At 68.0% G+C, this 55,932-nt stretch carries 51 protein-coding genes, 3 tRNA genes and 1 pseudogene (1 of these 55 running past the window's edge); 25 read left to right on the forward strand and 30 right to left on the reverse strand.

Translation table 11 applies throughout. The features are described 5' to 3' along the window. From G554_RS0112775 to G554_RS0112790, 4 genes are all read right to left on the reverse strand, one after another. On the reverse strand, nt 1-317 hold the 5' end (the start) of the coding sequence (locus G554_RS0112775; RefSeq protein ID WP_027588207.1) for a glutamine amidotransferase. The gene continues 421 nt to the left of window position 1, outside the view; only the first 317 of its 738 coding nucleotides appear in the window; it begins with the start codon at nt 315-317; the stop codon falls past the left edge of the window. Between the two features lie 90 nt (nt 318-407). Continuing rightward, nucleotides 408-480, reverse strand: a tRNA-Lys gene (locus tag G554_RS0112780). Between the two features lie 49 nt (nt 481-529). Further along, nucleotides 530-1,258 (reverse strand): type 1 glutamine amidotransferase, encoded by a 729-nt coding sequence (locus G554_RS0112785; RefSeq protein WP_027588208.1) that lies wholly within the window; start codon nt 1,256-1,258, stop codon nt 530-532. Next, nucleotides 1,255-2,556: a Mur ligase family protein gene (locus G554_RS0112790; RefSeq protein ID WP_084648537.1), complete on the reverse strand. Its 1,302-nt coding sequence runs from the start codon at nt 2,554-2,556 to the stop codon at nt 1,255-1,257. The genes G554_RS0112785 and G554_RS0112790 overlap by 4 nt, the downstream gene beginning before the upstream one ends. 185 nt (nt 2,557-2,741) lie before the next feature. Here G554_RS0112790 and G554_RS16315 point away from each other — a divergent pair, with 185 nt between their 5' ends. The 3 genes from G554_RS16315 to G554_RS0112805 all read left to right on the forward strand — a co-directional run bounded on the left by G554_RS16315 (nt 2,742) and on the right by G554_RS0112805 (nt 8,487). Then, complete coding sequence (locus G554_RS16315; RefSeq protein WP_051233169.1) at nt 2,742-3,353, forward strand: hypothetical protein; 612 nt, start codon at nt 2,742-2,744, stop codon at nt 3,351-3,353. 41 nt (nt 3,354-3,394) lie between these two features. After that, entirely contained in the window at nt 3,395-5,044 is a 1,650-nt protein-coding gene (locus G554_RS0112800) for a DNA polymerase Y family protein (RefSeq protein WP_027588210.1), read from the forward strand. 86 nt (nt 5,045-5,130) lie between these two features. Further along, nucleotides 5,131-8,487: an error-prone DNA polymerase gene (locus G554_RS0112805; protein ID WP_425393361.1), complete on the forward strand. Its 3,357-nt coding sequence runs from the start codon at nt 5,131-5,133 to the stop codon at nt 8,485-8,487. Between the two features lie 106 nt (nt 8,488-8,593). Here the strand turns inward: G554_RS0112805 and G554_RS0112810 are convergent, their stop codons facing one another. The 3 genes from G554_RS0112810 to G554_RS0112820 all read right to left on the reverse strand — a co-directional run bounded on the left by G554_RS0112810 (nt 8,594) and on the right by G554_RS0112820 (nt 13,487). Further along, the gene (locus tag G554_RS0112810) at nt 8,594-9,031 is read right to left on the reverse strand and encodes a VOC family protein (RefSeq protein WP_027588212.1); all 438 of its coding nucleotides are present in this window, start codon (nt 9,029-9,031) and stop codon (nt 8,594-8,596) included. A gap of 72 nt (nt 9,032-9,103) precedes the next feature. Next, entirely contained in the window at nt 9,104-11,050 is a 1,947-nt protein-coding gene (locus G554_RS0112815; protein ID WP_027588213.1) for an APC family permease, read from the reverse strand. A 130-nt stretch (nt 11,051-11,180) separates the two neighbouring features. After that, on the reverse strand, nt 11,181-13,487 hold the full coding sequence (locus G554_RS0112820) for an ATP-binding cassette domain-containing protein (RefSeq protein WP_425393360.1): 2,307 nt from the start codon (nt 13,485-13,487) through the stop codon (nt 11,181-11,183). On the opposite strand from G554_RS0112820, the gene G554_RS17960 reads away from it, so the two are divergent. The 6 genes and pseudogenes from G554_RS17960 (at nt 13,465) to G554_RS16330 (ending at nt 16,780) form a co-directional block, all read left to right on the forward strand. Next, nucleotides 13,465-13,773, forward strand: a complete 309-nt coding sequence (locus G554_RS17960) for a helix-turn-helix domain-containing protein (protein WP_169337796.1) — start codon at nt 13,465-13,467, stop codon at nt 13,771-13,773. The genes G554_RS0112820 and G554_RS17960 overlap by 23 nt on opposite strands. Before the next feature lie 122 nt (nt 13,774-13,895). Further along, nucleotides 13,896-13,982, forward strand: a pseudogene (locus G554_RS18550) (ATP-binding cassette domain-containing protein); the annotation flags it as partial. Between the two features lie 91 nt (nt 13,983-14,073). Beyond that, nucleotides 14,074-14,613, forward strand: a complete 540-nt coding sequence (locus G554_RS16325; protein ID WP_281167975.1) for an ATP-binding cassette domain-containing protein — start codon at nt 14,074-14,076, stop codon at nt 14,611-14,613. After that, nucleotides 14,573-15,388 carry an ABC transporter permease gene (locus G554_RS0112835; RefSeq protein WP_027588215.1) on the forward strand — a complete coding sequence of 272 codons (816 nt, stop codon included), beginning with the start codon at nt 14,573-14,575 and terminating at the stop codon, nt 15,386-15,388. Before G554_RS16325 ends, G554_RS0112835 begins: the two co-directional genes overlap by 41 nt. Before the next feature lie 56 nt (nt 15,389-15,444). After that, nucleotides 15,445-15,957 (forward strand): nitroreductase family protein, encoded by a 513-nt coding sequence (locus tag G554_RS0112840; protein ID WP_027588216.1) that lies wholly within the window; start codon nt 15,445-15,447, stop codon nt 15,955-15,957. 61 nt (nt 15,958-16,018) lie between these two features. Next, nucleotides 16,019-16,780: a metal-dependent transcriptional regulator gene (locus tag G554_RS16330; protein WP_084648539.1), complete on the forward strand. Its 762-nt coding sequence runs from the start codon at nt 16,019-16,021 to the stop codon at nt 16,778-16,780. A 42-nt stretch (nt 16,781-16,822) separates the two neighbouring features. On the opposite strand, the gene G554_RS0112850 is transcribed toward G554_RS16330, so the two are convergent. Then, nucleotides 16,823-18,211 (reverse strand): Nramp family divalent metal transporter, encoded by a 1,389-nt coding sequence (locus tag G554_RS0112850; protein ID WP_084648540.1) that lies wholly within the window; start codon nt 18,209-18,211, stop codon nt 16,823-16,825. Between the two features lie 84 nt (nt 18,212-18,295). Between G554_RS0112850 and G554_RS0112855 the strand changes: the two genes are divergently transcribed. Next, nucleotides 18,296-18,943 carry a hypothetical protein gene (locus tag G554_RS0112855; protein ID WP_154654284.1) on the forward strand — a complete coding sequence of 216 codons (648 nt, stop codon included), beginning with the start codon at nt 18,296-18,298 and terminating at the stop codon, nt 18,941-18,943. Nucleotides 18,944-19,156: 213 nt separating this feature from the next. Here G554_RS0112855 and G554_RS0112860 read toward each other — a convergent pair whose 3' ends face one another. The 7 genes from G554_RS0112860 to pnuC all read right to left on the reverse strand — a co-directional run bounded on the left by G554_RS0112860 (nt 19,157) and on the right by pnuC (nt 26,593). Next, nucleotides 19,157-19,531 (reverse strand): YciI family protein, encoded by a 375-nt coding sequence (locus tag G554_RS0112860; RefSeq protein WP_027588219.1) that lies wholly within the window; start codon nt 19,529-19,531, stop codon nt 19,157-19,159. A gap of 176 nt (nt 19,532-19,707) precedes the next feature. Further along, nucleotides 19,708-22,920 (reverse strand): S8 family serine peptidase, encoded by a 3,213-nt coding sequence (locus G554_RS16335; protein ID WP_051233103.1) that lies wholly within the window; start codon nt 22,918-22,920, stop codon nt 19,708-19,710. A 255-nt stretch (nt 22,921-23,175) separates the two neighbouring features. Next, on the reverse strand, nt 23,176-23,613 hold the full coding sequence (locus G554_RS0112870) for a hypothetical protein (RefSeq protein WP_027588220.1): 438 nt from the start codon (nt 23,611-23,613) through the stop codon (nt 23,176-23,178). A gap of 128 nt (nt 23,614-23,741) precedes the next feature. Further along, nucleotides 23,742-24,083, reverse strand: coding sequence for a YciI family protein (locus G554_RS0112875; RefSeq protein ID WP_027588221.1), 342 nt, complete (start codon nt 24,081-24,083; stop codon nt 23,742-23,744). 42 nt (nt 24,084-24,125) lie between these two features. Continuing rightward, nucleotides 24,126-24,929 (reverse strand): transglutaminase-like domain-containing protein, encoded by an 804-nt coding sequence (locus G554_RS0112880; RefSeq protein ID WP_027588222.1) that lies wholly within the window; start codon nt 24,927-24,929, stop codon nt 24,126-24,128. A 21-nt stretch (nt 24,930-24,950) separates the two neighbouring features. Next, a complete protein-coding gene (locus G554_RS0112885) occupies nt 24,951-25,997 on the reverse strand; it encodes an AAA family ATPase (RefSeq protein WP_027588223.1) in 1,047 nt (348 codons plus the stop codon). Next, nucleotides 25,994-26,593 (reverse strand): nicotinamide riboside transporter PnuC, encoded by a 600-nt coding sequence (gene pnuC, locus G554_RS0112890; protein WP_027588224.1) that lies wholly within the window; start codon nt 26,591-26,593, stop codon nt 25,994-25,996. Before pnuC ends, G554_RS0112885 begins: the two co-directional genes overlap by 4 nt. Before the next feature lie 92 nt (nt 26,594-26,685). Here pnuC and G554_RS0112895 point away from each other — a divergent pair, with 92 nt between their 5' ends. After that, the gene (locus tag G554_RS0112895; RefSeq protein ID WP_027588225.1) at nt 26,686-27,360 is read left to right on the forward strand and encodes an NrtR DNA-binding winged helix domain-containing protein; all 675 of its coding nucleotides are present in this window, start codon (nt 26,686-26,688) and stop codon (nt 27,358-27,360) included. Nucleotides 27,361-27,392: 32 nt separating this feature from the next. Here the strand turns inward: G554_RS0112895 and G554_RS16340 are convergent, their stop codons facing one another. Then, the gene (locus G554_RS16340) at nt 27,393-28,475 is read right to left on the reverse strand and encodes a helix-turn-helix transcriptional regulator (RefSeq protein WP_154654285.1); all 1,083 of its coding nucleotides are present in this window, start codon (nt 28,473-28,475) and stop codon (nt 27,393-27,395) included. A gap of 191 nt (nt 28,476-28,666) precedes the next feature. Between G554_RS16340 and G554_RS0112905 the strand changes: the two genes are divergently transcribed. Continuing rightward, on the forward strand, nt 28,667-30,088 hold the full coding sequence (locus G554_RS0112905) for an FAD-binding oxidoreductase (protein ID WP_027588226.1): 1,422 nt from the start codon (nt 28,667-28,669) through the stop codon (nt 30,086-30,088). A gap of 66 nt (nt 30,089-30,154) precedes the next feature. Here the strand turns inward: G554_RS0112905 and G554_RS16345 are convergent, their stop codons facing one another. Next, entirely contained in the window at nt 30,155-30,484 is a 330-nt protein-coding gene (locus G554_RS16345) for a YbhB/YbcL family Raf kinase inhibitor-like protein (protein WP_051233107.1), read from the reverse strand. Between the two features lie 406 nt (nt 30,485-30,890). Here G554_RS16345 and G554_RS0112915 point away from each other — a divergent pair, with 406 nt between their 5' ends. Beyond that, nucleotides 30,891-31,985: a VIT1/CCC1 transporter family protein gene (locus tag G554_RS0112915; protein WP_084648542.1), complete on the forward strand. Its 1,095-nt coding sequence runs from the start codon at nt 30,891-30,893 to the stop codon at nt 31,983-31,985. A 35-nt stretch (nt 31,986-32,020) separates the two neighbouring features. Here G554_RS0112915 and G554_RS0112920 read toward each other — a convergent pair whose 3' ends face one another. Then, nucleotides 32,021-32,380: a DUF2200 domain-containing protein gene (locus G554_RS0112920; protein ID WP_084648543.1), complete on the reverse strand. Its 360-nt coding sequence runs from the start codon at nt 32,378-32,380 to the stop codon at nt 32,021-32,023. 131 nt (nt 32,381-32,511) lie between these two features. Further along, on the reverse strand, nt 32,512-33,078 hold the full coding sequence (locus G554_RS16350; RefSeq protein WP_036925766.1) for a CGNR zinc finger domain-containing protein: 567 nt from the start codon (nt 33,076-33,078) through the stop codon (nt 32,512-32,514). Between the two features lie 129 nt (nt 33,079-33,207). Between G554_RS16350 and G554_RS0112930 the strand changes: the two genes are divergently transcribed. After that, entirely contained in the window at nt 33,208-34,146 is a 939-nt protein-coding gene (locus G554_RS0112930; protein ID WP_027588229.1) for a DMT family transporter, read from the forward strand. Between the two features lie 84 nt (nt 34,147-34,230). Here the strand turns inward: G554_RS0112930 and G554_RS0112935 are convergent, their stop codons facing one another. Continuing rightward, on the reverse strand, nt 34,231-34,875 hold the full coding sequence (locus tag G554_RS0112935; protein ID WP_027588230.1) for a vWA domain-containing protein: 645 nt from the start codon (nt 34,873-34,875) through the stop codon (nt 34,231-34,233). Further along, on the reverse strand, nt 34,872-35,261 hold the full coding sequence (locus tag G554_RS0112940; protein ID WP_027588231.1) for a hypothetical protein: 390 nt from the start codon (nt 35,259-35,261) through the stop codon (nt 34,872-34,874). Before G554_RS0112940 ends, G554_RS0112935 begins: the two co-directional genes overlap by 4 nt. A gap of 143 nt (nt 35,262-35,404) precedes the next feature. On the opposite strand from G554_RS0112940, the gene G554_RS0112945 reads away from it, so the two are divergent. Next, nucleotides 35,405-35,932, forward strand: a complete 528-nt coding sequence (locus tag G554_RS0112945) for a dihydrofolate reductase family protein (protein ID WP_027588232.1) — start codon at nt 35,405-35,407, stop codon at nt 35,930-35,932. 151 nt (nt 35,933-36,083) lie between these two features. On the opposite strand, the gene G554_RS16355 is transcribed toward G554_RS0112945, so the two are convergent. Then, nucleotides 36,084-36,614 (reverse strand): hypothetical protein, encoded by a 531-nt coding sequence (locus G554_RS16355; protein ID WP_051233109.1) that lies wholly within the window; start codon nt 36,612-36,614, stop codon nt 36,084-36,086. A 91-nt stretch (nt 36,615-36,705) separates the two neighbouring features. Further along, nucleotides 36,706-37,362 carry a TetR/AcrR family transcriptional regulator gene (locus tag G554_RS16360; protein ID WP_154654286.1) on the reverse strand — a complete coding sequence of 219 codons (657 nt, stop codon included), beginning with the start codon at nt 37,360-37,362 and terminating at the stop codon, nt 36,706-36,708. A 56-nt stretch (nt 37,363-37,418) separates the two neighbouring features. Between G554_RS16360 and G554_RS0112965 the strand changes: the two genes are divergently transcribed. Both G554_RS0112965 and G554_RS0112970 read left to right on the forward strand, forming a co-directional pair. Continuing rightward, nucleotides 37,419-38,243: an SDR family NAD(P)-dependent oxidoreductase gene (locus G554_RS0112965; protein ID WP_027588233.1), complete on the forward strand. Its 825-nt coding sequence runs from the start codon at nt 37,419-37,421 to the stop codon at nt 38,241-38,243. 14 nt (nt 38,244-38,257) lie between these two features. After that, a complete protein-coding gene (locus tag G554_RS0112970) occupies nt 38,258-38,731 on the forward strand; it encodes a DUF1772 domain-containing protein (protein ID WP_027588234.1) in 474 nt (157 codons plus the stop codon). Between the two features lie 37 nt (nt 38,732-38,768). Here the strand turns inward: G554_RS0112970 and G554_RS16365 are convergent, their stop codons facing one another. Beyond that, nucleotides 38,769-40,217 (reverse strand): MDR family MFS transporter, encoded by a 1,449-nt coding sequence (locus G554_RS16365; protein WP_051233113.1) that lies wholly within the window; start codon nt 40,215-40,217, stop codon nt 38,769-38,771. 97 nt (nt 40,218-40,314) lie between these two features. On the opposite strand from G554_RS16365, the gene G554_RS16370 reads away from it, so the two are divergent. Beyond that, nucleotides 40,315-40,989 (forward strand): TetR/AcrR family transcriptional regulator, encoded by a 675-nt coding sequence (locus tag G554_RS16370; protein ID WP_211220481.1) that lies wholly within the window; start codon nt 40,315-40,317, stop codon nt 40,987-40,989. Between the two features lie 191 nt (nt 40,990-41,180). On the opposite strand, the gene G554_RS0112990 is transcribed toward G554_RS16370, so the two are convergent. Together G554_RS0112990 and G554_RS0112995 are read right to left on the reverse strand one after the other, a co-directional pair. Further along, nucleotides 41,181-41,564: a nuclear transport factor 2 family protein gene (locus G554_RS0112990; protein WP_027588235.1), complete on the reverse strand. Its 384-nt coding sequence runs from the start codon at nt 41,562-41,564 to the stop codon at nt 41,181-41,183. 28 nt (nt 41,565-41,592) lie between these two features. After that, nucleotides 41,593-42,075 carry a carboxymuconolactone decarboxylase family protein gene (locus G554_RS0112995; protein WP_027588236.1) on the reverse strand — a complete coding sequence of 161 codons (483 nt, stop codon included), beginning with the start codon at nt 42,073-42,075 and terminating at the stop codon, nt 41,593-41,595. Nucleotides 42,076-42,170: 95 nt separating this feature from the next. Between G554_RS0112995 and G554_RS0113000 the strand changes: the two genes are divergently transcribed. Further along, nucleotides 42,171-43,058 (forward strand): LysR family transcriptional regulator, encoded by an 888-nt coding sequence (locus G554_RS0113000; protein ID WP_027588237.1) that lies wholly within the window; start codon nt 42,171-42,173, stop codon nt 43,056-43,058. An 88-nt stretch (nt 43,059-43,146) separates the two neighbouring features. Here the strand turns inward: G554_RS0113000 and G554_RS0113005 are convergent, their stop codons facing one another. From G554_RS0113005 to orn, 3 genes are all read right to left on the reverse strand, one after another. Next, nucleotides 43,147-44,379: an MFS transporter gene (locus G554_RS0113005; RefSeq protein ID WP_027588238.1), complete on the reverse strand. Its 1,233-nt coding sequence runs from the start codon at nt 44,377-44,379 to the stop codon at nt 43,147-43,149. Nucleotides 44,380-44,500: 121 nt separating this feature from the next. After that, a tRNA-His gene (locus G554_RS0113010) sits at nt 44,501-44,576 on the reverse strand. 78 nt (nt 44,577-44,654) lie between these two features. Further along, nucleotides 44,655-45,269, reverse strand: coding sequence for an oligoribonuclease (orn, locus tag G554_RS0113015; protein ID WP_027588239.1), 615 nt, complete (start codon nt 45,267-45,269; stop codon nt 44,655-44,657). A 74-nt stretch (nt 45,270-45,343) separates the two neighbouring features. On the opposite strand from orn, the gene G554_RS0113020 reads away from it, so the two are divergent. The 6 genes from G554_RS0113020 to G554_RS16880 all read left to right on the forward strand — a co-directional run bounded on the left by G554_RS0113020 (nt 45,344) and on the right by G554_RS16880 (nt 52,367). Next, nucleotides 45,344-45,419, forward strand: a tRNA-Arg gene (locus tag G554_RS0113020). Nucleotides 45,420-45,443: 24 nt separating this feature from the next. Then, a complete protein-coding gene (locus G554_RS16375; protein WP_051233115.1) occupies nt 45,444-46,778 on the forward strand; it encodes a PrsW family intramembrane metalloprotease in 1,335 nt (444 codons plus the stop codon). 139 nt (nt 46,779-46,917) lie between these two features. Then, nucleotides 46,918-47,499 (forward strand): single-stranded DNA-binding protein, encoded by a 582-nt coding sequence (locus G554_RS16380; protein ID WP_084648547.1) that lies wholly within the window; start codon nt 46,918-46,920, stop codon nt 47,497-47,499. A 219-nt stretch (nt 47,500-47,718) separates the two neighbouring features. Continuing rightward, nucleotides 47,719-49,407: an energy-dependent translational throttle protein EttA gene (gene ettA / locus G554_RS0113035; protein ID WP_027588240.1), complete on the forward strand. Its 1,689-nt coding sequence runs from the start codon at nt 47,719-47,721 to the stop codon at nt 49,405-49,407. A 281-nt stretch (nt 49,408-49,688) separates the two neighbouring features. Further along, nucleotides 49,689-49,955: a hypothetical protein gene (locus tag G554_RS17765; protein WP_154654287.1), complete on the forward strand. Its 267-nt coding sequence runs from the start codon at nt 49,689-49,691 to the stop codon at nt 49,953-49,955. A gap of 615 nt (nt 49,956-50,570) precedes the next feature. Continuing rightward, nucleotides 50,571-52,367, forward strand: coding sequence for an HNH endonuclease signature motif containing protein (locus tag G554_RS16880; protein ID WP_051233118.1), 1,797 nt, complete (start codon nt 50,571-50,573; stop codon nt 52,365-52,367). Nucleotides 52,368-52,774: 407 nt separating this feature from the next. Here G554_RS16880 and G554_RS0113050 read toward each other — a convergent pair whose 3' ends face one another. Next, the gene (locus G554_RS0113050; RefSeq protein WP_245570061.1) at nt 52,775-55,783 is read right to left on the reverse strand and encodes an FAD-binding and (Fe-S)-binding domain-containing protein; all 3,009 of its coding nucleotides are present in this window, start codon (nt 55,781-55,783) and stop codon (nt 52,775-52,777) included. Between the last annotated feature and the right edge of the window lie 149 nt (nt 55,784-55,932).

Here is a 55,932-nt window from a genome sequence, read left to right on the forward strand (position 1 = left end):
AGGGTGCCCACCCCGTAGCAGGCGCCGAAGAAGGGGAAGTCGGCGTCGACCACCCGGTCCAGCAGCCCGGACAGGTCGGCCTCGGCGCGCACCTGGTCGGGTGACTTCTTCCAGTCGGGATCGGAGGTGCTGTAGGGGCTGCCGCCCACGATGACCCCCGACAGGTCGGCCAGCTCGATCTGCGGTAGCGAGCTGCGGTCCAACTGGACATAGACGACGTCGTCAGGTCCCAGTTCGCAGTAGCGCAGCATGGCCTTGTACTCGGCACGGGCGGCGTCGTCCTCGGGACGGGTGGCGATCAGCAGGAACGGTTTCACGGTGATCCTTCTGGACCAGCGGCGGCCCTGAGATGGGGGTGTTCGAGGTGGAGAAAAGGCCTCTCCACTGGGGAGAGGCCTTCTGCTCGGTGCGCCGCGAGGGACTCGAACCCTCAACCCGCTGATTAAGAGTCAGCTGCTCTGCCAATTGAGCTAGCAGCGCCGGCGAGAGAAAACAGTACCGCAGAGCGGCCGTCTTCCCAAATCGGCTGTCAGGACCGGTCAGCTCTGACGGCGTCGATCCGACGGGATCGGAGGGCCTCGACATCGGGCAGTTCGATGGATTCCAGGTGCTGCCCCAGGGCCACCGACAGCAGGTGGTCGGCCAGGTCGGGATTGCGCGCCAGGATCGGTCCGTGCGGGTAGATGCCGATCACCCGGCCCTGCACGGCGCCGTCGGTCTGGCCATCCCCGTTGCCCCAGCCGATCTCCATCGAGGCGAGCGGGGTGGCGTCGGTGCCCAGTTCGCTCCAGCCGCTGTGATTCTCGAATCCGGTCACCAGGGAGACCGACCCGTCGGGCATCCTCCAGTGCGACAGGGACTCCCCGACGGCTCGCTCCGGCCCCCTGCGGGTCGTGATGTCGAGCAGTCCCAGACCATCGACGCCCCTGTCGTGGGTGCCGTTGGTGAAGCTCCTTCCGCAGATCTGGTAGCCGGCGCATACCGCGAAGAGCACTGCACCATTGTCCAGGGCGGTGAACAATCCGCCATCGGCCTTGAGCTCGTGGACAGCGGTCGTCTGGGCGGCGTCCTCCCCGCCTCCCAACAGGTAGACCGACCCGTCGGTGGGCACCGGATCACCGGGGGCGATCCGGACCAGTTCGGCCTCGATCCCGCGTAGCTGAAGGCGTCTGGTCAGGACGAGGGCGTTGCCCTGATCACCGTGGGCGCCGAGCAACGACGGGTAGAGCAGGACGATCCTCACTGCTGCGGCGCTCATGCCAGTCCTCCAAGTTGACGCAGCTGCTGGAACGGGGTGGAGCTGGACAGCACGTCGATCGGGTGGTCGGCGTCCCAGTGACCGTCCAGCAGCGGTGAGTCGAGGGCCTCCGCCAGGTCCTCGATGACGACATGGTCGATGCCGGAGTAGTCCAGTCGCACCGCCAGGTCCAGTGCCCGGGGACCCGAACAGATCACCGTCCGTCCGGTCAGCTCTCCGAAGTCGACGTCCCACAACCAGGAGAGGTCCCTGCCGTCTCCGGCGGCGGCGTCGATGGCCAGAACCAGCGGGTCCGAGACGGCGAGCGGAAGGCACTCTGTCCAGCTGGCCGGGTTGTTCGCCAGCAGCAGCTGTACCGTTGTCCCCGACACGGTGGCGGTGGCATAGCGCCCGGCCGGGGAGATGACGGTGCGCATCCCGGCCAGCGCGGCATCGGGGGAGATGCCGATCTCGACGGCGGCGGCCAGTGCGCAGGTGGCATTGGTGAGGTTGAAGTGGCCGGGCAGCTGGAGGCCGAGGCGGTGCCGGTCCCCCTTGCGGGAGACCGCCTCATCGCCGTCCACCCACCAGTCGGCCTCGGGCTGACTGAGCGGACAGTCCGGACAGTGCCATCTGGCGGTCTCCCGGATGAGTACCCCGCCGCAATTGGGACACAGTGTGGAATCGGCGGTCCAGCGGGGGTTGGTGTCCACCCAGACCACCGCTCGGGCGCGCTGGCAGACCCACACGATGAGAGGATCTGCGGAGCTCGCGATGACCATCGGGCCGTCGGGACCGGCAGCGGCCAGAGCGGCCCGCCAATCGCGTCCCAGGAAGGCCATCTCGTGGTTGTGGTCTGACTGTTCACGGCTGAAGTTGAGCAGCACCAGGATCTCAGGATGACCCAGCCGCACGGTGTCGGCGACCACCCGCTCGTCGGTCTCCAGAATCGCGACCGGAGCGTGCAGCGACCTCCCGAGGGTCGAGACGATGCCGTGGTGGAGGTTCGCACCGTCGGCATTGGTGATCACCTGGGAGCCGTCGTCGCCCAGTCCGTTGCGGATGGCGGCGGTCAGCAGATGGGTTGTGGTGGTCTTGCCGTTCGTGCCGGTGACGGCGGCGATCCGGCGGGAGGCGATGAGTTCGGCGAAGGCCTTGGGATCCAGTGTGGTGGTGACCCGGCCCCCGATGGAGGCTCCCGATCCCCGGCCGGTCAGCCGTGAGGCCAGAGCTGCGGTTCGCCCTGCCAGCAGTGCCGTCCCCAGCCGGAAGGAGGAACGCTGGCGGGAATGCCGGAGGAATCGGGACTCACTGCTCATGGCCCCATCATGGCAGTCTGGCGAAACCCGGATCTCAGCGGTCGGGGTTGTCTGCTGCGCTCAAAAAACTGTCAGTCCCGGCTGGCATCGTGGATGGCATGAACAACGCGAACCGTGCGGAACCGGGTGAGGCGATGGCCGCCGCCCTGGCGCGCCTGCCGGTGAGTCGTGGTTTCGGGCCGGGGATGGGCTTCGGGGACGGCGTGAGCGGTGAGGATCTGTCCCCGCGTCCTGGCCGGGCGGTCCATCCGGGGTTGGAGGTGTTGTTCCCCAGCGGTCTGAGGCCGGAGGTCTACTGCCTCAACGGGTCGGCCCAGGTGGGTCTGGGACTGCTGCTGGACGGCTGGTGCGCGGTGGTGGGGCTTCCCGAGCTGGGGGTCGAGGCGGCTCGCGAGTGGGGGGTCGAACTGTCTCGGATGGTGCTCATCCCCGATCCGGGGTCGTGGCTGGAGACAGTCGCCACACTTATCGAGGGGTTGGATGTCGTGCTCGCCGTCGCCCCGCCGTCCATCGCCCCGGCGGCCGCCCAGCGGCTGGTCGCTCGACTGCGTTCCAGGGGGTCCAGCCTGGTGGTGCTGGGGGACTGGCCCCATGCCCATGCCCGGATCGATGTGCGGACGCTGGGCTGGCAGGGGTTGGGTCGCGGTTACGGGGCGTTGGAGTCCCAGCGTCTGGAGGTCGCCGTGACCCGCCACCACAGCCGCCGGACCGTCACCCTGGTGCGGGGCGCCGAGGGCATCACGGTGGCAGACGATCAGGATCGGGGCAGCGGGGGAGTGGGGAGATCCCCGGCATGAGTAACCCCGGGGTGGGTGGCGCGGGGCCCTCTCCACGACAGATGCGTCCCCCGAGAGTGATGCTGGTCCGGGTGCCGGACTGGCGGATCCGGGCTGTTCAGATGACCACCGATCACACCGATCCACTGATCGTCGCCGAGAAGGGCAGAGTGCTCAGCTGCTGCGATCAGGCCGCCGCCGAGGGGGTGCTGCCGGGCCTGCGGGTGCGCGCTGCCCAGCTGCGCTGCCCGCAGGCCCAGGTGGTGAGCTATGACCCGCGAGTGGAGGAGGAGTGCTTCGCCCCGGTCGTCGCCAGGATCGAGGAACGGGTCGCACCGAGGGTCCACGTGCTGAGGCCCGGCACGGCAGTGGTGGCGGTGGGCGGCCCGGCCCGGTTCTATGGCGGGGAGCTGGCTGCGGCGCAGCGGCTGAGGCAGGTGCTGGACGCCGAGGGCTGGTCGGATGCCACCGTGGGGGTGGCCGATGGGATGTTCGCCGCAGAGCAGGCGGCTCTGCGGGCCGGCCCGATCCGCATCGTCGGCGCCGGGGGGAGCCGGAGGTTCCTGGCTGATCTGGAGATCGGTGCCCTGATCGGCTCGATGGCAGGGATCGGCTCGCCCGGGGGGCCCGACTCAACCGGAGGTTCCGGTCAGGGTGACGGCACAGAGCTGGTTGTCGCGCTGCGCACCCTGGGGCTGCGCACCCTGGGTCTGCTCGCCGGTCTCACCCGTGAGCAGGCCGCCAGCCGGTTCGGACAGGCCGGCCGGCTTGCCCATCAGTACGCCCTCGGACTGGATCCGCGGCCGTTGGTCCCGCACCGCGCCGATCATGACGACTCTGTCGAGATCACTTTCGAGGAGCCGGTGGCCTCCGCCGAACAGTTGGAGACGCTGGTGCGCCCGGCGCTGGTGGAACTGATCGCTGAGATCGGCAACCGCGGGCTGATCTGCGACACGGTGCGCATCCGGATCCGCTCGACCGCCGGACTGTCGGAACACACCTGGCGTCACCCCTGGCAGTTCGACTCCGAGGACCTGGTGTCCCGGGTCGCCTGGCAGGTGGAGGAGCTGCCCCACCCGCGCATGGACACCGCCGAGGAGGTCGTCTGCGAGTACTCCACCGGCGTCCAGGCGGTCCAGCTGATCCCTGCCTGTCGCCCGCTGGCCGATCATGCCGAGGGACTGTTCGGCGCCCGGCCGGCCGAGCATCTGGTGCAGATCCTCACTCGGCTGCAGAGCCGACTCGGGCCCTCGGCAGTGCTCACTCCCAGCGTCACCGGGGGCCGGCTGCTCACTGAGAGACGCCGTCTGACCCCCTTCGGTTCGCTGCCCGATGACGGTTCGCGGCCCCGCGGGGAACAGCCCTGGCCGGGACGGCTGACCGGTCCGGCTCCCGGCGTCATCTATTCCCAACCGGTCCCGGCGCGGATCGAGACCCTCGACGGGCAGCCGGTGCATCCGGTGGACGCGGCCGAGGGCCCGACGGGTGTCGATGGGCCGGGTGGGCTGGATGCCGAGCCTGGCTGGCTGGTCATCGAGGGCAGCGGCCGTGCCAGGGTGATCTCCTGGGCCGGCCCCTGGCCGGTCCGCCAGCACTGGTGGACCGATCGGGGCGTCGACCTGAACCGCTACCAGATCGTCACCGCCGACCAGCAGGCCTGGGTGCTGGTGGCGGCGTCCTCCTCGTGGTGGGCGGAGGCCCGCTATGACTGAGATCGCCGGCACTGGGTTCTCAGCAGCGGGGGTGTGCCATGACCTATGACAACCCGCCGATCTCCTGGTCGGAGCTGGAACGCCGGATGGAGGGGAAGTCTCCCGATGAGGAGGATGCCCCCAGCCACCGCCGCCGTGAGCACTTCGCGGCTCATCCGGAGCGGCCGCAGGGGCCGGTGGTGCCCTATGCCGAACTGCACTGCCACTCCTACTACAGCTTCCTGGACGGTGCATCCAGCCCCGAGGATCTGGTCTGTCGGGCCGTCGAGCTCGGCCTGTCCGGACTGTCGCTGACCGACCACGACGGGCTGTACGGGGTGGTGCGGATGGCCGAGGCCGCCGAGGCCTGCGGGCTGCCCACCTCGATCGGATCTGAGCTGTCGATCGGCCTACCGGCCCCCCAGAACGGGGTGGCCGACCCGGTGGGCAGTCATCTGCTGGTGCTGGCCCGCGGAGCAGAGGGCTACCGCAGGCTGGCCGGCGCGATGACCGAGGCCTATCTCACCGAGGAGGCCGAGAAGGGCCGGCCGGTCTACGACCTGAACAGCCTCGCCGGTCAGGCCGACGGGCACTGGATCGTCCTCACCGGATGCCGCAAGGGAGCGGTCCGCCAAGGTCTGGTCCGTGGCGGGGCCGAGCTGGCCGGGCGGGAGCTGGACCGGCTGGTCCAGTTGTTCGGGCACGGCAATGTCGTCGTGGAACTCACCGACCACCGGCGTCCCTCCGACTCGCACGACAATGACCTGCTGGCTGGGTTGGCGGCAGATCGTGAGCTGGCAGTGGTGGCGACCAACGATGTCCACTACGCCGGTGCCGAGCAGTTCGAGATCTCCTGCGCGCTGGCGGCGGTGCGGGCCCGTCGCACCCTCGACGAGATGGACGGCTGGCTGCCGGCCGGGCCGGTCGCCCGGATGCGCAGCGGCTCCGAGATGGCCCGACTGTTCGCCCGCTACCCGGGTGCGGTGGAGCGCAGCGTGGAGATCGCCGAACAGACCCAGTTCTCGCTGCGGGCCAGCCGTCCCCAGATGCCCGAGCAGAAGGTGCCCGCCGGTCACACCCCGATGAGCTGGCTACGCCATCTGGTCGACATCGGCTGCGCACGGTTCTACCGGGACGATCCGGTGGCCAGACGGCGTCTGGACGAGGAGTTGGAGGTCATCGAGTCGAAGGACTTCGCCGGATACTTCCTCATCGTCCATGACATCGTCGAGTTCGCCCACGGCCACGACATCATGTGCCAGGGCCGCGGCTCGGCGGCCGCCTCGGCGGTCTGCTACGTGCTCGGGATCACCGTCGTCGACCCGGTCTTCTACCGACTGCCCTTCGAGCGGTTCCTCTCGGCGCTGCGCGAGGAGGAGCCCGACATCGATGTCGATTTCGACGCCCGGCGCCGCGAGAAGGTGATCCAGTACGTCTACACCAGGTATGGCCGCCACTACGCCGCCCAGGTGGCCAATGTCATCAGCTACCGGCCCAAGAATGCGATCCGCGACATGGCCAAGGTGCTGGGCTACTCCCAGGGCCAGCAGGACGCCTGGTCGCGTCAGGTGGAGCACTGGGGATCCCGCATCAGCGGCCGGGAGGGGGCCGAGAAGATTCCCGAGCGGGTCCGGGAACTGGCTGACAAGGTGCTCGGCTTCCCCCGCCACCTGGGCATCCACTCGGCCGGAATGGTGCTCACCCGGCATGCGGTCGGCCAGGTGTGCCCCATCGAGCCGGCCCGGATGGCGGGGCGCACCGTGCTGCAGTGGGACAAGGAGGACTGCGCCTGGATGGGGCTGGTGAAGTTCGACCTGCTCGGGCTGGGGATGCTCGCCGCCCTCCAGCACACCTTCGATCTGGTCGCCGAGCACTGCGGGGAGAGCTGGACGATGCAGTCGATCCCGCGCAACGAGCCAGGTGTCTACGACATGTTGTGCCGGGCCGACACGATCGGCATCTTCCAGGTCGAGAGCCGCGCCCAGATCGGTACCCTGCCCCGGCTGAAGCCGCGTTGCTTCTACGACCTTGCCGTGGAGATCGGGCTGATCCGCCCCGGCCCGATCCAGGGCGGGGCGGTCCACCCCTACATCCGTCGGCGCACCGGGGTGGATCCGGTGACATACCCGCATCCGATGCTGGAGCCGGTGCTCAAGCGCACCCTGGGCATCCCACTGTTCCAGGAGCAGCTGATGCAGATGGCCACCACGGTGGGCAACTGCACCGCCGCCGACGCCGACCTGCTGCGCCGTGCGATGGGTTCCAAGCGCGGGGTGGAGCGAATCGACTCGCTGCGCGCCAAACTGTTCGAGGGGATGGCGGCCAACGGCATCGCCGACGACGTGGCCCAGGAGATCTACAACCGGATCGAGTCCTTCGCCAATTTCGGCTTCGCGGAGTCCCACTCGCTGAGCTTCGCGGTGCTGGTCTACGCCTCCTCGTGGTTGAAGCTGCACTACCCGGCGGCCTACCTGGCCGGTCTGCTGCGCTCCCAGCCGATGGGCTTCTACTCACCGGCCACCCTGGTGGCCGACGCCCGCCGGCACGGTGTGACGGTGCTCAAGCCCGATCTGATGGTCTCAGGGGTGCAGGCCGGTCTGGAACTGGAGCGTCGCGACGGCGGTGGGAGGTGGGGGAGGGGGGACGTCTCCCGCGGCACCGCGGGCGGGCGCTCCGACTGCCTGCTCGACCACACCGAGGAGCAGATCGGCGAGTTCGACGCCGACGCTCCCGACGACACCGGATCGCACCGCCGCGACGGGGGGCTGGTGGTGCGGCTGGGACTGGCCGACGTCTCGGCGATCTCGGTGGATGCTGCCGAGCAGATCGTCGCCGAGCGCGACGGTCAACCATTCGGCAGCCTCACCGATCTGGTGCGCAGGGTGGGGTTGGAGCCGGACCAGGTGGAGGCGCTCTCACTGGCCGGGGCCCTCGACCGGTTGGCGGGGTCTCGCCGTGGAGCGCTGTGGCAGTCCGGGCAGCTGGACGGAGTGGAGCCGGGGCAGTTGGACATCGAGGTGTGCAGTCAGCCGCCGCTGCTGCCCGAGCCGAGCCCGGTGGAGTTGCTGGGTCATGATCTGCGCTCGACCGGGATCAGTACCGCCGACCATCCGATGCGTCACCTGCGTTCGGCGATGACCGAGCGTGGCGTGCTGCAGATCGCGGCGCTGGGACAGGTGGAGGCGGGACGCCGCATCGAGGTGGCCGGGGTGGTGACCCATCGGCAGCGTCCGGCCACCGCCGGTGGCATCACCTTCATCAATCTCGAGGATGAGACCGGGCTGCTCAACGTCATCGTCACCGCCGGGGCCTGGAAGCGCTACCGGCAGGTGGCGCTGACCAGTTCGGGGATGGTGATCAGAGGAATTCTGGAGCGTGGCGACCAGGGGGTCATGAACCTCTACGCCGATCGTCTGGAGAGCCTGCAGATGGGCGTCGTCATCTCCTCCAGGAACTTCCGATGAGGTCAGCTCGGACTCGTGGTCGCGATGGCCGCCGGAGTCTCGTGCTCAGCCCCTGGGTCCCGGGTGGACCCGAGGACCGGGATCGCTGAGCGGAGAAGCCGACAGCTCAGACGTAACCGGCCGGTACCAGAAGATCCCACTGCACCCCGAAGCGGTCCCTGATCCGCCCATAGTGGTCTCCCCATGGTGCCTTGGCGAAGGCCATGGTGACCTCCGCCCCGGTGTCGGTGAGCTTGCCGATGAGCGCCTCGCCGGTCTCGACGGCGTCCAGACTGATGAGGAATGAGTAGACCTGCGAGGTCAGACCCGGCATGGTCCCGTCAGGACTCGGCATCGAGTCACCTCCTGCCAAGGTCACCAGGCCGTCATGCAGCTGAGCGTGCGCGACGGCCTGGGCGGGCGGGTCCATCGGGAACTGGGTGGTGGGCATGTCACCGTAGTGGCCGATCTCCAGCTCGCCGCCGAAGACCTCCTGGTAGTAGTGGAAGGCCTCGTCGGCCGTGCCGGGGAAACTGATGTAGGGGGTGAAGGCGGGAGCTGCCATGGCGTTGTCCCTTCGTGATGCCCTGGTGGGCGAGGACTGGGTTGCGGTCACGCTATCAACCGAAGGGGTGACTCAGAGCACCTCGACGAGGTGGACGACGGCGACCACGACGGCCACCGCGGTGAGTCCGTAGCCGACCGACAGCAGGGTGAGGGGTTGGCGGATGGCCGCTCCGAACCGGGCCCAGTTGGGCAGTTTCTCGCGGGGCACGGTGTCCCAGGACTGCTCGGTGGCCTCGGCCCGCGACAGCGCGATGTGGGACAGCACGAGGCCGGGGAGGGGCACCAGCATCGACAGCCAGACCAGGCCGTTGGACATCGCCCTGATGTCCAGTACCCCGGTCAGTGCCAGAACCACCTCGGTCAGTACTGCGGCTCCGGCCAGCACGGTCATCACGAGGGCCGCCCGGTGGGTGCGGATCGGTTCGGCGTCCTGGTTGAGCACGGTCATCTCACGCGTCTCGGAGGCCGCGACCAGGGGCGCCGGGTCGGAGGCGGCGGCGTCGCCGGCCACCAGCCCTTCGCCGAACTGGGACAGCACATTCTCCTGGTGACCCTCGCGGCGAACCCGGGAGTGCAGATAGGAGTAACCGAAGTAGATGACGAAACCGACCAGCAGCCAGACGATGAATCGCAGCCAGGTCTCCACCGCCAGGTTGGACATCAACCAGAGGCACAGCACCCCGGAGATGATCGGTAGGGCAGGGGAGAAGGGGACGGTGAAACCGCGCTTGAGATCGGGGAAGCGTTTGCGCTGGACCGGTATCGAGAAGCTCACCAGCACGAAGGCGCTCAGGGTGCCGATGTTGATCATCTCGGAGAGCTGGTCGACATCGGCCAGTGCGGCCACGACGGCGACGACCACGCCGCAGATGATCTGCAGCAGAGCAGGGGTGCCGCGCTTCGAGGTGCGGGAGACCTGGCGGGGCATCAGGCCGTCGCGGCTCATCGAGAACACCACCCGAGTCAGTCCGAGCAGCAGCACCATGATGACGGTGGTCAGCCCGATGAGGATGCCGATGGTGATGAGGGTTCCCACCCAGTTGGCGCCGACCAGTTTGAAGGCGGTGGCCAGCGAGACGTCCTTCTGGGTGGCCATCGTCTTGTAGGAGACCATCCCGGTGACCACGATGGTCACCGCGATGTAGAGCGCCGAGACCAGCGCCAGGCCGCCGAAGATGCCGCGCGGCAGTGTCTTCTGCGGGTCCTTGGCCTCCTCAGCGGTGGTGGCGACGATGTCGAAGCCGATGAAGGCGAAGAAGACCAGGGCGGCAGCCCCCATCAGCCCGTAGGCGCCGTAGCGGGTGGGCTCGGCGCCGGAGAGGAAGGAGAACAGGCTCTGCCCCAGAACCCCGGTGGCCGATCCGTCGGGGTTGGGCTCGGAGGGTGGGAAGAAGGGGGTGAAGTTGGAGGCCTTCACGTAGAAGGCGCCTGCCACGATGATGAACAGGGTCACCGAGATCTTGATCGCGGTGAGAATCCCGTTGACCCGCGATGTCAGTTTGGTGCCCAGCACCAGCAGGACCGTGAAGAAGGCCACGATGAGGGCCGGCGGCCAGGAGACGCTGACCGAGCCGATGGAGAACTCGGTGGCCACCCCGATGTGGAGGAATCCGAAGACGTCGGACAGGTAGATGCCCCAGTACTTCGAGATCACCGATGCGGCCATCAGCATCTCGAGAATGAGATCCCAGCCGATCACCCAGGCCAGCAGCTCGCCCAGCGACAGGTAGGAGAAGGTGTACGCCGAACCGGAGACCGGTACCGAGGAGGCGAACTCGGCGTAGTTCATCACGGCCAGGCCGCAGATGACCGCGGCAATGACGAAGGAGATGATGACCGAGGGGCCGGCGTAGAGCGCGGCGGCCTGAGCCCCGACCGAGAAGATCCCGGCGCCCACCGCTACCGCGACACCCATCACGGCGATATCCATCGGCCCGAGTTCACGTTTGAGGCTGCGTTCCGGGTCGCCGAGATCCTCCTCGACCTGGTGCAACCCCTTTCTGACCAGCAGCGACATACCCAGCTTCTCCTGTCTGGCGGCCGATCGAGTGGTGACCGCACCAAGCAGAAAGGCTATCTTCGCGCAGTGCGGAGATGAGACGCGGGGGTCGCATCGTGGACCATCCCGGTCCATCGGCGAGCCGGAGTCAGTCGAGACGGCGTGCCAGGTACCGTCCGGTGACGGTGCTGCTGGCGGCCAGCTCGCGCGGTGTGCCCGCGAAGTCGACCAGCCCGCCGTGGTGGCCGGCCCCCGGGCCCAGGTCGATCACCCAGTCCGCATGGGCGATGACCGCCAGATGGTGCTCGATGACGATGACCGAACGCCCGGCATCGACCAACTGGTCGAGCAGCCTCAGCAGGACGTCGATATCGGCCGGGTGCAGGCCGCTGGTCGGTTCGTCGAGCACGAACAGACCGCCGTCGCCGGCCATCTGGATGGCCAGTTTGAGCCGCTGCAGCTCTCCCCCGGACAGCGTGCTCAGCGGCTGGCCGATGGCGAGATAGCCCAGGCCGACATCCTTCATCCGCGACAGGATCCGGTCGGCCTGAGGCACGGTGGCATCCGGGCCGCTGAAGAACCGGTGGGCCTGCTCGACGCTCATCTCGAGCACCTCACTGATGTCGCGCCCGGCCAGTCGGTACTCCAGGACCGCCGGCTGGAAGCGCTTGCCACCGCAGTCCTCGCAGATGGTGGCAGTGGTCTCCATGAAGCCCAGCTCGGTGTAGATGACGCCGTTGCCGTTGCAGCTCGGGCAGGCTCCCTCGGAGTTGGAGCTGAACAGTGCGGGTCTGACGCCGTTGGCCGTGGCGAAGGCCTTCCGGATCGGGTCCAGGAGCCCGGTGTAGGTGGCGGGGTTGCTGCGCCGCGATCCCCTGACGGGGGTCTGGTCGATGGTGATCGCGCCGGCCTGCGGTGGCAGGCAGCCGCGGATCAGTGAGCTCTTCCCGGATCCGGCGACCCCGGTCACCGCGCACAGCAGTCCGAGCGGAATGTCGACCGAGACGTCGCGCAGGTTGTGCAGGTTCGCGTGCCGGACGGGGATGGTGCCAGAGGGCTGACGCACCGTGTGCTTGAGGACGACCGGGGTCGCGAGATGTCGCCCCGTCAGGGTCCCCGAGGACCGCAGGCCGGCGACGTCCCCCTGATAACAGATCCGCCCGCCGTCGGGACCGGCGCCCGGCCCCAGATCGACGATGTGGTCGGCGATGGCGATCGTCTCGGGCTTGTGCTCGGCCACCAGAACGGTGTTCGACTTGTCGCGCAGCCGCAGCAGCAGACCGTTGAGCCGGTCGATGTCGGCCGGATGCAGGCCGGCGGTGGGCTCGTCGAAGACGTAGGTGACGTCGGTGAGGGCCGATCCCAGATGTCGGATCATCTTGACCCGCTGGGCCTCTCCGCCCGACAGACTGCCGGAGGCGCGATTGAGGGACAGATATCCCAGGCCGATCTCGGAGAAGGATCCGAGAGTGTCCCTCAGGGCCTCCAGCAGCGGGCCGACCGACGGTTCTGTCAGCTCGTCGACCCACTCGGCCAGGTCGGAGACCTGCATCGCCGAGGCGTCGGCGATGGACAGTCCGCCGATGGTGGCCCGACGCGCCGCCTCCGCCAGGCGGGTGCCCTGGCACTCGGGGCAGGTGGCGAAGTTGACCGCGCGCTCGACGAAGTCGCGGATGTGGGGCTGCATCCCCTCAGGGTCCTTGGACAGCATCGACTTGCGGATCCGGGGGACCAGTCCCTCGTAGGTGATGTTGATGCCCTGTTTCTGATACTTGATCTTGGTGGGTTCCTTGTACAGGAAGTTGCCCAGCTCGCGTCGGCTGAAGTCGCGGATGGGTCTGTCGGGGTCGAGCAACCCGGACTCGGTGTAGAGCCGGACATTCCAGCTTCCGGGCTTGTAGCCCGGAATGGTGAGGGCGCCCTGGTTCAGCGACCTCGAGTCGTCGTAGAGCCGGGTGAGATCGATCTCGGAGACCGATCCACGCCCCTCGCAGCGCGGGCACATGCCGCCGGTGACATGGAACTCGGCGAGTTGTCTGATGCCCTTGCGGTCCCCCGTCTCGATCCTGACCGATCCGGTGCCGCTGGATGAGGCGACATTGAAGGAGAAGGCCTTGGGCCCACCGATGTGGGGCTCGGCGAGCCGGCTGAACAGCACCCGCAGCATGGCGTCTGCGTCGGTGACGGTGCCGACGGTGGAACGAGGGTTCGAGCCCAGTCGGCTCTGGTCGACGGTGATCGCTGTGGTGAGTCCCTGGAGTCGATCCACATCCGGTCGCGACGCAGTGGGCATCATGCCCTGGAGGAAGGCGGTGTAGGTCTCATTGATGAGGCGCTGCGACTCGGCGGCGATGGTGTCGAGGACCAGGGAGCTCTTCCCCGACCCGGAGACCCCGGTGAACACCGTGAGCGGCTCCGCGCGAGATCTCGGAATGGCCGTCAACACCGTCTCCACCCTCGTCGCCCGGCTCGTGCAGGCCGGCAGCCTGGTGCGCCGGGCCGATCCGGCGGACGGCCGGGTGGTGCGCCTGGAGCTCTCCGAACCGGTTGCGGCCCGGATCGGTTCCTGGCGCGATGCGCGGGTGGCCGTCACCGCGGCCGCGATCGCACAGCTGGGGGCCGAGGACCAGCTCGCCCTGGCAGCGGCGCTACCTGCTCTGGTCCGCCTCACCGAGCTGGTCGATCCGGACGGTTCCGAGATCTCGCAGAACGACCACGACGACCACCAGGAGGAGCGATGAGCAGCACCACTGCCGGCGTCGCCGTGCAGATCGACCACCTCAGTCACACCTTCGGCAGCGGGCGGCACGGGCTCCACACCGCTGTCGACGATCTCACCCTGAGCGTGCAGGCGGGGGAGTGCATGGGGCTGCTGGGCCCCAACGGAGCGGGCAAGACGACGACCATCCGGCTCATCAACACATTGCTGCCCATCCAGCACGGACGGATCCGGATCCACGGTCTGGACGTCTCCAGCCAGGCCATGAAGGTGCGCCGGCTGATCGGCTACGTCCCCCCAGCAGCTGTCGATCGAGGGGGCACTGACGGGGCGGGAGAACGTCGAGTGGTTCGCCCGGCTCTTCGACATCCCTCGCTCCCAGCGGCGTCGGCGGGTCGACCAGGTGCTCGAGATGGTCGACCTGCAGGATGCCGCCGGTCGACTGGCGTCCACCTTCTCCGGCGGGATGGTCCGTCGCCTCGAGCTGGCTCAGGCGCTGGTCAACCAACCTGCGGTCCTGATCCTCGACGAGCCGACCGTGGGGTTGGATCCGGTGGCCCGGGACTCGGTGTGGGCCCGGGTGCGACAGATGCAGGCCGAGCACGGCATGACAGTGCTCATCACCACCCACTACATGGATGAGGCCGAGGCGATGTGCGATCGGATCGCCATGATGACCCACGGTCGTCTCGCAGCACTGGGGACCTCCGAGGAGCTCAGGTCCCAGCTCGGCGGGCGGAACGGTGGGTCCGCCAGTCTTGAGGACGTCTTCCGGTACTACGCCCGGTCCGGTCTCGACGAGGACCAAGGAGGGAGCCGCAATGTCAGAGCAGGTCGTCGCACCGCCAACAGGGTGGGATGAGAAGCGCAACATCGTGGCGGTGACGCTGTCCAGGGTGGGAGCGTTCTGTCTGGTGGAGCTCCAGAAGCTCAGGCATGACCGCACGGAGTTGTTCACCCGTGCCGTCCAGCCGGTGCTGTGGCTCACGATCTTCGGCACCACCTTCAGCCGGATCCACGCCATCCCGACCGGCACCATCTCGTATCTGTCCTACATGGCCCCCGGGGTGATCGCCCAGTCGGCACTGTTCGTGGCGATCTTCTACGGCATCCAGATCATCTGGGAGCGCGACGCCGGCATCCTCGCCAAGCTGCTCGTCACACCGACTCCCCGGGTCGCCCTGGTGACCGGGAAGGCCTTCGCCGCCGGGGTGCGCGCGGTGGCGATCGCCATGGTGGTGATCGTGGTCGCCCTCATCATGCGCATCGAGATGACCTGGAATCCGCTGCGCTGGCTCGCTGTCTTCGGGGTGGTGATGCTGGGCTCGGCATTCTTCTGCTGCCTGTCGCTGACCATCGCCGGGATCGTGCTGCACCGCGACCGGCTGATGGGTATCGGGCAGGCGATCACCATGCCGTTGTTCTTCGCCTCCAACGCCCTGTACCCGACACAGATCATGCCGGGCTGGGTGAAGGCACTGGCCACCGTCAACCCGCTGAGCTACGAGGTCCAGATGATGCGCGGCCTGCTGCTCGGTCAGCCCACCGACTACCTCCACGACCTGACGGTCCTGGTCTGCGCGGTGGTCGTCATGATCGTGGTGGCGAGCAGCCTGCTGGGCCGCCTCTCCAGGTGAGGTCCGACCGGGGGCGGTGAGAGGGCGCCTCCATCGGTTTCATAGACTGGGCGCCGATGACTGATATCACACCACTGCTGCGTGACCGGTGGAGTCCGCGCGGCTACGACCCGGCCCACACGCTGTCACCCGAGGACGCGAAGCTGCTGCTGGAGGCCGCCCGCTGGGCTCCCTCGGCGATGAATCTCCAACCGTGGCGGTTCATCGTGGCGCTGCGCGCCGACGCCCTCCGGCCACGTCTCGACCGGTTCGTCGCCGGGCACTCGGACTGGGCCCTGGACGCCAGTGCTCTGGTGGTCAACATCTGCCGATCAGGGGACGATCAGCTCGGCGTCGCCCACTACGACCTGGGGGACGCGGTGGCCCACATGTGTATCGAGGCCGAGGCACTGGGAGTGCATGCCCGACAGTTCATCAGCTTCGATCGACAGGGGCTGAGCCGGGAGTTCGGCATCGTGGCGCCGTGGACGGCGGTCACCATGACGGCGATCGGCAGGCCCGCCGCCGGTCTGCAGCCCTCGGGCCGCGAGCGCGTCGACGTCTCCGAACTGCTCTGGAAGGACATCTGATTCGGCTCCAGGTGGCCTCGGGATCTGGTGGCGCGCCGTCGCGACGGCTACCGTCGATGGTGTGACCACTCAGCCTGCGCGCCCCGAGCTCAGAGACCGGGAACCTGCATCCGACGAGGCCCCGGAGCCACCGGCTGGGCCGGTGACCCCTGCCCAGGAGCAGTTGCTGAAGGTGCTGTGGGGCCTGGAGATCGAGCAGGGACGGCGAGTCACGAACTCTCTGCTGGCAGAACAGGTCGGACTTCACACCTCGACCGTCTCCGATGCGGTGCGCCGGATGGCCGACGACGGCTATGTCGAGCACCGCCGGTACGGGACGGTGGAGCTGACCGGAGCCGGCCAGGAGATCGCCGTTCAGGTGGTCCGGCGTCACCGGCTCCTGGAGACCTACCTGGTCAGCAGCCTGGGGTACACCTGGGACGAGGTGCACGAGGAGGCCGATGTGTTGGAGCATGTGGTCTCCGACAAGCTCATCGAGCGGATCGACGAGAAGCTCGGCTATCCGTTGAGGGATCCCCATGGCGATCCCATCCCCGACTCCTCGGGGAGGCTCCCGGCGCTGACCCAGGCGACGTCGATGGTGAAACTGGCGACCGGGGCGGTGGCGCAGGTGAGCCGGATCCTCAGCGACAATCCCGAACTGTTGAGGTACTTCGCCGCTCTGGGGTTGGCCCCCGGGGCCCGGGTGGAGATCCTCGAGCCGCCTCCGTTCACCCGCGATGTGCGGATCCGGATCGACGGTGGGGCTCCCGTGGTGTTGGGTGAGCCCGCCGCCGAGGAGGTCCTCACCGACGCGACCGAAGGTGGGACCGACCACAGCTGATCGCTGTCGCGGTCTGGGTGCGCGTCGGCACCCGGTGAGAGCTCAGAACAGCCCGCCCACGGTCTGCCAGATGAGCTGGAGGTTGAGGACGGTGAGCACGCCGGTGGCCAACCATCCCACCACCACCACCCAGCGCCGATTGGCGAACTCGCCCATGATCTTCTTCGACGAGGTGAACCAGACCAGCGGGATCATCGAGATGGGCAGGGCCACGCAGAGGAAGACCTGCGAGTCGATGAGCAGCGCGTCCAGCGCGCCCTCCTTGCCGCCGAAGATCAGGGTGCAGATCACGACCGGGATGATGGCGATGACGCGGGTGACGACTCGGCGCAGCCAGAGGGGAATGTGCATCTTGATGAACCCCTCCATCACCACCTGTCCGGTGAGGGTCCCGGTGATGGTGGAGTTCTGGCCCGAGGCCAGCAGGGCCACCGCGAACAGCACACTCAGCACCGGGCTGGCGACCGCCCCGGCGATGTCGGAGTCCTTGAGGGCGTCGAAGACCGAACCGAGTGTTCCCAGGTCGGAGCCTCTGCCGTAGAACATCGCCGCTCCGAGCAGCAGCAGCAGGGTGTTGACGATGAAGGCGACGGCCAGTTCCATGTTGGAGTCGATGGTCGCGAAGCGCACCGCCTGCCGTCTGGCCTCGATCGAGGTCCGGTCATAGGCCCGTGACTGGACGATCGCCGAGTGGAGGTACAGATTGTGCGGCATCACGGTGGCCCCCACGATGCCCAGAGCCATGGTGAGCTGGCCGTCGTGGGTCAGTGAGGGGGAGGGCACGAAGCCGGCGAGGATCTGGGGGATGTCTGGCCTGGCGAGGACCACCTGGTAGATGAAGATCACCATGATCGTGGTGATGAGCACCACGACGAGCGCCTCAATCCTGCGCATCCCGACACGCAGCAGCAGGAGGAGCAGGAAGACGTCGAGAACCGTGACGATCACGCCCACCGTCAAGGGGATGCCGAAGAGCAGGTGGAGTGCGATCGCGGCGCCGATCACCTCGGCGATGTCGGTGGCCATGATGGCCAGCTCGGTGATGATCCACAAGGTGATTCCGAGCTTGCGGCCGGTGTGTGCGCGGGTCGCCTGAGCCAGGTCCATCCCGGTGACGATGCCCAGTTTGGCTGACATGTACTGCAACAGCATGGCGATGAGGCTGGAGATCAGCACCACTGACAGCAGTGTGTAGCCATACCTCGCGCCGCCGCCGATCGACGTCACCCAGTTTCCCGGATCCATGTAGCCGACTGCCACCAGAGCGCCCGGACCGGCATAACTGGCCAGTGTCCGCAGGAAGCCGGTTCCGGCCGGGGGTACCGGCACCGAAGCATTGACCTCCCCCAGGGAGGTGCCGTCGGCCGGCTGAATGAGTCGTCGTCGTCGCGAACCGTCCAAGGCTGTGGTCGCCTCTGCCAACTCTCTCATCGACCATCCTTCCGGAACTTTCGTTCCGAACATCATTATCACACTCTTGGACGATCAGAGAAAAATTGTTTGTACTACCAAACAATGGCCTCCAGGCCCGACCCGACGCAGTCCCCCGGGCCTGATGGGGCCCGGATGGGCCACAATGGCCACAACCAGACACGGCGTCGAGGCCGGGAGGATGCGATGGTGCTGGGAAGAAGCCGCCCGGGGCAGGGCGTCAACGTCTACTTCGACATCGATGGGGTCCTCAACCTCTACGGTCCCGATCCGCTGTCCCAGACCCCCGACGACCACGACCTGTGGAGCTCCTACCACAGCCAGTCGATGATGCTCACCTACTCACCCGAGATGATCACCCGGATCAACGAGATTCTGGCGATCCCCGGCGTCACCCCCTTCTGGCTGACCACATGGGAGAAGGAGGCCGCCTGGTTCGGCAGCCAGGTCGGCCTGACCGGTGCCGAGGAGTGGCAATGGCTCCAGGCTGTGGGCGTGACGCCGTCCGGGCAGTGGCAGAAGTTCGCCAGCATCAGGAGCCATCTGAAGGTCGCCAGACCGCGGCTGGCAATCTGGTTCGACGATGACCTGGCCATCCAGTCCGACGCTCGCGCCTGGACCGACCGGCTCGGTGCCGTGCACGCCCATGCCCCCGACCCCCGGATCGGACTGCGACCCTCGGAGGTCGACCGGATGGAGGCGTTGATCCGCTCCCAGACCTCCATCCGGTGATCGGCCAGCAGGCGCACCTGCCGCGGGCAGATCACGGTGACCACCTCGTCGACCGCATCGGCCCAGACCCTCGGCTCGACCCCGTCCAGCCGGCCAAGCAGGTCATGCAGGTGGATGAGGGTCTCGTGGGCCTGACGCCGGTACCAGAAGGCCACCGGGACGGCGGCTCGACGAGAGGTCGTGACGCTCATGGTGACAGAGTTCCGGAGAGGTTCACTCACCGGCGAAGGGCCGCACCTCCACCGGCGAGCGACAGGCCCTGGAGCCCTGTGCTGCCAGATCTTCTGCGGTGGCCCGATCAGGGGCGTCGATCACCCAGAAGCCTCCGATGAAGGAGTCGTTGGACGGTGAGTACGGGCCCTGGCGCATCGTGACCTCATCGCCCTGGCCGTCCACCGTTGTGGCGCTGTCGGGGGCCTCCAGACCTCCGACGAAGACCATGCATCCGCTGGCCTCCAACCTCTCGTTGAAAGCGGCGGTGTCGGCGAATGCCTGCTCCATCTCCTCCTGGGAGTCATAGGCCTGGTACGTGCGGGAGCCGTTGTAGATCCCGGCGCTGTGGTTGACCGAGAGCAGATAGCGAGGCATGGGTCCTCCGTCATGGAAAAGGGCGGCCCGGATGGATCCGGGAAGTGTAGATCGGCCCGGGCTCACCGCCATGGCGGCGACCAGCCCACGGACCCCTCGCCCAGGACGGTGTGGCAGCCCCGCCCACCGCCGGTGAGGGCGGTGGGCGGGGCATTGGTCGAGACGACGTGCGGGGCTCAGCGGTTCTGCAGCAGCACCGCCTCCGAGGCCCCGGAATGATTCTCGTAGCTGACCACCATGACTCCCCAGGGCTTCTGCTTGGCCAGCAGCTCGGGGTCGGTGGCGATCTTCAGGGTGGCGGTCCTGTTGACCCCCACCGTGGTGGACCCGCCATCGGCGATGGCCGGGTGGTAGGCGTCGTAGCTGGCCCAGTTCGACCCGAAGGAGTCAGTCCCCATCGGGCCGTTGGAACCGACCGTGTAGGAGAACGCCGCCTTGCTCGCGGTCAGCCCGAGATCGCTGGCATCGACCGGCAGCTCGATGGTGCTGGAGTCGGTGGGGGCCACCGCGCCGTACTTGGCCGACACCCCGCCGGTGGCCAGATTCACCACGAAGACGACGCTCTGGCCGTCGGAGTACCCGGTGGTCACCAGGCCGTAGTCGGCGGCCGCGACCAGGTAGTCGGCCTTCCCGTCCCTGTTGGTGTCGACCTCCACGTCGTACTCGTTGGAGGCCGGGTTGGAGAACCGGTCGTAGTTGTTGACCGCGAAGACCAGCAGCTGATCACCATCACCTCTCAACGACTGGACACCGGCGGCCCGCAGGTCGTATCCACCTGAGGTGGCCCCGTTGAGGGAGCTGTCGCGGCGCCCGTCATACAGGCCCCAGCTGAACACGCTGGCATCGGCAGGCAGCGCGCCGGCCCGGTTGGTCAGTGTCACCGTGGGGGCCGAGGGGATCCTGCCGCTGCCCTTGCCCGGGTTCGCCACCTTCGTCACGGTTCGTGATGCGGTCAGTGAGGTCACCGGAGCGTTGGAGCGCATCCCCACGAAGGAGGAGCTGCTGGCCGTCAGATTGGCCTGAGCCCTGGGCACCAGGAGGTACGGGACTCGAAGCGTGCTGCCGGTGGCCCTCGCCACGACATTGCCCGAGATCTCGCGGAATCCGTAAGGATCGGTGTCGCTGAGGGAGGCACCGACCTTGGACGCCGGAGCAGTCAGGAGGACCGCCACAGTGGCCGATGAGTGCGGCCGGACCACGACCCTCCTGCTGCTGAAGGTCAGCGTGGCGGGCCGGGAGCCCGAGGACGCCTGGTTGCTCAGGGTATAGGTGACAGGGAGCCGTCCCTTGTTGACCAGAGTGATCGTCCGGCGCCCGGTGAAGGCCCTCGAGGACTCCTGGAAGCCGAAACTCAGGGACGCCGTGGAGACCGGGCCGGCGGAGTCGCGGTAGCGGTCACCGATCGCGAAGGTCGAGGTGCCGACTGCCTGCGCGGCGTCGACCAGACCGCCGCCGGCCACCGGCTGGTAGTCGCCGACCTTGTCCGGGTCGGCGGTGCTGCCGATCGCCGAGGCGATCTGGCTGGCGGTCCAGCCCCGGTGGGCCTGGACGGTCAGGGCTGCGACGCCGGCGACGTGAGGTGTCGCCATCGAGGTGCCCGACATGATCGCCGAATCGGATCCGGTGCCCATCCCGGCCGAGGCGATCGAGACGCCGGGTGCCGAGACATTGGGGGCCAGACTCGAGCTGCCCGATGCCGGGCCCGCAGAGCTGAAGTCGGCGTACTTGGTGTAGCTGGGGTTGGCCATCGGATCGGCAGCCGTCATGGTCGCCGTCCTGCCGGCAGCTGCCACCAGTCCGGCTCCGTCGCTGGCGCGCACTCCCAGATAGGGAATGGTGACGGTGTAGGGGGAGTCGGAGTTGTCGGGATCGCTGGTGATCGCACCACGATAGGGCGGGTAGTCATCGGTGTTGTAGATCAGCACCGCCGCTCCGGCCCCGGCCTTCTGGGCGTTGATGGCCTTGGAGACCAGATAGCAGGTCCCTCGGCGGACCAGGGCGACGGGGGAGGCGCCGGTTGGTGTTCCATCGGTGCCCACTCTGATACCAGCGGCGGTGAAGGCCTTGGTATACGCCTGTGGGGAGCAACCCAGGGACTCGTCCTCGTCAGGGGTTGCCGGGTCGTCGGCGAGCGCCACCACCGGATGGGAGCCGGACAGCAGAGGGGCACCGTTGAGGTTGATGGCCCTGACCGAGGCCGAGCCCGCCTTCACAGTGGCGGCGGGGAAGCCCTTGATGGCGTCCACCGCGCCCACCGAGAGCACTCCGTGGCCATTGGCGGGGGACCCGCTCAGATAGGGGTTCGGTCCGGCATTGCCGGATGCGGCGACCACCACGACGCCGGAGGCCACTGCATTGCTGGCGGCCACCGAGTCGGGGTCGTCAGGGGTTCCGTAGTCACCGCCCAGAGACATGTTGATGACATTCATGTGGTGGGCCACCGACCAGTCGATCGCGTCGGTGATGACATCGGTCGAGCCGGTGCAGCCGAACACCTTGACCGAGTAGATATCGGCCTGGGGTGCCACTCCGGGGCCCACCTTGAAGGACTTCTGGGTGGTGGCGGAGTTGTAGGGGCCGGTGTAGGTCTTCCCGGCTGCGGTGACTCCGCTGCCTGCCGCGGTACCGGCGACGTGGGAACCGTGACCCCCGCAGTCGATCGGGTTGGAGTCCGGTGCGGGGGTCAGTGCGGCGGGGTTGGTGCTGCTGGCGTCGTAGGAGTCCCCGACCAGATCGGTCCCACCCTTGACACGGGGTGCCGAGGGGCCGAACCACTTCGAGTTCGGCGTCTGGGTGGAGTGCTCGCGAGCCGTCGTGAAGTCGGAGGCCCTGCCGCTGCCGCCGAAGTCGGCATGGGTGTAGTCGATCCCGGTGTCGAGGATCGCGACCTTGACCCCCTTGCCGGTGTAGCCGGTGTTCTGCCACACCTGCGGGACGCCGAGGTAGGGCACCGAGACGGTGTTGCTGGGGGTGCTCGAGGTGTCGTTGAGCTTCTTGGGAGTCAGCACGTGCACCGCGGTGACATTGGGCAGCGCTGCCAGCTCGTCGACGTTCTTCTTCTTGATCGTGAGGTGGATCCCGTTGTAGGCCGACTGCATCTGGGAGACGATGTGGCCGCCCCGGGAGGTGATGGATCCGGTGATGGCGTTCTGCCGGGTGCGCAGCGTCGAACGGACCTGGGCGGTCTCGGCTGAGGTGAGTTCGCGGCCCTTGTCCGCCTGGACGACGGCCACCGGGTCACCGGTCATCTGCAGGATGACGTTGACGGTGGCGTCGGGACGGATTCCCTTGAGCGGGGTCTTCACGACGACCGGACCGTCGTGGATGGCCTTGAAGGTCGCGATCCGGCTGTCGGCCGGAGCTGCGGATGCGACGGGTGGGATGGCCATTGCGGCGGCGGTGAGCGCCGCAAGGCCGAGTACTGCTCTTCTCCTGATGGACAAGGTCTGCCTGCCTCTGGATGCGAGATCTATCCCAGTGCGCTGGGTCAGAGGTAGCGAAACGCTCCCCCTGCGTCAGTCGCCATGGCATCGCTTGGTGAGCGATACGCAGACATTAGGGCTACCGAACAGGAGTGTCGAGTCGCCGCACCGCACGACCTTCGCCTGGGCGGTCTGCCAGATGATGGTGTGCCGCGGCAGTGCTCAGGAGACGGCTTTCTGCACCAGGGCGCGGATCCGGTTCTCGACCGACGGGGTCACCGCGACCACCGCGAAGGAGACCGGCCAGATATCGCCGTCGTCCAGGTCGGCGTCCTCGGCGAAGTTGAGGGTGGGGTAGCGGGTGTCGAATTTCGTGGAGGGTTGGACGAAGACGATCACGCTGCCCTCCTTGGCATAGGTCGGGAAGCCGTACCAGGTCTTCGGGGCCAGTTCGGGGGCCTCCTCGGAGACGATCCGGTGGACGGTCCGGGCCAGCTCTCCGTCAACACCGTGCAACTCCTCGATGGCCGCCACGCAGGCCTCGAGCTCCCTGGCCAGCCTGGCTGCACCCTTGAGTCCCTTGGTGGTACGCAACTCCTCGGCGCGCTGCTTCATCGCGGCGCGCTCCTCGGGGGTGAAACCCTTGTCGTCCTGGGCCATTCCGATCCTCCCTGACTGTGAGGCTCGAGCCTCCCGGTGTCCATCAGTCCCGCGCCAGATGGTGGCCGCGGCCGGTGCCTCTCACCGTAGCGTCGGAGAGGTCGCAGCAGCCCGGCCCGCTCGCCGGATCAGCTCTCGGGGTCGTACTGGAACGCCCTCACCTCCTGGGCGCACCGGCAGGCAGCGGCGAACCTGGCCGCCCACTCGATGGCCTGGTCGTACGAGGGCAGCTCCAGGATGCAGTAGCCGCCCTCGATCCGGCGGGTCTGGGGATACGTGCCCTCGGTGATCCGTGCCTCCGCGTCCACCCTCACCGGCGCGATGCTCTCATCGATCCCACCGCCGAAGACCCAGACTCCTGCTGCCTTGGCCTGGCCGACCACGTGATGGGCGGCGTCGGCCACCCCGGGCAGGTCGGCGGCCGGGACCTGCATCGCCTGGCTTGGGAATGAGATCAGGTACGTGGTCATGGTCGGGCCTCCGGGGTGCGGGTCGCGCGGCTGGGGTGGGCGTCACCCGATGGCGACGAGCCGGGTGATGTCGTCATGGGGGAGTTCGTCGACGGTGGCGGTCACGCGCTGGTCGGTGACCGTGGCCCGGCCGTGGTGGATCGACAGGAAGGCGATGTCGGTGGCGTCGTCACCGGTGGCCATCCTCACGAAGGACTGCCGGGGGCCCAGGGTGGTGGCGTCCACCACGTGCCAGCCCCCGTCGATGTAGGCCTCCGCCACCGCATGGAAGTCCATCGGATCGATCCCCGGTGCGTACACCCCGACCACCCGTGCCGGGACGTCGAGGGCACGCAGCAGGGATACCACCAGATGGGAGTAGTCGCGGCAGACCCCCTTGCGTGACAGCAGCGCGGCGGTCGCACCGTCGGTGGGCAGCGAGGAGCCGGGGACATAGCTGAGCCGAGTGCCGACCCAGGAACTCACATCGGCCAGCAGCTCCTCGTGCGGGACATCCCTGAACTCAGCGAGAGCGGTGGGCGCGAGCACATCGGACTCGCAGTACCTGGAGGGCCGGATGTAGCGCAGCACATCCCACTGGGTGACCGGGGCGGGCTCGATGCGACCGCTGATCGTGGCGGAGTAGTCGATGGTCAGTGCACCGACCGGCGCCTCCACCACGTGCACCCTGGTGCCGTGCTGGGCGAGGATCTCGGTGGGGGCGAGCTCGCCGGCCTCACCGCGGATGGTCAGTGTCTCAGTGGCCGCACCGGCATCCAGGTAGTCCTGGGCGACAGCGATCTCCAGCACCAGCGTGGCGGGCTCAGTGACGTCGATGGACAGATGACTTGAGACGGTGCGTTGCATGACCAGAAGTCTTGCAGATCCTCATGCGGGAGGGGCGGGGGACCGGATGGACCATCCGAGCGGGTCGGCCGGCTGCCAGCCACCAGCCATCACGGCATCGATCAGATCGACCGATATGCGCACCCTCTCCTCCAGGCCACCGGCCACCTCCGCCCAGGCGACCTGCTGATCGGCCAGCACATCGCGGAACCTCTGCTGCATGCCGTGGCGCAGCCGTTCGCCGTCTCGCAAGCCGTCCTGGACGAAGGGGATCTCGTCGCCGGTGAGCAGGTACAGGTCCGGCCTCCATCGGCTGGCCAGCTCGGTCACCGAGGGGGAGCTGACGCCCAGATAGCGCTCGTGCCAGATCGAGGTGGCCAGCACATCGGTGTCGCTGATGACCAGCGGGATCGGCGCGGTGGCCATGGCATCGCGCTCCTGGCGCAGGTGCTCGGCGGCGATGAGGTCGAACTCGGCGGTGTGCCAGGGGGCCTCCAGCCCGCCCGGGCGGATCTGCGACCACGTCCTGCCGTACTCGGGCACCCACCTGGTCCGGTAGTACCCGGCCAACGCTCGAGCCAGCGTCGTACTGCCGGTCGACTCGGCCCCCAGCACCACCACCCGGCGGCAGAACCACTGGCGCACTTGTGGTGACAGCGCCCACCAGTGGCCGGCGGGATCGGCGCGCACCGCCGTCCCCGAGGTCGGCAGCGAGGCCCGTCCCGGATCGATCCGGACCCACTGGGCATCCAGCCGACGGGCCAGCTCGGCGCCGTAACCATCGGAGCTGAACACGGCATCGACCGGTGTCTCCAACAGCGGCTCGATGACCTCCATGTGCTGGTCCCAGGCGGCCGGGGAGTCGAAGTCGACCTCGGCCTCGTCCATCGCCGCCACCACGTCGAGCATCGGGAACCGTCCGGCCACCCAGTCCCGTCGGACCTCCAGCGGGATCGACTCCTGGCGAGAGCCCAGCACCTGGACGGTGACCTGCTGGCAGCGGGCCGCAGCGGCGCAGATGAGATGTTCGTGGCCGGCGTGGAATGGGTAGAACTTCCCGAGCACCAGGCCGTGGCGGAACTGTCTCATGCCGCCACCTTCTGGCTCTCGGTGGCGGCCGGTTCGGTCTCCTCGCGCAAGCCGGCCCGCCAGCGCGCCAGACCGACGACGCACATCGCCAGGAACAGCCCGTAGAGACCGGCGGTGAGGTAGAGCCCCTTGTAGGCGTAGAGGCCGATGTACAGGATGTCGGCGCTGATCCACAGCAACCAGTTGCCGATCCACTTGCGGTTGAGCATGATCTGGGCGCCCAGGGACAGCCCGGTGGTGGTGGCGTCCGCCCATGGCACCGTCGAGTCGGTGTGGATCGACAGCACCGCCCAGATCGCCCAGATGCCGCCCGCCACCACGACCGCGGCCAGTGGCCAGGCCCATACCGGGGTGCGACGGACCTCCAGGCGGGTGTGCTGCCGGCCGCCCCGCAGCCACCAGTACCACCCCAGGGCCCCGAGGACGAGGTAGAGCACCTGTAGCCAGGCATCGGCGTACAGACCGGCGCCGATGAACAGGATGAAGAAGAAGATGTTGTTGGCGATACCGACCGGGAAGTTCCAGATGTTCTGGTGCACCGCCAGCCACACGCACGCCGCCCCGGTGAGGAATCCGAGGACCTCTGTCCAGTTCATGACCTGCTCCTTTAGCGCGAAGTTCGTCTAACTAGTGAGGAGACTGTAGCTCCCGGATGACGATTAGCGCAAGAGTCGTCTAATATGGGCTCATGGCGACGCCACAGGACCTCGATCGAGCCGATCCCTACCGCGACGAGTCCGGCCGCACCCTGGCCGACTACCCGCGTCCCTCGGTGGCCGTCGACACGGCAGTGCTCACCGTTGCGGCCGGACGACTGCGAGTTCTGCTGGTGCGTGGCTCCGATAACAGCCAGGGTCTGCCGGGCACCTTCCTGCATCCCGGCGAGAGGCTCGCCGAGGCATCCCTGCGGGCGCTGCGTGACAAGGCGCAGGTGGTCGGGCTGGCCCCCCGCCAGCTGATGGTCTTCGACGACCCCGGCCGCGACAGCCGCGGCTGGGTGCTCTCGGTGGCGCATCTGGACGCCGTGCGGGCCGATCTCATCCCGCTCACCGATCACAGCACCCTGGTGCCGGTGGATGAGTGTCCCGAGCTGCGCTACGACCACACCGCGATCATCACCCATGCCTCGGCGACGTTGCGAGACGCCTACCGGCGTCTGCCCGATCCCTGGCATCTGCTGGAGCCGGGTGACGGCGGGGTGACCATCCGCGATCTGCGCCTGCTGCACGAGCAGGTGCTGGGGGAGAGGCTGGTCGCTGACACCTTCCGGCGCGCCATGCTGCCGGGTCTTCGCCGCACCGGGAGGGTGCGGCGCGGCACCAGGGGAAAGCCTGCCGAGCTCTACCGGATCACTGGCCGCTGACCGCTGCCCGGCGGGATGGTCGCGGCCTGGTCTCAGCAGGCGGCCGAGGCCCGGGCCCCCTGGTGGTCGGCGTACTGGCCGAAGAAGATCCGGGTGGCCACCTCCCGTCTGCTGGAGACGCCCACCTTCTCGAAGATCGACTTGAAGTGATCCTGGACGGTGTACGGGGACAGGAACAGTGCCGCAGCGATGGCGTGGGTGGACTCGCCGCGCAGCATCAGCAGCACGATCTCGGCCTCGCGCTCGCTCAATCCGTAGCCCGAGATGATGAGGGGCAGCACCTCCGGAGGCCGGGACTGCTCGATCGTCACAGCGATCTGGGCCACCGCGTCACCGGCGGTGAAGGGGGCCGCATGGATGGTGTACCAGCAGCCGTCGGCGCCACGGGAACGCAGCCGGGAGACCGCTCTGCCCGCTCTGAGTGCGCTGACCACCGAGGAGACCGGCACCGCGGTGCGCCCCCACAGCTCGCCTCCCAGATCGGCGACCCGGCGGGCCGCGGTGGCGGTGGCGTGCAGCAGCCGGCCCTGATGGTCGTAGACCAGCACCGCGGGACCTTCCCCCGACTCGAGGGTCTGCTGGGCGACGCCGGCCACCATGGCGGACCGGATCCCCATCGCGATGGCCTGCTCGAGGCCTGCCATGAACTCGGCCTCGGCCAGATTGAACGCAGTGCTGTCCTTGTCACGGTAGATCGAGTAGGCGCCCCACAGCAGGCCTGCCGCCCGGGCGATGCCGCGCAACTCGTGCTCTGCTCCCAGCACAGGTTTGACGACATTGCGGTAGCGGGCGCTGCGCGCCGGGTCCCCACCGGTCGACAGCAGCAGGATCGAGGCCGACTCGTCGCGTGCGGCGAGGTCGACGTATTGGTTGACGTCGTCGACGGCGTACTCGTGGTAGAGGAAGGTGCTGTCTCCCTCATCGACCAGATCGACCTTGCCGGAGTCGGTGATCATATTGGTGGCCGGGTCGACCGACCCGATGCACATCGCGTCATAGGGGATTGCGGTACGGACCACTTCCATCGCGGCGGCGTAGTAGTCGAGGTGTCCCAGGCCGGCGCCGGCCAGGGAGACGAGCCGCTCGCGGGCCCGGTTCAGCTGTGGACGCGGCATGGGGACCAGTGTGCGTGAGGACAGGGTCAGGTCGACATCCCAGCTTTCTGGGGGAACCAGCACCCACACTTCTGGGATGTCCCGGCGGCCCGGCGGTGAGGACAGTGGGCACATCACCGGATCGCGACCATCCACCGGTCCGGCTGAGCACCCACCGACCACCCCGCACCCACGAAGGACACCGACACGTCATGTCAGTCATCACACCCTCCCATCTCGGCGACGCCCTCCGGGGCGCCCTTGGCCACCTCGACGGAGACCTGCAGCTGCCCGGCCACCCCGGCTGGGACGCCGCCCGGGCCAGCTGGAATCTCGCCGTAGACCAGCACCCGGTTGCTGTGGTGCACGCCGGCAGCGCAGCCGATGTCGCCGCCACCGTGCTGGCCGCCTCCCGGCTGGGACTCCAGGTGGCCGCCCAGGCCACCGGCCACGCCGCCGCGGTCCTCGACGATCTCGACAACACCATCCTGGTGCGCACCGACCGGCTGGGCGGGGTCGAGATCGACCCGGCTGCGATGATCGCCCGGGTGGGTGCCGGGGTCCGGTGGGGGCAGGTCAGCGAGGCGACCGCCCGGCACGGGCTGGCCGCCCTGGCGGGATCCTCCCCCGACGTCGGCGTCGTCGGCTACACCCTGGGAGGCGGTCTGGGCTGGCTCTCCCGCTCCCACGGGCTGGCGGCCAACAGCGTCACGGCCATCGAGCTGGTGACGGCCGATGGCAGGGCCCGGCGGGTGACGGAGCGGCCCCCGGGTCAGCAGGGCAGCGCTCGGCAGGATGACGAGGACGCCGACCTGTGGTGGGCCCTTCGCGGTGGAGGAGGTGCTCCAGGGGTCGTCACCGCCATCGAGTTCCGCCTCTACCCGGTCGCTGAGGTGCACGCCGGAGCGCTCTGGTGGCCGATCGAGCGGGCCCACGAGGTGGCGCACGCCTGGCGGCAGTGGATCGGCACGGTGCCCACCTCGGTCACCTCCCACCTGAGACTGCTGCGCCTCCCGCCACTGCCGGATCTTCCGGAGTTCCTCCAGGGGCGCTCCCTGGTCAAGATCGAGGCGGCACTCCAGGAGACCGCCGAGGAGGCCGACCGGATCCTGATGCCGTTGCGCGCCCTGGCTCCGCAGCTGGACACCTTCGGCCGCACTCCCGTCGCCCGGCTCGCCGAGCTGCACATGGACCCGCCCGGTCCGATCCCGGTTCTCGGGGACGGCGCCGTGCTGAGGAGCCTGGACCCCGCCACCATCGACGCCTTCCTCAGGGCGGCCGGCCCGGACAACCCGGCCGCGGCCCCGCTGCTGTCGGCGGAGATTCGCCACCTGGGTGGGGAGCTCAGCCCGCAACGCGGAGAGGGAGGGGCGATCGCCTCGGTTGCTGGGGAGGGGATCTTCCACGCCGTGGGGATCGCGCCGCCCCCGGCGGCGGGGGCGGTGGCCGCCGCTGTCACTCAGGCGTTGGCGCACCTGGAGACCGTTCGGGCCCAGACCGACTGCCTCAACTTCGCCGAGACCCGGCGCTCCCCGCAGCGGCTGTTCGGGGCGAGTCTGGAACGGCTGCGCCGGATCACGCAGTCGATGGATCCGGCCGGAGTCATCAGAGCTCAGCACTCGCTGTGGCCGTGATGGCGGTTGCGGTCCGGGACCACCCGCACCGGGGCCCCGGCCCGCAGCGGACCGGGTCAACGGGCCTCAGGCCGGGATGCTCCCGACCGCGACAAGGATGGCGCGGGCCAGCACGTGGTCGGCCAGGTTGAACCCGAGATAGGCCGGGCTGGCATCGTCGGGGATGTCGAGGTGATCGACGTCCAGTGCACTGACCGTCACGAAGTAGCGGTGCTCACCATGACCGGCCGGCGGGGCGGCACCGATGAAGCAGGCGATGCCGGCGTCATTGCGGAACTGGCGGGCCCCGGCGGGCAGCCCCCGGCCGGCCTCGTCACCGGCTCCCTCGGGCAGCTCGGTGATGTCGGCGGGGATGTCGGCGACGACCCAGTGCCAGAAGCCGGGCGAACGGGTCATTGACAGTCATGGATCTCCCTCGTGATGGTGTCCAGACGGTCGCTGTTGAGACGGATGCCGTCCGGGCCGGGATCGTTGATCGTCTCACCTTATGTCGCGGAGCCGTGGGACGGGCCGCTGATGACCAGTTCGGGTCCGCCCTCGCCAGGACTGGTTCCCATTCGCATGTTCTGGCAAGTGTCGGGCGCTGTGGCAATATGGGTCGGCGAAGGGGAGTAGCTCCCGACCCCTGGACCGGTGCTGCCGAGCAGAACAGGTTCAGGACGAGAGATGCATCGACACAATGGCGGGCCTGTGAGCCTGCCCGGTGCATCACCTGCGGCATGCGGGCGGGCGAGACCTTCGACCGCCCACCGTGCCGGTGGCGCTCGTTGGTCCCAGCGCGGTCGATGACCGAAGGATTGCAATGACCCGGGCCGTTACCCCGTCACGCTCACGCGCTCAGGCGCGTTCACAGCGCAGATGGCGCCGCTACCTCGCCGACGAACGCGCCGAGGCCGCGATGTACCGATCCCTGGCACGCCGGCGTCACGGCGAGGAGCGCGAGATCCTGCTGGCCCTGGCCGATGCCGAGGGCCGTCACGAGAGGCACTGGCTGGATCTGCTGGGCGACGAGGTGGGACGCCCGCTGCGCCCGGCACTGCGCACCCAGTTCCTGGGACTGCTGGCCAGATGGTTCGGTTCGGTCTTCGTGCTGGCGCTGATCCAGCGCGCCGAGGCCCGCTCCCCGTACTCCAAGGATCCCGATGCCACCCCGAAGATGGCCGCCGATGAGCAGATGCACGAGGAGATCGTCCGAGCTCTGGCCGAGCGCGGCCGCAACAGACTGTCGGGTTCCTTCCGGGCCGCCGTCTTCGGAGCCAACGACGGACTGGTGAGCAACCTCTCGCTGATCCTGGGTGTCGGGGCCAGTGGCGTCTCGTCGCACGTGATCCTGGTCACGGGCGTCGCCGGGCTGTTCGCCGGGGCACTGTCGATGGGGGCCGGGGAGTACGTCTCGGTGCACTCCCAACGTGAGCTCCTGGAGGCCTCCCGACCCAATCCCGAGGTGCTCAAGATCATTCCCGACCTGGGTGTCGACAACAACGAGTTGGCGCTGCTCTACCGTGCTCATGGCATGAGCGAGGAGCAGGCGAGGAAGCGAGCCGATCTCGTGCTGGGTGAGGGTACCGCTGACACCAGCGTCATCCTCGACCAGCCCAGCGACGTCAGCCACGAGGAGATCGGTACCGGAATGGGTGCCGCCCTGTCGAGCTTCTGCTTCTTCGCCTCGGGGGCGATCATCCCGATCTTCCCGTACATTTTCGGGATGTCCGGGATGACGGCGGTGTTCACCGCCGCCGGCCTGGTCGGCGTCAGCCTGCTCGGCACCGGAGCGGTCGTCGGGCTGCTGTCCGGGGCGTCCCCGGCCAAGCGGGCGCTGCGCCAGCTCGCCATCGGGTACGGGGCGGCCGCGGCCACCTATCTGCTCGGAATGCTCTTCGGCACCGAGGTGCACTGAGCTCCCGGACCGGGTCCGGACGGCGGACTCCGGGACTATCTCAGGATCTTCTCCATCTTCCTGCCCCTGGCCAGCTCGTCGACCAGCTTGTCCAGGTAACGGACCTGCTGCATCACCGGATCCTCGATCTCCTCGACCCGGACCCCGCACACCGCTCCGGTGATGAGGGAGGCATTCGGGTTGAGATCGGCGTCGGCGAAGAACTCCTGGTAGGTCGTCTCGTCGGAGGCGAGTTCGTCGATCCGGGCATCGTCGTAGCCGGTGAGCCAACGGATCACCTCGTGCAACTCGGACTCGGTGCGGCCCTTGCGCTCGACCTTGGCGAGCAGCAGCGGATACACCGATGAGAAGGTCATCGCGCGGACGCGCCTCAAGGTCTTCTCGTCGGTCTGCATGATGTGCAGCCTACCGAGCGCAGTGGCGCCGACGGGAGTTCGGCGGCTGTCGCCGCAGCGGTGGCAGCCCGGTCCTGCTGGGCTGCCGCCGGAGGTGTGCAATGGGCCCGGCCGCCGGGCCCCGAGAGATCTCAGGCCCGGGTGGAGGCGGGGTGTCGGGCCCGCCAGCGAGCCGCCTTCTCGCGGTTCCCGCAGGTGCTCATGCCACACCAGACCCGTTTGCCTCTGGACCTATCGATGAACAGCCGGGTGCATCGTGGCGACCCGCACTCCCTGATCCTGGCTGCATCGGGGCCGTCGAGCAGCTCAAGAGCGCTGCGCGCCACCAGCGACTGCAGCGCGGTCGCAGGTCCTGACTGGTACAGCCGGCCGGCGGTGTCCAGCTGCGGCCAGGTGGGCGGATTCCGGGCGATCTCCAGCAGGCTCGCGATCTCCGAGTGGCGGTCGGCGATCGGGGCGAGCGCGGGGATCTGGCCAGCCAGCCGCCGGGCGCACTCCCGGTAGATGAGCTCACGCAGCGCCACGACGTCCTCCAGATCGTCGACGCTCATCGCATCGGTCAGCCGGACGCCCACGCTGCTCGCCCAGGACTCGACGTCGGCCGGACCGGCGAGCAGATCGCGCGGGCGATCCCTGCGCCACCACAACGTGGCGAGGAGATCGAGCGCCAGGTTGCCGCTCACATTCTCGAACTCCACGTCACCACTCTAACCGGTTTGCCGGCGGCGTCTGCCACCGTTAGAGTCCCGAATAACCACTCAGACCAGTTGTGAATGGCGGTGGTCCTCACGGACACTCCAGATACCTCCAGATCGGCAAGGACCGTGGTGTCCTGGCCGCTGTGCGCGGCGATCGGCGCCGGCGTGTGCTGGGCGATGACGGGGATCTTCGTGCGGCGGATGTCTGCTGTGGCGCTCCCGACGCTGGTCTGGCAGCGGTTCGCGCTGAGCTTCCTGGCGATGCTGGCACTGACCCGGTTACGTCGCGACCCCGTGGTCCCGGCCGACGATGGTCGCCCCGCTGACGAGGCGGCTCGGCCTGCGGGGGGTCGTCAGTGGTGGGCCGATGCCAGGCTGGCCTCCTGCATGACGGCGTACTACGTCTTCGCGACGACTGGTTTCGCGCTGGGTCCGGTGGCGCTGACCTCCCTCATCATCGCGCTGACCCCGGCCATCACGATGGGTTGGCAGCTGGTCTCCAGCAGGCAGGTCGCCGGCCGCGATGTCCTCGGGTTCGCGGTGGCGATCGTCGGCGTCTGCTGCTACCTGGTGCCGCTGCTGTCGGGTCACCAGCAGTTCCCCCGGCACGCCATCGTCATCGCGGCAGTGGCCGCCGGGTTGGCTGCCCTGGTGCGGGCGCTGTTCACCATCGTGCTGTGGAATCGGGCGCTTCGACGCGTCCCGCTGCATGCTCCTCGAGTGAACCGGTTGACCTTCCTCATCGGAGCGGTGCTGCTGCTTCCCGTCGTGCTGATCCCGGGAGCGGGGGGCGGGGCCGCCTGGCATCACCTCGGATGGCTGGTGGCTCTGGTGGTGGTCGCGACCCTGGTGCCCAATCTGCTCAACACCTGGGCCTCCTCGCGACTGCACCCCACCCTCAACGCGATCGTCGGGATGCTCACCCCGCCGTTGACCGGCGTCCTGGGGTGGTTGTGGCTGGGGGAGAGCCTCGCCGGACTCCAGTGGTTCGGGATGATCCTGACCCTGGTGGGAATCGGGGTCAGCGTGCTGCGACCCGCTCCCGCGCGGACGGGTCGGGACCGCTGACCGGATGCTCGCGCCGGCTGGGACGCGGGCCCCGGGAGGCCGCCGCAGGCTGACTCCGGAGCTGGGTGGCGCCTCCGGCGACACTCAGCGTGAGAGGTCGTCCCGCTCCTGGACGGTGTAGCCGGCCGACCTCGCCGTCGCGTCCGTCCTCCGTGCCCGGCGCAGCCCGGCGACCTTCTCCGAGGTTGCCGCCATCACGTCGCGAGCCCGCCCGCGGCCGTAGCTCACCGAGTAGTCGCTCGCGACCCCGATGGATGCCCCGACCTCGACGGCATCCTGGTCGGCGCCCATGTACATGAACTGCCAGTGGTAGTCGTTGGTCTGCTGCTCGACCAGGGCCTTGACCGCCGAATGGGTCCACTCCCGCGAGGCATTCTCGATCCCGTCGGTCATCACGGCGACGACGACGGTGCCGGGGCGCTGGTCCTCGGGCAGCTTGGCCAGGGCGACCCCGGCATCGGTGATCAGCCGACCCATCGCGTCGAGCAGAGCCGTGGTGCCTCGGGGTGCCAGGTCCAGCGGGGGCACCTCCGCGATCGGCCGGTCGGCGTAGACCAGCTCGTAGCGGTCGTCGAACTGCGCCAGGGTGACGCGGCACTCGCCCTCCGAGGTGGTGCGCTGCTGCTCGATGAAGGCCGCGAAGCCGCCCTCGGTGTCGGACTTGATGGACTGCATTGACCCGGAGCGGTCCAGCAGGAAGTAGATGTGGGTGAGGTCTGAACGGGTCATGACGTTCTCCTTCTGGGTGTGAAGCGCATGGGCCTGGGTGGGATGGCCGGGGTCCGTCGGGTGCCGGTCTCACGGTCGTATCGAGCTCTCTCGACACCTGCTGCGGTGACTCTGCCCTGGGCTGTGGCGTAGCCGGCAAGTGCTTCGGTGTGCGCCAGCCGGGGGCCGACGGCGTTCTCGCTGAGACCAGCCTGCGCACCGGCGGCGCGCAAGCTGGTGCCATCGGTGATCACCGCCTCCGCGAGCGAGTCGTCGATGAGTTCGGCGAGCCGGTCGGCGGCCTCGCGCAGCAGCGGCAGGGCGTCGGAGATGCGTCCCGCCCCGGCGGCCTGCGCCTGGCTGAGGGCTTCGCGGATCGCTGTGAGGGCGGCGTCATCGAGTGGCATGACCTGACAGTACCGCAGAAACTGCGGATACGCAATAAGTACGGATGCGCAGGATCTGTGGTCGGCTGCCACGGCGCGGGGTCTCGGCGATCTGCGCCTGCGCGAGGGGATGGGCTGGTACTCGCTCCGGATAGGATCGGCCGATGGCCATCCATTTCTATACGGCATCGTCGCTCGACGGGTTCCTTGCCACCCCCGACGATTCGCTGGAGTGGCTCTTCCGGCAGGATTTCGACATGGACGGGCCAATGGCCTATCCCCGCTTCATCGAGGGCATCGGTGCGCTGGTCATGGGCAGCTCCAGCTACCGGTGGCTCCTGGCCCATCAGGACGGCTGGGAGTACTCGCAACCCGCCTGGGTCTTCAGCCACCAGGAGCTGTCCGCCCCCGAGGGTGCCGACATTCGCTTCGCCCGCGGCGATGTCGCCGAGGTGGCCCCGCAGATCCTTGCCGCCGCGGGGCAGAAGGACGTCTGGGTGATGGGTGGCGGGGATCTCGCGGGCCAGTTCGCCGATGCCGGCCTCCTCGATGAGGTCTGGGTGCAATTCGCACCGGTCACCCTGGGGGCCGGCCGGCCGCTGTTGCCGCGGGATCTCCAGCTCGAACTGGTCGATGTCGCCCGCAACCGCGACTTCGTCTGCACGAGATTCAGAGTGGTGCAGACCCGCTGACCGAGCAGGTGCCTCGGGTCACCCCGAGGACGCCGACCTGTCGACCCGGATCTCCTCGAGACGACGGTGCGGCGTCATCGTCTCGAGTGCGGCGATCGCTGCCGGTCGGTCGGCTCAGCGCGCCGAGCCGACCGCCTCGGCGGGGATGTCCTCAGGCCGGTATCTCGGCAGCCGGGAGGCGGGCAGTGCCGCGAGGGCGCTGACGCTCGCGAGCAGCAGGAAGCCGAGCCTGAGGGTGCGCAGCCGCTGCTCCTCGTTGAGGGTGACAGCGGCGTCCACCTGCGGGGGTCCTGGCGAGCACCTCTCGCAGGTCGTCGTTGCTGATGAAGTTCGCATTGTCGAGATCGACCTGCTTGACGAGGCTCTCGGGAAGCTCCGGGTGCTGCGCCACGGCGCCGCCGATCCGCATCCCCAGCGTGGTCACCAGCACCGCGCCCATCACGGCGGTGCCGACGGCCGAGGCCAGATTCTGGGTGGTGCCACGGATCGATCCGACATCACCGGCCAGCCGCTTCGGGGCGGCGGCGCCAGCGAGAGCCGGGATGTGATCGGCCACCTCGCCGTCGTCCAGGTCGGCGTAGCGCTCGTGGGCGTCTGTCACCAGCTGGGCGACGCGCGATCGCGGTGGCAGCGTGCCGGTCGACGCCCGCTGCTCGACGTTCTCCGCGTCGTGTTCGAACATGCAGCCTCCGATCAAGACTCCTTGCGACCGAGATTGTATCGGTACCTCGCCGTTGCGGGCGCGTGCCTTGTCGCCGGCGCCCCGGCCGTGCTCACGACTGGACGACCCCGCGCAGCACCGCCTCCACTGCGAAGTCGCGTTCGAGCCGAGGATCCGAGACGTCCTGAGCGGAGGCCGCGGCCAACCGGGGAAACCTCGTCGCCACGGCGTCACCCAGCCATGACGCCGGCGCGGCACCGCGAAGTCCCGATTCGAGCGAGGCATAGGCGCGCACCAGGCTGTCCAGCAGCAGCGCCAGACGCAGCGCGTCGAGACCCTCCTGATCGGCGACCGCACAGAAGAGGGCGTCGATCCAGGCATATGCGTTCGGCTGCGTGGGCATCCTGGTCGGCCTCACCTCACTCAGCCAGGGATGCTCCGCGAAACGATCTCCCAGCAGAGACACCCAGCTGCGGCACCGCTGCTGCCAGTCGTCGCCGGTGATGGCGGGCGGCTCGCCGACCGCGGCATCGAACATCAGCTCCACCAGATTGGCCTTCGAGTCGACGTAGCGGTAGACGGCGGTCGTCGTCATGCCCAGATGCTCGGCGACCCTGCCGAGCGAGACGCCGTCGAGCCCCACCTCGTCGGCGAGGTCGACGGCCGCGGATGCCAGCTGGGACGGCGTCCACCGCGCCCTCGGTCCCCGAGTGGCCGGCACCTCCAGACCCCAGAGCTGTCGGAGTGCTCGATCCTCTTGATTGTGCATACCGTTCACTGTAATCTCCTTATCTGTGAATCCGATTCGCAGATAAGGAACTCATCATGACCACGATCCTCATCACCGGAGCTTCCTCCGGGATAGGCGCCTGCACCGCCGCACGGCTCGCCGCGAACGGGGCGACCGTCTTCGGCGCCGCACGCACCACGAGCGCGATCGCAAGTATCGAGGGTGTCACTCCGGTGGCGCTCGATCTCACCGACGAGGACTCGGTCCGCGGGTCGATCGAGGAGGTGACACGAACGGCGGGGGGCGTCGACGTCCTCATCAACTGCGCCGGCTACGGCGAGTTCGGAACGATCGAGGAGACCGACCTCGCCGATGCGCGTCGCCAGCTCGAGGTGAACGTGCTCGGTGCGATGGGCCTCATCCGGGCCGTGCTCCCCGGCATGCGCGCCGCCGGCCATGGGCGGATCGTGAACGTCTCCTCGCTGGCAGGAGAGTTCGCCGCACCTCTGGGCGGCTGGTACCACGCCTCCAAGTTCGCCCTCGAGGCGCTCTCCGACTCGTTGCGCGGCGAGGTCGCGCAGTTCGGCATCGAGGTGACGCTGGTGCAGCCGAGCTACGTGGCGACCGGATGGCACGAGGAGGCGCTGGGGCGACTGGAACGCGCGTCAGCGCGCGGGCCCTACGCGGCGATGACCGCGTCCATGCGCCGGTACTTCGCGGACCCGAGGCTCGCCCGCCAGTTCTCCAGCCCCGATGATGTGGCCGCTCTGATCGCCAGGGCCGCGACCACCCGGCGGCCGCGCACCCGCTATCGGATCGGCGCCGGTGCCAACCTCGCCGTCGCGCTGGCGAGGATCCTGCCCGCCCGCACCTTCGACGCGATGACCCGCAGACAGTTCAACTACCCGGCTCCGGCCTGAATCGAAGGACCACCATGAATATCGTCATCTCCCTCACTGCCATCATCGCCATCCTCGGCGTCGCCGTCGTCTACGGAGCCGACCTGGTCGCCGCTGTCGTGCTGCGACCGGTCTACGCCGGGGTCGATGAGCGCACTCTCGTGCAGGCCGTCGGCCGCGGACACTACTTCGGGGATCGGCGGATGCCCGTCCCAGGCATCCTGGGAGTGGTCTTCACCGCTCTCACGGCGATCGGCGCCTTCATCGCGGGGATGCCGCTCCCGGGCGCTCTGGCGTCGGCCGCCCTGCTCCTGCTGGTGATCTGGCTCGCGATGTTCGTCCGGATCTCCAAGCCGATCAATGTCCGGCTCAGCGCGGCCGCCATGGCCGACGAGGTGCCGGCCGACGCCCGTGCACTGCAGGATCGCTGGGAGTCGATCATCACCCTGCGGGCCGTGATCCAGGGTCTCGCTGTTCTGCTGCTGTGCCTCGTCCTGGTCCTCGCGTAGCTCTGGTCCGGTGTCCCGCCGAACCCGCGATGGTGCCCTATTGCGCGACCGGAGCGGGGGCGGCGGGTGTCGTGTGCTCGGCCCGGCCCGGGATGACGAGGCAGGCGAGAGCCGCGCCGGCCGTCATGGCGATGACCCACCAGAAGGCGGCGTCGAACCCGCCGGCGGGATGCGCGGGGCTGGCGGCAGTGGTGAGCACGACGGCGACGAGGGCGGTGCCGAAGGCGCCACCGAGCTGTTGGGAGATCCTGGTGATCGCGGAGGCATCGGCCATCTGACTCCTGGTGATGTCGACATAGGCGACGGTCATGATCGGGATGAAGACGACGCCGTTGCCCAGTCCACGGATGAACAGGATGACGCCGAGATACCAGAGACTGGTGCTGACTCCCGCCAGGGCGAAGGGCACCGTGGCCGCGGCCATGACGACCGCGCCCGCGACGGCGATGACACGCGGGCCGAACCGGTCGACCAGCTTGCCGGCCAGGAATCGGGCCAGCAGTGCGCCCGCTCCCTGCGGGATGAGGAGGAACGCCGCGTTGAGGGCGCTGTAGCCGCGCAAGGTCTGGAAGTAGAGCGGGAGCAGGAAGTTCCCGGCGAACAGCGCGGCCCCGATGAGCAGCAGTGCGATCGACGAGGTGCACACCGATCGCACCCCCAGCAGTCGTAGGTCGACGAGTGCGGCGTCGGAGCGGCGAAGGGCCCACCAGACGAATGCGGCCAGCAGTAGGGCGCCGGCGATCACGGGAAGGAGCACGTCGGTGCGGGCGAAACCGCCAGTGTCGTGGGTGTTCGACAGGCCGTAGAGCAGCCCCGCCAGAGCTGGTGCGAGAAGCACGGCGCCGACGACGTCGAGCCGTCCGCGTGGTACTCCTCTGGCCGGCCGGTCGTCGACCAGGAAGAGCATGGCGAGGATCCAGCCGAGAACGCCGAGAGGCACGTTGATGAGGAACAGCCATCGCCAGGACAGCCAGTTGAGGACGATGCCGGCGAGCACGGGGCCGAGGATCGGTCCGAGGGCGGCCGGAAGGCTCATCGTCGCCATCGTTCGTGTCCGCGTGCTCGGATCGACGTTCTGCATGGCGAGTGTCATCATCAGCGGCATCATGATGCCGCCGCCGAACCCCTGAAGGATCCGGAAGGCGATGAGTGCATCGATGTCCCAGGCGCAGGCGCACAGCGCGGAACCCACCACGAAGAGCCCGAGGGCGAACAGCCACAACCGCTTGCCGCCGAAGCGGGCCTGGGCCCAGCTCACGAACGGGATCGCGACCGCGAGGGCGAGCAGATAGCCGGTGCTCACCCACTGGCTGGTGGACACCGAGGTGTGCAGCTCCTGGGTGAGGGTGTGCAGTCCCAGGGTCACGATCGTGGTGTCGAGGATCGAGGTGATGCCGCCGACGATGAGCGCCACGGCGAGTCTTGCGACCGACTGGGGCTGGGCGGATGGAGCCGTCGGAGCCGCGCCCTGTTGTGTGTCAGTCACCACGACCTCCTATAAGAAACTAGAACGTATCCTAAGGTAAGCCGCAGATACAAGAAACGCAAGCGGATCTAATGCGGGTCGAGGCGAAGGTGAGACGATGGCTCCCATGACGGCATCCAGGCGACGTGGCCCCGCGCTCGAAGGGGCCATCCTCGAGGCCGGATGGCAGCAGCTTGTCGAGGCCGGGTACGCAGGTTTCACCTTCGAGGCGGTGGCGAGTCGCGCGAGGACCAGCAAGGCCGTGCTGTACCGACGATGGCACGACAAGGAGGCCCTGCTGCTGGCGGTGCTGGGCCATCAGGGCTTCGGTGTCCCGGTGGAGACGCCGGACACCGGGTCGCTGCGTGAGGATGTGCTCATCGCCCTGCGTGCCATGAACGAGCGGATGGGTGGTATCACCGCGGCACTGTTCAGCACTGTGCTGAGCGCCTACTTCGCCGAGACCCACACCTCGTTCGCGCACCTGCGGGGTGAACTGGTCGGTGATCGTCGTTCGATGATGATCGACATTCTTCAGCGCGCCATGGAGCGCGGCGAAGTCACCGCGCCCCTGCCACCCAGGGTCGTGACGCTGCCGGTGGACCTGGTGCGCCACGAGCTCCTCATGAACCTGAGGCCCGTGCCCGACGAGGTCATCGTGGACATCGTCGACACGGTGTTCCTGCCACTGGCCACTGATCCGCGGAGGTCTGATCCGCGGAGGACTGGACCGTCAGAGGACGGTGAGTCCGGGACCGGCGCGGCCGAGGAGCATGACCGAGCATCTGGGTGACGAGAAGCCTCGGGTCACGGCCACGCCGGCCCCGCCCTGCGCGAGGATGGTGAGGTCGTTGTCAAGGCCGGACGGGGTGGTCGGCTACCCGACGAGTCCGTGTCATCCCAGGTCAGCGGCCAGCGGCTCGTACCACCAGCCGCCGTGCCACGCACCGGGCACCAGCACGACAGCCACCGATGCGGGGGTGTTCATGCCGGATCGCTCCCGGTTGCCGAGGTGGCGGCGACGAGTGGGCGGGGGTCGAAGGTGACTCGGATGCGGGTGATGAGTCCGTTCTCCACGTGACTCCAGTTGGCCGTCGGGATCGGCGGGGTTGTGGCGGTGTGCAGGTCGAACCAGCTCACGGCGTCCTGTCCTTCCACGACGCGAACATGCAGGGTGAGGTCGGTCATGATCGACTCGGCCATGCCTCGCAGGCCCGCGAGACACTCCTCTGCACCCCTGGCGGTGCCGAGCACGCCGTCGAAGGTCACCTCGGGATCCAGGACGGTGCGCAGCCGGTCGAAGTCGCGCTCGCGCCACGCGTCGAAGTAGGTGGTGACGGTGGTGCGGGTGGTCTCGGTGTGTTCCATGGTCGGTTCCGTTCTGTGGTTGGTCGTGTCAGAGGGCGGGGGTCCACGCGCGGGTAGTGACGCCGACGGTGTTCCATGCGTTGATGGCGACCACCAGGGCGATCAGGGCGCCCAGTTCGGAAGGGTTCAGGTGGGCGGCAGCCTCACGCCAGTCCGCATCGGGCACATGCGTCTCAGCGAGCTGCGTCATGGTGTCGGTCAGGGCGAGTGCGGCGCGTTCCCGTGCGGTGAAGAAGGGGGACTCGCGCCACACGGCGACAGCGGCGATTCTTCCGATCGGTTCGCCGACGGAGAGGGCGTCCTGGGTGTGCTGGGCGACGCAGTAGGCGCAGCCGTTCAGCTGTGAGGCGCGCAGCCGCACCAGCTCACGCAGGCCCGGCTCGATGCTGGCGCGATCGAGTTCCTTGCGCGCTGCAGCGTCCAGTGCTTCCAGCGCACGGGAGAACGCTCTGGCGGCGGTGTCGATGTCGAGTCGGGTCAGAATGTCGATCGTGGTCTCGCTGGTCGTCATGGGACGCCGCCTCTCCTGTCGTGGTACGTCAACACTCGCGCCACAAAAGCCATCTGTCCAACACTAGTTAGACATTGGAACTATCATTTTCAGATATGGAACTCCACCAGCTTCGCTACTTCATCGCTGTCGTGGACTCCGGTACCTTCACCGCCGCCGCAGAGGCAGTGCGGATCAGTCAGTCCGGGGTGAGCACCCAGTTGCAGAAGCTCGAACGCGAACTCGGCGTCACCCTCATCGACCGCACCGCCCGGCGGGTGTCCCTCACCCCTGCCGGGGAAAAACTCCTTCCCTACGCGCGTGCTGCGCTCGCCGCGGTCGACGACGTGACCTCGGCGGCGAACGACATTCGAGGGCTGGTCACCGGGTCATTGCGGGTGGCGACCGTCACCGGCCTGAACTGGCCTCCGCTGTTCGACGCCGTGGCTGCTGTCCACACCGAGCACCCCGGCATCGACCTGAGGCTGCACGAAGGCACCTCAGATGCATTGATCGCAGAAGTACGCGGCGGCACCGTCGACGTCGCGATCGCCGCCTGGTCCGGCACAGCACCCGAGGGTGTCCCGAGCGCGGTCGTGTTCGACGACCCCACCGTCGCCATCGTCGGGGCCAGTCACACCTGGGCCGCCAGGAGCTTTGTCCGCCCTGCAGAGATCGCCCGCGCCGAGCTCATCGCTCTGCCCTCCGGGACGGGCGCACGCACCGCCCTCGACGGCCTGCTTGCCCGGGCCGGCATGGAACGAGTCGCACCGCGTTGGGAGGTCTCCTCCCCGGTCGGCGTCCAGATGCTCGCCAGTCGAGGTGTCGGCGTCGGCATCGTCAGTGCCACCACCGCAGAGGGCTGGGACGGGGTGATCGCCGTCCCCATCTCCGACGACCGCGCCCGATCACAGTTGGGCGTCGTCTGGCAACCGCACCCCAACCATGCCGCAGCGGCCTTCCTCGACCGCCTCCTGCCACGCAGTGATCCGCAAGCGCGCTGAGGACTGTGATGGGTTCATCACGCCGACGAATGCCACCGCGCGGAGGCATGAACCTTCCTCAACGACGTATCCACGATGTGCCTGCCCGCTATGGCAGCACAATGTCTCTGACCGCTTTTCGAGTGCAGAGCAGCACACCTGCACCAAGGACCAACAGGCCCATGGTCAGCAACGCTTCTTGCACCGAGAACCTCTGAGCAATTGTGCCGATCACGGGCGCAGCAACGGCAACTGGCAGCACCTGCGCCAAATGAAGCACCGAGCTGAACCGCGACATCTCTCCCTCAGGGGTCAGGAAGATGAACGCCGGGCCCAGGTGACCCGTGAACAGCACCACTCCCGAACCCATGCAGGCCATGACCAGGATTCCCGCCCACACCGTCGGAGTCACCATCAGGGCGAAGCACGAACACGCCGACAACACGACACCGGCCACCATGAGCACCACGGGACGTCTCGCCGGCCCGCGAGCGCTGATGAGAACACTCACGATGAGAGAGCCCGCCGACCAAGCGGTCGACAGCATTCCCAGAGAGCTCGCTCGCCAGTGCCGCGAACGCACCAGAAGAGGCAACGCAAGCGAGTTGACGGTCAACATCCCCGCCGACACAAGAATCAGGGACAGCAGAAGCTCGATCAGACACTTCTCATGTGCGAGGTGTGTGATTCCCTCCAGGACATCTCCGCCGATGTGTCCTCCGGATCCATGTGTCGCTCCAGAAGACCTCGCTGGCCTTATCAGGATGAGCACTGCCAGCACTCCGATGAAACTGACAAGATCAACCCACAGAGCTCCTGCCAGGGACCATCTGGACACAATCACCCCGCCGATGGTCGGAGCAAGGATCCCCACGACCAGTCCTCGAGTATTGGTGATGGAGACTGCACGCGGTACATCCTCAGCGCTGACGAGAAGTCGTGCATACACAGCGGTCGACGGTGTGGCGAATCCATCGATGCTGCCGAGCACCAGTGCGTTGATGAGCAGTAACGGGAGCAATGGGACGTGCAGGTGGAGAAGGATGAGGAATGTCAGGTATTGAAGGATCGAGGCCGACGTCGTCAGCGTCAGCACCAGACGCTGGCCAATACGATCCCCGAGAGCACCGCCCAGAAGCACGAGGACGATGGTCGGCAGCGTCGTGAACGAACTCACCCAGCCCGCCGTTCTGGCCCCCAAACCTGTGGCCGACCAGGAGATCGCCAGTCGACCTACCCCGGTTCCCAGGCCGGAGACCGCGGTCGCGGCCGCCCACCACCAGAAGCCGCTTGGCAGTCTCTCACCGCGGGTCTGCTCAGGCTCCTGCGCGCGTGCTGCCATATGCACTCCTTCGTCGCCTCCCCCGTAGGCCACGTTCCACCCCCGTCGGCCTCTGACCGATGAAACCCCCGATGTCCACGACGCCGGCACCTTGGTCGGGAGCTGGACGTCCCGACCCATCTGGGGTGGATAACGGGACTTGAACCCGCGACCCCCTGGACCACAACCAGGTGCTCTACCGACTGAGCTATATCCACCATCTGCCCGGCTGAATCCGGGCAACTCGGAGAGAATATCGAACCCCCGAGAAGCTTGGCAAATCCGCCGAGCGCCGCTCAGTCGGCGTCCCGACCGGCTCCGGTGATGGCTCCCTGACACTTGGCCGCGACAGCCTTGGCCGTCGCGGCGTCCGGGCCGGGGGCGGGCACCATCAGTGCCTCGCGCCAGTACATCAGCTCCTCGATGGACTCCTCGATGTCGGCCAGGGCACGGTGATTGCCCTGCTTGGCCGGGGTGTGCTTGAAGGCCACCGGGTACCAGCGCCGCGCCAGCTCCTTGATGGAGGAGACGTCGACATTGCGGTAGTGCGTCCAGGCCTCCAGCTCCGGCATGTCCTTGGCCAGGAAGGATCGGTCGGTACCGATGGTGTTGCCGGCCAGGGGAGCCTTGCCCGCCTCGGGCACCCATTCCTTGATGTAGTCCAGCACGATCTTCTGGGCGGCCTCCATCGACATCCCGGAGTCCAGCTCCTTCAACAGCCCGGAGTGAGTGTGCATCCCGCGCACGAAGTCGTTCATGTGCTCCAGCCACTGAGGCTGCGGCTTGATGATGACGTCGACCCCCTCACCCTTGACATTGAGGTCCCCGTCGGTCACCAGGGCCGCGACCTCGATGAGCCCGTCGTGGGCCAGGTCCAGCCCGGTCATCTCACAGTCGATCCACACCAGCATGTTGTTCACGGGCTAACAGCCTACCCACGCCGCGTGCCGGCCGAACGGCGTCATCCTCTAGACTTGCGGGCGCTGGCCCGGTAGCTCAGTGGATAGAGCAGCAGCCTTCTAATCTGTCGCGCGTGGGTTCGACTCCCACCCGGGCCGCCATCGCTGTCCCGCTACAGTGGCTGCATGCCTGAGCCCACGATCACCCGGCGTCCGTGGTGGGTGCGCCTGTTGCGCAGCCCCTGGACGTGGATCGTGCTGGCGATGATCATCCTCTCCGCCGTGCTGCTCTACGGCCAGTACGTGCAGCTGCACGCCGATGTCGAGGTCGAGCAGGACGGCAAGAAGGGCGTCGTGCCAGGCATCACGATGCGATCGTTCAAGCTGGCGGCCCATTACGCCTGGCCGACCGCGGCGGTGTGGTCGCTGCTGTTCATCTGGCTGGACCGGTTCCGCACCCAGCACCTGGCGATGTGGTTCACAGCCTTCGCCTGGGGGGCGGCGGTGGCCACCTCGATCTCGCTGGTGGTCAACACCTGGATGTCCCACATGCTCTCGGTCCAGGGCGGCTACGACCCCAGCGAGGGGGCCGGCCCGGCGATCTACTCGGCGCCCTTCGTCGAGGAGACCTGCAAGGCCACCGTGCTCTTCCTGTTCGCAGTGTTCCTGCGACGGCGTCTCACCTCGATGGTGCAGACCGTGAGTCTGGCGGGGCTGTCGGCAATCGGCTTCGCCTTCGTGGAGAACATCATCTACTACGCCCGCGCCGACAACTACGCGCGCATCACCATTCAGGCCGGGGATCCCACCCGGGCGCTCAAACAGCTCGTCCTGCTGCGCGGCGTCCTCACCTCCTTCGGCCATCCGCTGTTCACCATGATGACTGGCCTGGGACTTGCAATCGGGCTGCGCTCACGCAGCCGGCTGGTGCGCATCCTGGCGCCGGTGACCGGGTTCATGGCCGCGGTGATCGGTCACATGGCCTTCAACGGGATCTCCTCGGTGGTGCCGGAGAGCCAGCTCAAGATCTACTGGTTCGCAGCCCTGGGCCTGGTGGCGATGCTCATCGGCTTCATGGTGATGCGGTTGATCCGGGAGGCGGCGATGGTGCGCAACCGGCTTGCCGACTACGCCGTGATGGGCTGGCTGGAGCCTCGCGACCCGATCGTGATGAGCAGCCTGTTCAAGCGCTGGTGGGTCACCCTGGTGGCGCTGTCCCACGGAGTGCGGACCTGGTGGCGCACCCTGGCCTTCCTGCGCGCGGCCACTGAACTGGCCTATCTTCGCGACGCCGTCACGCGCGGTACCGCCGATGGCACCGAGCCCGAGGAGGTCGCCCTGCTGGACCGGCTGCGAGCTCTGCGCCCGGTGGCGATCACCGAGTCCAAGGGGGCCCGGCTGGTCGCCCCACGGCTGCCCAGATGGTGGCCCCGGCGCGGCGCCGGCGGTCCTGTGCCGAGATTCGCGCCCCCTGTGCACGCATCCCGGGCAGCGGTGTCCTGGGCTCCTCCGCGGCCCTGAGACCGGCTGAGTCGCCGGGGGAGTTGTCCACAGCTGGCGGGTTTTTTGAACGACCTGAAGAAGTTGTCCACAGATTTGCCCAGGAGCGGCAAATCGGCCCCTCGGCCACGAGAAGTGCATGTGAGAGGAAGGAACTCACATGGACGCGAACGTGTCAATCAGCGGAAACCTGGGAACCGATGTCGATGTCGTGAGGAAGGACGGCTGGTGCGGCGGACGTTTCCGTATCGCGCAGACGCCGCGATACCTGCGCGACGGCCAGTGGTCTGATGGTGAGACGACCTGGATGTCCGTCCGGGTCAACGGAAGGCTTGCCGAGAACTGCGAACGATCACTGCGGAAGGGCGACCCCGTGGTGGTCGTGGGGCGACTGCGCACCCAGGCGTGGATCACCGAGGACGGCACTCGTCATGAACAGTTGGTCATCCAGGCCTCCTCGGTCGGCCATGACCTCCAGAGGGGGGTCAGCACCTTCATCCGGCCGGCCCCCAGGCCCGAGGAGGCCCCGATCGCGGAGCCGGGGGAGGTGGTGAGTGCGGTGGTCACCGAACTGCTCACCGACCGCTCGCCAGGTTTCCCGGGCCTCCCGGACGGTTCCGAACGGGTCGAGGAGGACGTCGAGGCCGACGACTTCGACCGGGACGCGTCTGGCTACGGTGAGCTGGACCCCGACGAGCTCGAGGCGCTGGACCTGACCACCGGAGAGATACGGGTGAGTTGAGCCGGAGGTGGCCGGTCCCGTGCAGCCAGCTCGATGTTCTGCGCAGCCGAAGTGTGGTGGTCGGGATTCAGAGTGGCTGGCATACTGGCCTGCGGCCGTCCTGATGCGCGAGCACTGCGCGGGGCCGGGCCCTCAGACCACTGTTCACCCGTCGCTGCGGCGACACCTGCGGCATGCGTCAGCTCGACGCTGCAGACATTCCAACCCCTAGGAGCGCCGATGGCAGAGTTCATCTACACCATGCACAACGTGCGGAAGGCGATCGGCGACAACGTCATTCTGGACGACGTCACCCTCTCCTTCTACCCCGGAGCCAAGATCGGTGTGGTCGGGCCCAACGGGGCCGGCAAGTCCACCATGCTCAAGCTGATGGCGGGCATCGAGAAGCCGAACAATGGGGACGCCACCCTGGCCAAGGGCGCCTCGGTCGGCATCCTGCTCCAGGAGCCGCCGTTGAGTGAGGACAAGACGGTTCTGGAGAACGTCGAGGAGGGGGTCGGCGAGATCAAGGCCAAGCTGAAGCGCTTCGACGAGGTGTCGGCGGCGATGGCTGATCCGGATGCCGACTTCGACGCCCTGATGGCCGAGATGGGGGAGTTGCAGACCGAGCTGGATGCCTCCAACGCGTGGGACATCGATGCCCAGCTGTCCCAGGCGATGGATGCCCTGCAGTGCCCCCCGCCCGACACCCCGGTGTCGGTGCTCTCCGGTGGCGAGCGGCGTCGCGTGGCCATGTGCAAGCTGCTGCTCCAGGCCCCTGATCTGCTACTTCTCGACGAGCCGACGAACCACCTGGACGCCGAATCGGTGAACTGGCTGGAGGGTCACCTGCACAGCTACCCCGGTGCCGTGCTGGCCGTCACCCACGACCGGTACTTCCTCGACAACGTGGCCCAGTGGATCTGCGAGGTCGACCGCGGCAAGCTGCACCCCTACGAGGGCAATTACTCCACCTACCTGGAGACCAAGCGCCAGAGGCTCCAGATCGAGGGCAAGAAGGACGCCAAGCGGGCCAAGATCCTGGAGCGGGAGCTGGAGTGGGCACGCTCCTCCCCGAAGGCCCGCCAGGCCAAGAACCGCGCCCGGCTGGCCCGCTATGAGGAACTGGCTGCCGAGGCCGAGCGCAACCGCAAGATCGACACCGCCGAGATCAACATCCCGGCCGGTCCCAGGCTGGGCAACACGGTGCTGGAGGTGAGCAAGCTCACCAAGGCCTTCGACGACCATGTGCTGTACAAGGACTTGTCCTTCGACCTGCCGCGAGCCGGCATCGTGGGCATCATCGGCCCCAACGGCGTCGGCAAGTCCACCTTGTTCAAGATGATCGTCGGTCAGGAGGAGCCGGACTCGGGAACGCTGCGGGTGGGCGATACCGTGAGCTTCTCCTACGTCGACCAGAACCGGGCCGGCATCGACCCGGACAAGAACCTGTGGCAGGTCGTCTCCGACGGGCTGGACTACATCAAGGTTGCCAACTTCGAGGTGCCGTCGCGGGCATATGTGGCCAGCTTCGGGTTCAAGGGACCCGATCAGCAGAAGCTGGCCGGGGTGCTCTCCGGTGGTGAGCGCAACCGGTTGAACCTGGCGCTGACCCTCAAGCAGGGCGGCAACGTGCTGCTGCTCGACGAGCCGACCAACGACCTCGACGTCGAGACCCTCTCCAGCTTGGAGGACGCCCTGCTGGAGTTCCCCGGCTGTGCGGTGATCACCTCGCACGACCGCTGGTTCCTCGACCGGGTGGCGACCCACATCCTCGCCTGGGAGGGGGAGGACGAGAACGGCGTGCCGAGCTGGTTCTGGTTCGAGGGCAACTACGCCGACTACGAGGCCAACAAGATCGCCCGGCTGGGACTGGAGGCCGCCCGTCCGCACGCCTCCAAGCACCGCAGGCTCACTCGCGGGGAGTGACGCCCAGGCGGGGTCCGCGGAACCCGGTAGCGACTGATTCGGTACCGACTGGTTCGGTACCGACTGGTTCGGTACCGATTGGTTCGTGGGCCGCCATCGTGGGAGTTCCTGAGAGGATCGATGCCTCCCTGCCAGCTGGCAGGGAGGCATCGATCTGTATCCAGGGTTCACCCCGATGCCGGTTCATGGAGAGCACGGGTTCGGGCATCGTGCCGTAACAGCGTCAAACGCTCGTAACAGTGAACTCCTAATCTCGACCTCAACGACGTCGGGAGGCCGCCATGATCATCACGCTCACCGTTCTGGCGGTAATCAGTTGCAGCGCAGTGGTGTGGAGCGCGATCAAGGAGCGCGTCCCGGCGGCCAGCGGTTGGTCTCTTGCGGCAGCGACCGCGGCGACCACGGTCATCGCCATGATGGCCAGTGACATCCCGGCCCGATTCGCGGCGACGGTGATGGCCCTGGGATGCATGGCCGAGTCGGTCTGGACAATGGCCGCATCATCGTGGCAGAGACGCCGCACCGCTCGCACCCTCACCGCACAGTGAGGATCAGTGAGGATCTCGGCGCCGGTGTGAACCGCAGATCCGCCGGGTTTGCAGGTCTACTTTGGCAGGTCGCTTGGCGAAAAAAATCGATCGCTTGATCGAGTGATGACTGGGTACTGTGCAGCCTTTGATGGCCCTTACCCGATGATGGGGACAGGGGGAATCGGCCAGCACGGCGGAACTCTTTCTGGCTGGGTCGCCTGTGCCTCCCGCCGTCGAATACATCCGGTGGTCCGAGTGCATTCGAGCTGACCCAGTGGATGAGTGCTGCCGCAGGAACCGGCACTGCTTGCCCGCGTACGGATCAGCACGGCGTGCCCATGCCGGGATCAGCACCTTGCCCATGCCGGGATCGGCACCTTGCCCACGCCGAGGACCGTTCGAACTGGCCTGTGAGGGTGGGGAGACTGGGAACGGTAAGGCCACACATGCACTCCCAAAGAACTGTCAGTGCCGTCTGGTAACGTTGATTAGTTAGGCTGTTATCGGTCATTTCATGCTTCGACTCATAGACCTTGAAGAAGTGCAGCGAACAGGCCTCCAAGGCCGCGGATTCGTCCGAGAAAGATCTGTTCATTCCTTGCAAAGTGGACGCCGTACACTTATGATTAGTCCATGGAACCAGTATCGGATTTCTGGGCTGCGACCCGGGTGATCTCACAGGCCCTCGACGGCCTGAATCACACCGCGCTCACCGCCATGCCCGATACCGAGAAGGTCCAGGCCATGACCTGTCTGCGGACCCTGGCCCGCAGACTCGAGGCCTGTGCCAGAGTCGCCACCGATGCGGTGTCCACCTCGGCCGCCTGCGACCGGGCCACCGGCCTGATGCTGGCCGACTTCCTGGCACGGGAGGAAGGGCGCTCGGCCAGCGAGGGCCTGGGAGAGGTCCACCGCGCCTCGGCGATGACCGCCGATGACACCGTCCGTGACGCCGCACTGGCCGGGACCATCACCCCAGACCATGCGGTGGCGATCGGCCGCCAGATACGCCGGCTACCGCTGGACGAGATGACCTCCGACCAGAAGAAGGCTGCCGCCGGGCAGTTCATCGATGCCGCCCGTACGAGCGCCCCGGGCCAGTTGTCGCGCCAGACCCTCGGCATCCTGGCGGCAACCGCACCACGGCTCGCACCAGACGCCAAGGACCGCGCCGCCCGCATCGCCGCTGAACGCAGGCAGGCGGTGGCCGAGCGCAGGTTCAGGTGGGGTGAGGACGGGCACGGATCGGTGTGGTTGTCCGCAACACTGCCCCAGGCCGAGGGCCGACAGGTCATCGCCACCTTGCAGGCCTTCACCGAGAAGGGCCGGCAGGCCGAACGCACCGTACTGGAGACCCTGAAAGCCCAGCGCAACCAGGGGACCATCACCACCGCCCGGTACCTGGCGTTACGCCGTGAGGCCGACCAGCAAGGTGCGAGGACCACCGCCCAGCGGATGGCCGACGCCCTGGTCGACGCCACCCATCAATTGGCCGGGATGGATCTGGTCCCGTCAGCCGGCGGTGAACCGCCCCGCATCGTGGTCACCATCGGATACGAGTACCTGCACCGCGCTCTGCAGGGCCTGATCGACGCCGGGACTCTCGAGGGGCAGGTACCTGTCGATGCGGGAACCCTGCGCCGGATGTGCTGCGACGCGCAGATCCTGCCTGTTGTCCTCGGCAGCGATTCCCAGACCCTGGACGTGGGACGCTCCGAGCGTCTGGTCACGCCCGCTTTACGGCGGGCCCTGGAGCACCGTGACGGCGGATGCATCTACCCCGGGTGCACCACCCCGGCTCGCCTGTGCCAGGCACATCACGTGCGCCCGTGGTGGGCCGGGGGAGCCACTCGGCTGGACAACCTGGTTCTGGTGTGTCGGCACCACCACGCCATCGTCGAACCCGACCGGCATCACGACCGTGACCAACCCACGATCGTCTTCGACCCGACCACCGGAACGGCCCAGGTCGTCGAACCCACACGTCTGAAGGCATACCGGGCCCACCACCGTGACCTCCACCTCGACCGCAGAACCAGCAGCCCCGATCCTCGGGAGAACTCCGCCCGCTTCACAGACCAGAGCCGCACCAGACCCGTTGATCCAGACTCGCGGGAGGACTCCGCCCGCACGACAGATCCAACCGGCAACTCGATCACCAACCCACACCCACAGGAGAACTCTGCCCACTCCGCTGATCCAACCGGTACGAGACCCGCTGATCTCGGCCCACCGGAGAACTCTGCCCAACCCACTGATCCAATCGACACGAGACTCGCTGACCCCGGCCCACAGGAGCCCTCCGTCCAACTCGGCCATCTTCGAGACTGTCCGGATCCACGAGACGAGGTCGATGTTTTCGATCATCCGGAGAGTGGCCCCGACGCGCCGACCCACGACCGCGGTCGTCTCCAGGAAGTCCTGCTGTAGTGGGCCGGGGCCGACCGCAACGAGGGCACGGTGGGCCCCATGGTTCCGAGGAGCTCGCGGTCACTCGCAACGAGGGGAGGTCGGCCCCATAGTTCCGAGGAGCTCGCGGTCACTCGCAACGAGGGGAGGTCGGCCCCATGGTTCCGAGGACGCCGCGATCAACCGGAATGGCACGGCCCAGCCCAGCCACCTGTTGGGCCTGCTTCGGCGGGCTGCCGAGGAACCCGAAGCAGGAGCAGCCCGAGAGGCGAGCAGGGGGCACCGGCTGCGAGGCGGACCGTTGGTCGGGTCGGGTACCTGCCTGGTTCAGCTGTGCTGGAGGTGGGAGACGAACCGTTGGTCGGGTCGGGTACCTGGGAGGTGGACGTGGGAGACGAACAGCTCAGCGGATCCGGCACATGTGAGGTTCAGCTGTGCTGGAGGTGTGAGGCGAACAGCTCAGCGAGAGTGATGGCGCGGCGTCCCGTCAGATCCGAGGTCTGGCGTCGGCAGGAGAAGCCGTCGGCCAGGATGATCGCCGAGGGCCCGGCAGCCTCGATGGCCGGCAGCAGATCGTGCTCGAAGACCGCCACCGAGGTCTCGTAGTGGCCCACCTCCACCCCGAAGTTCCCGGCGTAACCGCAGCACCCGCCGACCGTCCTCACCCGTGCCCCCGATGCCTCCAGCAGACGCTGGTCGGGTTCGAAGCCGAGGATCGAGGCGTGGTGGCAGTGCGGCTGGGCGACGACCACATGGCCTGCCAGGCTCGGCGGCTGCCACCCGGCGGCCTCCAGCATCTCAGCCATGGTGTGGACATTCTTGGCGACCACAGCTGTGCGCGGGTCGTCTCCCACCAACTGCAGTGCGTCGGTGCGCCACACCGTGGTGCAGGAGGGTTCCAGGCCGACCACCGGGATCCCGGCCTCGGCCAGCGGAGCCAGCACATCCAGGGCCTTGCGGATCTTCTTGGCAGCCCCGTCCAGCTGACCGGTGGTGATCCACGTCAGTCCGCAGCACACATCGTCGGTGAGCACCTCGGGCTGGTAGCCGGCGTCGGCCAGCACCGCGACCACGGCCGACAGGTCGCAGTCGCCCAGCATGTCGGAGAAGGAGTCCACCCAGATCACCACCCGGCCGTGCCGCACATCCGGCAGCACTGCGGGCCGGCCATGCTCATCGATCTGAGTCCCTGCTCCCGGTTCGGCCGGTCGCTGGGGGACGGACGGCTGCGGGTGGGCGGTGGCACGCCCGCCGTCGACCATCCGGCCGGCCTCGATCGCGGCCGCCGCGGTCGTCGAATGGGCGGCCGGAAGGCTCTTGCGGGCTGGTCCGCCGGGCCGGAAGGTCGGCAACGGGCGGCGCTGGTCGACCCCTGCCACCCAACGTCCCAGATGCTTGATCCCGGGCACCCGAAGGGCCGCATTGGTGATCGAGGCCAGGAAGGGCACCGCCGTCAGGAACCTCTCCCAGCGGGGCAGCCAGCCCATCACGTAATGGGAGCGGGGACGGAATCGGCGGTGGTACTTCTCGAACAGCACCCGGGAGCGGTAGGAGGCCATGTCGATGCCGGTCGGGCAGTCCCGGGCGCACCCCTTGCAGGCCAGGCACAGATCCAACGCCTGGGTCACCTCGGGGGAGTCCCAGCCATGCACCAGGGTCCCGTTGACCATCTCCTGGAGGACCTTCGCCCGGCCACGGGTGGAGTCCTTCTCGTCGTGGCTGGCCTGATAGGAGGGGCACATCACACCGCCGTGCGGAGAGTTCTCGGCGACGCACTTGCCGACCCCTGTGCACTGGTGGACGTCGTGGGCGAACCCCGGATGGCTCAGCGTCAGCGGCGAGTTGCGCGCTTGATAGACCCTGATGTCGGCCTCCACCGGTCTCGGATTGACCAGCACCCCCGGGTTGAGCAGATTGTCGGGATCCAGGATCCCCTTGACCTGGCCGAACAGCGAGATCGCCTCGGGGGAGTACATCGCCGGCAGCAGGGCCGAGCGTGCCCGCCCGTCGCCGTGCTCCCCGGAGGCCGATCCGCCGTGGCGGGCCACCAGGGCGGCGGCGTCGGCGACGAAGGAGCGGTACTGCTCGGGGCCGTCGTCGGCGTCCAGCGGGTAGTCGATGCGGCAGTGCACGCATCCCTCGCCGAAGTGTCCGTAGGGCAGCCCGTGCAGGCCGTGGGCTGCCAGCAGCTCCTCGAAATCGCGTAGATAGGAGCCCAGATCGGCCGGCGGCACGGCGGCGTCCTCCCAGCCGGCCCAGGCCAGTCGCTCCAGGCTGACACCGGCCAGGCCTGCGCCGTCGGAGCGGATCTGCCACAGCGCGGCGGCCTCACCGGGGTCGGTGACCACTCGGGCGTCCAGAGCCCCGGACGCGGCGGTCATCCTCCGGGCGCGATCGGCCACCTCGGTGGGATCGTCGCCTCGCACATCGAGGAACATCCAGCCATCCCCGCGCGGCAGGTCCGGGACCGCATCGGCTCCCTTGGCCCGGGCGACGACGTCGACGATGCGCCGGTCCATCCCCTCGCAGGCCACCGGAGCGAACGGCAGCAGTGCGGTGACGGCGTCGGCCGCCTCGGCCATCGAGGGGTATCCCAGCGCCACCGTGACGCCGACGGGCGGGTCGGCGACCAGCTTGACGGTGGCCCGGGTGACGATTCCCAGCGTCCCCTCGGTGCCGCAGAAGAAGGCCGGGAGGTTGAACCCGTGCTCGGGGGCCAGGTGTTCCATCTGGTAGCCGGAGACCTGCCGGGAGAAGGTGCCGAACTCGGTGCGGATGACACCGAGGTTGGCATCGGCCAGTGCTTTGAGCCGGGCCAGCCGCGGATCGGAGCTGGATCCGGGGGTCACCGTGAGGATGTCGCCGGCGGCGGTGAGCAGATCCAGCGAGACGACGTTGTCGCAGGTGCACCCGTAGCCCAGTGCCCGGGGCCCGCAGGCGTTGTTTCCGATCATCCCGCCGATGGTGCACCGCGTCGAGGTCGACGGGTCGGGTCCGAACCGCAGTCCGTGCGGCCGGCCGGCGTCCTGCAGGGCCGCCTGGATGACGCCGGGATCCACCACCGCGGTGCGTGTCTGGGGATCGAGGCTGTGGATCGTGTGGAGGTGGCGGGCCAGGTCGATGACCAGTCCCTCGCCGATGGCATTTCCGGCGCAGCTGGTGCCCGCTCCGCGGGTGGTGACCGGCAGGCCGACCGTGGCGGCCGCCCGGACCAGGGCGGCAGTCTCCTCCACAGACCTGGGCCGGGCCACCACCTGCGGTACGACCCGGTAGATCGACGCATCACTGGAGTACAGCGCCCGCGCCAGCGTCGAGGAGTCCAGACACTCGGGTGCCCCGGAGTCGATGCTGCCCAGCGCCGAGACGAAGTCGGCCAGCAGATCGGAGTCCGGTGCTGCGGTGGAGTGGTTGTCGACGGTCATGCTCAGAGCGGACATACCGTTCAGTCTGGCACGACGCCGGTGAGCCCCGGCCGGGCTTCCGGGGGCTGGGACCGGGTACCGCCCGCGCGGAGGTCCGCAGTTGCGACGCGATGCCGTGGGCCCAGGACGCCGTCCGATCCCAGGGACGCCGCCCCAGTCAGGAG

Source organism: Acidipropionibacterium thoenii DSM 20276 (assembly GCF_000423445.1).
Taxonomy (GTDB): Bacteria; Actinomycetota; Actinomycetes; order Propionibacteriales; family Propionibacteriaceae; genus Acidipropionibacterium; species Acidipropionibacterium thoenii.

Coding starts and splice junctions, on each gene's coding strand:
- G554_RS0112880 (WP_027588222.1), bottom strand. CDS start 24,929: ATGCAACGCACCGTCTCAAGTCATCTGTCCATCGACGTCACTGAGCCC.
- ettA (WP_027588240.1), top strand. CDS start 47,719: ATGGCAGAGTTCATCTACACCATGCACAACGTGCGGAAGGCGATCGGC.
- G554_RS0112875 (WP_027588221.1), bottom strand. CDS start 24,083: ATGACCACGTACCTGATCTCATTCCCAAGCCAGGCGATGCAGGTCCCG.
- G554_RS0112895 (WP_027588225.1), top strand. CDS start 26,686: ATGGCGACGCCACAGGACCTCGATCGAGCCGATCCCTACCGCGACGAG.
- G554_RS0112970 (WP_027588234.1), top strand. CDS start 38,258: ATGAATATCGTCATCTCCCTCACTGCCATCATCGCCATCCTCGGCGTC.
- G554_RS0112850 (WP_084648540.1), bottom strand. CDS start 18,211: ATGAGAGAGTTGGCAGAGGCGACCACAGCCTTGGACGGTTCGCGACGA.
- G554_RS0112840 (WP_027588216.1), top strand. CDS start 15,445: ATGACTGATATCACACCACTGCTGCGTGACCGGTGGAGTCCGCGCGGC.
- G554_RS16880 (WP_051233118.1), top strand. CDS start 50,571: ATGGAACCAGTATCGGATTTCTGGGCTGCGACCCGGGTGATCTCACAG.
- G554_RS0112790 (WP_084648537.1), bottom strand. CDS start 2,556: ATGAGCAGTGAGTCCCGATTCCTCCGGCATTCCCGCCAGCGTTCCTCC.
- G554_RS0113000 (WP_027588237.1), top strand. CDS start 42,171: ATGGAACTCCACCAGCTTCGCTACTTCATCGCTGTCGTGGACTCCGGT.
- G554_RS17960 (WP_169337796.1), top strand. CDS start 13,465: ATGGCCGTCAACACCGTCTCCACCCTCGTCGCCCGGCTCGTGCAGGCC.
- G554_RS16380 (WP_084648547.1), top strand. CDS start 46,918: ATGGACGCGAACGTGTCAATCAGCGGAAACCTGGGAACCGATGTCGAT.
- G554_RS16360 (WP_154654286.1), bottom strand. CDS start 37,362: ATGCACAATCAAGAGGATCGAGCACTCCGACAGCTCTGGGGTCTGGAG.
- G554_RS16315 (WP_051233169.1), top strand. CDS start 2,742: ATGGGCTTCGGGGACGGCGTGAGCGGTGAGGATCTGTCCCCGCGTCCT.
- G554_RS0112905 (WP_027588226.1), top strand. CDS start 28,667: ATGTCAGTCATCACACCCTCCCATCTCGGCGACGCCCTCCGGGGCGCC.
- G554_RS0113050 (WP_245570061.1), bottom strand. CDS start 55,783: ATGTCCGCTCTGAGCATGACCGTCGACAACCACTCCACCGCAGCACCG.
- G554_RS0112835 (WP_027588215.1), top strand. CDS start 14,573: ATGTCAGAGCAGGTCGTCGCACCGCCAACAGGGTGGGATGAGAAGCGC.
- G554_RS0112855 (WP_154654284.1), top strand. CDS start 18,296: ATGGCCTCCAGGCCCGACCCGACGCAGTCCCCCGGGCCTGATGGGGCC.
- G554_RS0112815 (WP_027588213.1), bottom strand. CDS start 11,050: ATGTCGCTGCTGGTCAGAAAGGGGTTGCACCAGGTCGAGGAGGATCTC.
- G554_RS16375 (WP_051233115.1), top strand. CDS start 45,444: ATGCCTGAGCCCACGATCACCCGGCGTCCGTGGTGGGTGCGCCTGTTG.
- G554_RS0112935 (WP_027588230.1), bottom strand. CDS start 34,875: ATGACCCGTTCAGACCTCACCCACATCTACTTCCTGCTGGACCGCTCC.
- G554_RS0112920 (WP_084648543.1), bottom strand. CDS start 32,380: ATGCAGACCGACGAGAAGACCTTGAGGCGCGTCCGCGCGATGACCTTC.
- G554_RS0112915 (WP_084648542.1), top strand. CDS start 30,891: ATGACCCGGGCCGTTACCCCGTCACGCTCACGCGCTCAGGCGCGTTCA.
- G554_RS0112860 (WP_027588219.1), bottom strand. CDS start 19,531: ATGCCTCGCTATCTGCTCTCGGTCAACCACAGCGCCGGGATCTACAAC.
- G554_RS0112940 (WP_027588231.1), bottom strand. CDS start 35,261: ATGCCACTCGATGACGCCGCCCTCACAGCGATCCGCGAAGCCCTCAGC.
- G554_RS0112805 (WP_425393361.1), top strand. CDS start 5,131: ATGGAGGGGAAGTCTCCCGATGAGGAGGATGCCCCCAGCCACCGCCGC.
- G554_RS0112800 (WP_027588210.1), top strand. CDS start 3,395: ATGCGTCCCCCGAGAGTGATGCTGGTCCGGGTGCCGGACTGGCGGATC.
- G554_RS0113005 (WP_027588238.1), bottom strand. CDS start 44,379: ATGGCAGCACGCGCGCAGGAGCCTGAGCAGACCCGCGGTGAGAGACTG.
- G554_RS0112870 (WP_027588220.1), bottom strand. CDS start 23,613: ATGGCCCAGGACGACAAGGGTTTCACCCCCGAGGAGCGCGCCGCGATG.
- pnuC (WP_027588224.1), bottom strand. CDS start 26,593: ATGAACTGGACAGAGGTCCTCGGATTCCTCACCGGGGCGGCGTGCGTG.
- G554_RS0112990 (WP_027588235.1), bottom strand. CDS start 41,564: ATGGAACACACCGAGACCACCCGCACCACCGTCACCACCTACTTCGAC.
- G554_RS17765 (WP_154654287.1), top strand. CDS start 49,689: ATGATCATCACGCTCACCGTTCTGGCGGTAATCAGTTGCAGCGCAGTG.
- G554_RS0112810 (WP_027588212.1), bottom strand. CDS start 9,031: ATGGCAGCTCCCGCCTTCACCCCCTACATCAGTTTCCCCGGCACGGCC.
- G554_RS16370 (WP_211220481.1), top strand. CDS start 40,315: ATGGCTCCCATGACGGCATCCAGGCGACGTGGCCCCGCGCTCGAAGGG.
- G554_RS16345 (WP_051233107.1), bottom strand. CDS start 30,484: ATGACCCGTTCGCCCGGCTTCTGGCACTGGGTCGTCGCCGACATCCCC.
- G554_RS16340 (WP_154654285.1), bottom strand. CDS start 28,475: ATGCCGCGTCCACAGCTGAACCGGGCCCGCGAGCGGCTCGTCTCCCTG.
- G554_RS0112995 (WP_027588236.1), bottom strand. CDS start 42,075: ATGACGACCAGCGAGACCACGATCGACATTCTGACCCGACTCGACATC.
- orn (WP_027588239.1), bottom strand. CDS start 45,269: ATGCTGGTGTGGATCGACTGTGAGATGACCGGGCTGGACCTGGCCCAC.
- G554_RS0112785 (WP_027588208.1), bottom strand. CDS start 1,258: ATGAGCGCCGCAGCAGTGAGGATCGTCCTGCTCTACCCGTCGTTGCTC.
- G554_RS16335 (WP_051233103.1), bottom strand. CDS start 22,920: ATGGCCATCCCACCCGTCGCATCCGCAGCTCCGGCCGACAGCCGGATC.
- G554_RS16355 (WP_051233109.1), bottom strand. CDS start 36,614: ATGTTCGAACACGACGCGGAGAACGTCGAGCAGCGGGCGTCGACCGGC.
- G554_RS0112965 (WP_027588233.1), top strand. CDS start 37,419: ATGACCACGATCCTCATCACCGGAGCTTCCTCCGGGATAGGCGCCTGC.
- G554_RS0112945 (WP_027588232.1), top strand. CDS start 35,405: ATGGCCATCCATTTCTATACGGCATCGTCGCTCGACGGGTTCCTTGCC.
- G554_RS0112885 (WP_027588223.1), bottom strand. CDS start 25,997: ATGAGACAGTTCCGCCACGGCCTGGTGCTCGGGAAGTTCTACCCATTC.